Genomic DNA, 55,671 nt, shown 5'->3' with positions numbered 1-55,671 from the left:
GCCCCCCGACGGCGGGGTGATGGAGCTGGTGCTCCGCCGCGCGGGCGCCGCCCACCGGGTCCGCGCCGCGAGCCTCACCGTCGCGGGCCGGGGCTTCGGCTACGAGGCCGACGGCCACCCGCTCGGCCCCGTCCGCACCCGCACCTGGACGGTCCACGCGGGCGCCTGGGAGCTGATGCTGCCGGCCGGGTGAGCAGCATCACTCCGCCACCCGCCCCGGGCCCGCCCGCCGGGCCCCCGACCGGCCCGCAGGGCGCGCGTGCCAAGGCCGCCCGAATTGCCGCCGCCGAAATGACGGCCCCGGTAAGGGGTTATGTCTACGCGCGTTGCTATTGGAACGGCCAATATCCGGGGGCTCCCCTGTTCGGGAAGGCGTGCGTAACTGCCCTAGACTCGAAGGCGTGCCTCGTGGTGACGGAAGACTCAACCACGACCTTCTTCCCGGTGAGAAAGGCCCCCAGGACGCTTGCGGCGTCTTCGGTGTCTGGGCTCCCGGCGAGGAGGTCGCAAAGCTCTCGTACTTCGGCCTCTATGCCCTGCAGCACCGCGGACAGGAATCCGCGGGCATCGCAGTGAGCAATGGCTCCCAGATTCTCGTCTACAAGGACATGGGACTTGTCTCCCAGGTCTTCGACGAAGCGGCTCTGGGGTCCTTGCACGGGCATATCGCCGTCGGACATGCCCGCTACTCGACAACCGGCTCGTCGGTCTGGGAGAACGCCCAGCCGACCTTCCGGGCGACGGTTCACGGTTCGCTGGCCCTCGGGCACAACGGGAACCTCGTGAACACCGCCGAGCTGGCGGCCATGGTCGCCGAGCTGCCCGGCGAGGAGCACGTATCGCGCTCCGGCCGTGCCGCGGTGACCAACGACACCGATCTGGTGACCGCCCTCCTTGCCGGGCACCCCGAGCTCTCCATCGAGGAGACCGCTCAGCTGGTGCTGCCCAAGGTGAAGGGCGCCTTCTCGCTCGTCTTCATGGACGAGCACACCCTCTACGCCGCCCGTGACCCGCAGGGCATCCGCCCGCTGGTGCTCGGCCGGCTGGAGCGCGGCTGGGTGGTCGCCTCCGAGACGGCGGCGCTCGACATCTGCGGCGCCTCCTTCATCCGCGAGGTCGAGCCCGGCGAGCTCATCGCCATCGACGAGAACGGCATGCGGACCTCCCGCTTCGCCGAGGCGAAGCCCAAGGGCTGCGTCTTCGAGTACGTCTACCTGGCCCGCCCCGACACCTCCATCGCCGGCCGCAACGTGCACCTCTCCCGCGTGGAGATGGGCCGCAAGCTGGCCGCCGAGGCGCCCGTCGAGGCCGACCTGGTGATAGCGACGCCCGAATCCGGCACCCCCGCCGCGATCGGGTACGCCGAGGCGAGCGGCATCCCGTACGGCTCCGGCCTGGTGAAGAACGCCTATGTGGGCCGCACCTTCATCCAGCCCAGCCAGACCATCCGCCAGCTCGGCATCCGCCTCAAGCTCAACCCGCTCAAGGAGGTCATCCGGGGCAAGCGCCTGGTGGTCGTGGACGACTCGATCGTCCGTGGCAACACCCAGCGCGCGCTCGTCCGGATGCTCCGCGAGGCCGGCGCCGCCGAGGTGCACATCCGGATCTCCTCCCCGCCGGTCAAGTGGCCCTGCTTCTTCGGCATCGACTTCGCCACCCGCGCGGAGCTGATCGCCAACGGCATGTCCGTCGAGGAGATCGGCCGCACGCTCGGCGCGGACTCGCTCGCGTACATCTCGCTCGACGCCATGATCGAGGCCACCGCGCAGCCGAAGGACAAGCTCTGCCGGGCCTGCTTCGACGGTGAGTACCCGATGGAGCTGCCCGACCCGGCACTCCTCGGCAAGCTCCTGCTGGAGGCCGAGATCGCGGGCGGCCAGCAGAAGCCGGCGGTTCGCGGCAAGCCGACGAGCGACCTGGACGGAGTCCAGTCGCTGCTCGGCGGGCACGGAGCAGCTGACGCCCTGCGGCGTCCGTAACGAAGGCAACGCACCAGCCATGCACCACCAGGGGCGCGGGGAACTGCGTGACCAGGCACCCACCGAGGTGCACGGTTGCGCATGTGGTTCCCCGCGCTCCTGTTCTGGTTTCTGAGAGTGCACACGGTTTTCCCACCCCCACTGACCCGAAAGGGCCACCGCTAGTGACCAGCAACGAGAGCCGCGGCGCCACCTACGCCGCCGCAGGTGTCGACATCGAGGCAGGCGACCGCGCCGTCGAGCTGATGAAGGAGTGGGTCAAGAAGGCCAACCGCCCCGAGGTCGTGGGCGGCCTGGGCGGTTTCGCCGGGCTCTTCGACGCCTCCGCCTTCAAGCGCTACGAGCGCCCGCTGCTGGCCACCGCCACCGACGGGGTCGGCACCAAGGTGGCGATCGCCCAGGCGATGGACAAGCACGACACGATCGGCCACGACCTGGTCGGCATGGTCGTCGACGACCTGGTGGTCTGCGGCGCCGAGCCGCTCTTCATGACCGACTACATCTGCGTCGGCAAGGTCGTCCCCGAGCGGGTCGCCGCGATCGTCAAGGGCATCGCCGAGGGCTGCGCGCTGGCCGGCTGCGCCCTGGTCGGCGGCGAGACGGCCGAGCACCCGGGCCTGCTCGGGCCGGACGACTACGACGTCGCGGGCGCGGGCACCGGCGTGGTGGAGGCCGACGCGCTGCTGGGCGCCGAGCGCGTCCGGGCCGGTGACGTGGTCATCGCGATGGCCGCCTCGGGTCTGCACTCCAACGGGTACTCGCTGGTGCGCCACGTGCTGCTGAACCAGGCCAAGTGGTCGCTGGACCGCAAGGTCGAGGAGTTCGGCCGCACCCTCGGCGAGGAGCTGCTGGAGCCGACCCGGATCTACTCGCTGGACTGCCTGGCGCTCACCCGCGCCACCGAGATCCACGCCTTCTCGCACGTCACCGGCGGTGGCCTGGCGGCCAACCTGGCCCGCGTCATCCCGGTCGGCCTGCACGCCCGCCTGGACCGCGGCACCTGGAGCCCGCTGCCGGTCTTCCAGACCGTCGCCAAGGTCGGCAGCATGCAGACCCTGGAGATCGAGAAGACCCTCAACATGGGCGTCGGCATGGTCGCCGTCGTCCCGCCGGAGTCGGTCGACACCGTGCTGGCGATCCTGGAGGACCGGGACGTCGAGGCCTGGCTGCTGGGCGACATCGTCGACCGCACCGACGAGCACGACGGCGGCGCGGCGCTCTACAACGCGTACGACGGCTTCGAGCTGGCCTGACCCCGTGCCGGAGGGGCCCCGGGTGGGCCCCTCCGCACAGCGGCAACCCCAGCCGCACCCATTGCGACCTGCGGGAACGCCGAAGACCGGCTCGGCGCTCCGGGGGAGTGCCGAGCCGGTCTTGTCAGGCTCTTACGCGCGCCGACGGGATGGGCTGCTGCCCGCGTCCGCCTCCGCGTCGTCGTCCTCGTCGTTGTAGTAGTCCGCATACGCAGCGTAGGGATCGTCTTCCTCTACCTCTTCGATCGGTGCTGGCTTGATCGGAGTGGTAGAGGGCGATACGCCCAGCTCGCTGGACAGACGGCTGGCGTCGAAGCCGCCGCCGTTGTACTTCAGCTCGCGGGCGACCTTCGTCTGCTTGGCCTTGGCCCGGCCGCGCCCCATGGGTCGACCCCCTCAACGATGGGGCTCACGGCCCCGAGTCTGACACGTGTTCATGATCAGGAGCGGCCTGCCCGAAGTGGGAGAGCCGTCCCTTGGAGCATTAACGGTACCTGTTTCCGCCGCCGAACGGTACGTCGCCGGTGTGACGTGGCGCGCACTGCCACCCCTCGAAACCAGGTCGTTCCAGGTCACGAGAGGATTTCTGGGCTTTCGCAGGCTGCTCACAGCCTGCCATGGTCCGTCGTTCCGGGACCGATTATCCCCCGAGCGGGGGCCCTGCATAGCCCGTTCGGGCTACAAAGTGAGAATCCGGTTCCACATCGTGATCCGGGATCGCACTCGGCGCCGAGGTCTGCGAGGGGGGCGGCCGGTGTGCCGCCGACCCCCCTCGCAGGGGGGCTCAGCTCTTGCGGGCGGCCGGCAGCAGGATCGTGCGCAGAGCGCTGATCTCGCGCATCCGGCGCTCGGCCAGGCGGTCGGCCGCCACGGCCGGCGGCACGCCGTCGCTGACGGCGCGGGTGAAGATCTCCAGGGTGGTGTCGAAGATCTTCGTGGCCTTGTTCTTCGCGCGCTCGAAGTTGAAGCCCTCGATCTCGTCCGCGACCTGGATCACGCCGCCGGAGTTCACCAGGTAGTCCGGGGCGTAGAGGATGCCGCGGTCGGCGAGGTCCTTCTCGACGCCCGGGTGGGCCAGCTGGTTGTTGGCCGCGCCGCAGACCACCGAGGTGCCGGCCGCGCCGAGCGCGCCGACGGTGTGGTCGTCGAGCGCGCCGCCGAGGGCGCAGGGGGCGTAGACGTCCAGCTTCGCCGCCAGCAGGGCGGCGGTGTCCGCGACCACCTCGACGTCCGGGTGGGCGGCCCGGACGCGGTTCACGGCCGCCTCGGAGACGTCCGTGATCACGACCGTGGCACCGTCGGCGACCAGGTGGCCGACGAGGTAGTGGCCGACCTTGCCGACGCCCGAGACGCCGACCCGCTTGCCGCGCAGCGTCGGCTGGCCCCAGCGGGCCTGGGCGGAGGCCCGCATGCCCTGGAACACGCCGAAGGCGGTGAGGATGGAGGAGTCACCCGCGCCGCCGTTCTCGGGGGAGCGGCCGGTCACGAACTCGGTCTCGCGCGCGATGACGTCCATGTCCTGGACGTAGGTGCCCACGTCGCAGGCGGTGATGTAGCGGCCGCGCAGCGACTGCACGAAGCGGCCGTAGGCGCGGAGCATCGCCTCGTTCTTGTCGCGGTTCGGGTCGCCGATGATGACGGCCTTGCCGCCACCGAGGTCGAGACCGGCGAGGGCGTTCTTGTAGCTCATGCCGCGGGAGAGCCGCAGCGCGTCCTCGAGGGCCTCCTCCTCGGAGACGTAGTCGAAGAAGCGGGTGCCGCCGAGGGCCGGGCCCAGCGCGGTCGAGTGGATGGCGATGATCGCCTTCAGGCCCGAGGCCCGGTCGTGGCAGAGCACGACCTGCTCGTGCCCGTCGCCCGGGACGCCGTCCTGCTCGGTACGGAAGATCCTGCTCAGCACGCCGGGTGCGGGGTGCGAAGCGGACACGGTCTGTACGTCGGTCACTGTGGTGACTCCAGTATTCGAGGCCCACTGCTGTGGTGTGGGCGCCTGAGGGCAGCCTAGCTCCGGGCAGGGCGCGGATTCTGCCCCTCCCGGGAGAACGAGCGAACGCCCCCCGACGGCACTCTCCCGGGCGCCGGGCAGGGCGTGCGACGATGCCGTACGTGACCGTCGTGCGCACTTCGGTGCTCCCGCCCTACACCGCCCACCTGCGGGTCTACGAGCCCTTGGCGGCCTACTCCGAGCCGGAGCGGGCCCGCTGGCAGGCGTACGCCGCCGAGCGCGGCCCGGACGCCGACGGGCCTGGCCAGGCGGTTTCGGCCGCTGCCCTGGAGGAGCAGCGGGCGGCGCTCGCCGAGCTGCTCGCCCGGACGCCCCGGGCGCTGCCCGAGCGGGAGAGCGGCCGGGCCTTCGTCCGGGTGGTCGACGGCGTGACGTACGTCTGCCCGTGGTCGACCCGGCTGCGGAGCTGGCAGGCGCTGGAGGAGCTGACCACGGCCCTGCCGGTGGCGCTGCTGGACACCGTGCTGCCGCCCGCCGCGCGGGCTGCGGCGGAGGCGGACCGGGAGCGCTGGCAGGCGGACCACCCGGACGCCCGGCCGTGGATCCTGACCAGCCGCTGGGAGGTGCCGGTGCGCTGGTGCCTGCCGTTCGGCGCGGAGGACCGCTGTTACGTCCCGCCCGGCCCCGAGGGGAGCCGGCAGTCGGCCGCCCTCTTCTACCTGACGCCGATGTCGCAGGCCCGGCGGCGGATCGCGCGCAGCTACCGGGTGCTGCGGGACAGGCTGCCGCTCGGGCCGCTGGTGCGGGAGGTGGAGCAGATCGGCCGGTGGCTGGAGGAGTTCCACCCGAGGTCGCTGGTGGAGCTGGACTACGGCGGGCTGGTGCACCTGCTGGGGGCGGAGCGGCTGGCGGCGGAGGATTCGGTGGCCGAGCTGGAGGGCGCGGTCGGCGCGCTGCGGGCGGGTGACGGGGCCGAGGCGGCGCGGGCGTACCGGGTGGTCACCGAGCGCTGGCGGCAGGTCCTCGCGCGGCGGAATGCCAGCTGACGAGGGCTCAAGGCGCCTGTCAGTGCGGGGGGTGAGGATGGTCGGGACCTTCGGCCCCGTGCCGGGGACCAAGGTCCTGGTTCGGGTCAATACCCCTCGAACGTGACACTACTCACCGTTGACGCGTACTTACCCCTATGTGTAAAAATGGGACAACCAGCCCAAGTTCACTCAAGTGTGTCCACTTTTGGGTGGATCTGACGGTGGTGCGTACTTTGCGGGGAAACGAAGGGTCTGGTCCACCCATAACCGATTGTCATCCTGCGGTGACTGTCCGCTATGGGGTGGTCCATGGCCATCCGTCGCTCTTGGGCCCGTGAGGGGTCAATTTTGACGGTTTGGCCGATGGGGCTGGACGGATGGTGTAGTTGTAGACACCAGGACAAGCCGTTCGTCCTATTACCGACTCGGTCTGCGTATGTCATTTCGGGCATCGCGGGCCAAGGTGCAGAATTTGAAGGATAGAACCGCTCTGGTTCGGTTCTCCCGAGGAGGCCGCTCATGACCGCTCGTACCCCTGATGCTGAGCCCCTGCTGACACCGGCAGAGGTCGCCACCATGTTCCGCGTCGACCCGAAGACGGTCACGCGTTGGGCAAAGGCCGGCAAGCTCACGTCGATCCGCACTCTCGGCGGACACCGCCGTTATCGCGAGGCGGAGGTGCGCGCCCTGCTGGCCGGGATTCCGGCTCAGCGTACCGAAGGCTGAGAGAGCCGCTGAAGCATTCCAGAAGGGGCCGCACTCCCTGACTCCGCCGGGTCAGGGGTGCGGCCCCTTCGGCGTGTCCGGTGCCGGAATCAATGGCTCCAATTGTTCCGGAAGTGGGAGGGGGGAATGAAGAGGAAAGCCAGTACAATTTTATATATTAAATTACGCCCACTGCGGGGGGCGTCCGGGCTGCCCGGCCTCAAGAAAAGATAAGTGACGAGCGCCACAGGGGCTCCGGCTTGACGCACCCTCAGCCGACGCTCCGACAAACGCAAGAGGCCCGGAACCTTGCGGCTCCGGGCCTCTCACCTACTGCGATCCTGACGGGACTTGAACCCGCGACCTCCACCTTGACAGGGTGGCGAGCTAACCAACTGCTCCACAGGACCAGATCTTTGTCTCATTCGCGCTGCTCTCGCTTGCGAACAAGACAGATCGTACTGCATCCGGGGCCTCGGAGTCGAACCGGCTCCGGCGCGGCCCCGGAGCACGTCAGGAGGCTGCCGCAGCGGCCTCCATCGCCTTGAGGATGCGCTTCTCCGAGACCGGGGTCGGCGTGCCCAGGCCCTGGGCGAAGAAGCTCACCCGCAGCTCCTCGATCATCCAGCGGATCTGCCGCACCGCCGCCGAGGGCTCCTGACCGGGCGGCAGCGAGGCCAGCAGCTCGCCGTACGCCTGCTGGACCTGCTGGACCTTCTGCAGGTGCAGCAGGTCGCGCTGGGGGTGGTTCGGCAGTGCCTCCAGGCGGCGGTCGACGGCGAGCAGATAGCGCTTCAGGTCCGGCAGCCGCTGCCAGCCGGTGTCGGTGACGAAGCCTCGGTGGATCAGCGAGGCCAGGTGCAGCCGGACGTCGTTGACGGCGGTCAGCAGCACCGGGCTGCTGACCGACTTCAGCCGGGTCGAGGCCTTCTGGAAGGCGATCAGGGCGCTCGCCGTCTTCAGGGTGGTGTCCGCCGACAGTTCGTACAGGTCGGCCCGCACCTTGTCGTACAGCAGGGTGAAGGCGCTCTCGTCCCAGGCCGGGCCGCCGTGCAGCGTCATCAGCCGGTCGGTCGCGGCCGACACGATGTCCTCGAACAGCGCGGGGACGGAGCCGTGCGGGTTGTAGGAGAGGGCGAGCTTGGCCTGGTTTCCCAGCCGGCCCTGGATCGACTTGGCGGGCGAGTTGGTGCCGAGCACCAGCAGCCGCCGGGTGCCGGCCCACATCGCCCGCGCCTGCTCCTCCGGGGTGTCGAAGAGCCGGACGGCCACCGACTCCGCCTCGTCCACCAGCGCCGGGTACGCGCGCAGCGAGTGCCCGCGCGAGCGCTGCTCGAAGGTGCGCTGGAGCACCGGCAGGCCGGCCGGCCAGGCGGTCAGGCCCTGCTGCTCGATGCCCTGGCCGGAGGCGGCCGAGGAGAGCGTCTCCTTCAGCTTGGGCTTCAGCTGGAGCCGGAGGTCCTCCAGGTCCTTGGACTCGGCCAGCTTGCGCTTGCCGTCCACCACCCGGAAGGTCACCCGCAGGTGGTCCGGCACCCGCTCGTCGTCCCAGGCCTCCGGTGGGATGCTGATCGCCGTCATCCGCTTGAGGATGTGCTCCAGTGTCGGCAGGAGAGGCTCCTGACGGTCCTTCACCTGGCGCAGCGCGGCGGCGGCGAAGTCGGGGGCCGGGACGAAGTTGCGGCGGATCGCCTTCGGCAGCGAGCGGATGTACGCCGTCACCAGATCGGCCCGCAGCCCCGGGATCTGCCAGTCGAAGCCCTCGGGGGTGACCTGGTTGAGCACCGGCAGCGGGATGTGGACGGTCACGCCGTCCGCGTCGCTGCCCGGCTCGAACTGGTACGTCAGCTTGAAGCGCAGCTTGCCCTGCTGCCAGTAGTCCGGGTAGTCGGCCTCCGTGACGCCGTCGGCGACGTCGTTCATCAGCATCGACTTCTCGAAGTTCAGCAGGTCCGGCTGTTCGTGCCGCTCCTTCTTCCACCAGGAGTCGAAGTGCCGGGTGGAGACGATCTCCTCCGGCAGCCGGCTGTCGTAGAAGTCGAAGAGCGTCTGGTCGTCCACCATCAGGTCGCGGCGGCGGGCCCGGTTCTCCAGCTCCTCCACCTCGGAGAGCAGCTTGCGGTTCTCCGCGAAGAACTTGTGGTGCGTCTCCCAGTCGCCTTCCACCAGCGCGTTGCGGATGAACAGCTCGCGGCAGAGCTCCGGGTCGATCCGGCCGAAGTTGACCTTGCGCTGGGCGACGACCGGCATCCCGTACAGGGTCACCTTCTCGTACGCCAGCACCGCGCCGGCCTTCTTCTCCCAGTGCGGCTCGCTGTAGCTCTTCTTGATCAGGTGCCCGGCGAGCGGCTCGACCCACTCCGGCTCGATCTTGGCGTTGATCCGCGCCCAGAGGCGCGAGGTCTCCACCAGCTCCGCCGACATCACCCAGCGCGGCGGCTTCTTGAACAGCCCCGAGCCCGGGAAGACCGCGAAGCGGGCGCCGCGCGCACCGCCGTACTCGCGCTTCTCCACGTCGTACAGGCCCAGGTGCGAGAGCAGCCCGGCGAGCAGCGACTGGTGGATCCGGTCGCTGTCCGGCTCGGCGTCCGGGTGCGGCTCCTCGACTGTCACGCCGAGCTGCTTCGCGACCGTGCGCAGCTGGTGGTAGATGTCCTGCCACTCGCGTATCCGCAGGTAGTTCAGGTAGTCGGACTTGCACATCCGGCGGAAGGCCGAGGAGGAGAGCTCCTGCTGCTGCTCCTTCACGTACCGCCACATCGCCAGGTAGGCCATGAAGTCGGAGGTCTCGGAGTTGAAGCGGCGGTGCCGGTCGTCGGCGGCCTGGCGCTTCTCGGCCGGGCGCTCACGCGGGTCCTGGATGGAGAGCGCGGCGGCGATCACCATGACGTCGCGGACGCAGCCGTTCTTGTCGGCCTCGATGACCATCCGGGCCATCCGGGGGTCGACCGGCAGCTGGGCCAGCTGGCGGCCGAGCGGGGTGAGGCGCTTGCGGAGGTCCTTCTCGGCCGGGTCGAGGGCGCCCAGCTCGTGCAGGAGGTTGACGCCGTCCTTGATGTTGCGCGAGTCCGGCGGGTCGAGGAAGGGGAAGGCGGCGATGTCGCCGAGCCCGGCGGCCGTCATCTGGAGGATGACGGAGGCCAGGTTGGTCCGCAGGATCTCCGGGTCGGTGAACTCGGGGCGGGAGAGGAAGTCCTCCTCCGAGTACAGCCGGATGCAGATGCCGTCCGAGGTGCGGCCGCAGCGGCCCTTGCGCTGGTTGGCGCTGGCCTGGCTGACCGCCTCGATCGGCAGGCGCTGCACCTTGGTGCGGTGGCTGTAGCGGGAGATCCGCGCGGTGCCCGGGTCGATCACGTACTTGATGCCCGGGACGGTGAGGGAGGTCTCCGCGACGTTGGTCGCCAGCACGATCCGGCGGCTGTTCGAGCGCTGGAAGACCCGGTGCTGCTCGGCCGAGCTGAGCCGGGCGTAGAGCGGCAGGATCTCGGTGAACTTCAGCTTGAGCTTGTCCAGCGCGTCGGCGGTGTCGCGGATCTCCCGCTCGCCGGAGAGGAAGACCAGGATGTCGCCCGGCCCCTCGGCCTGGAGCTCCTGGGCGGCCTCGCAGATCGCCTGCACCTGGTCGCGGTCCCGGTCGACCTCCTCGGTCTCGTCGCCGTCCTCGACGAGGGGCCGGTAGCGGACCTCGACCGGGTAGGTGCGGCCGGAGACCTCGATGATCGGGGCGTCATGGAAGTGCTTGGCGAAGCGCTCCGGGTCGATCGTCGCCGAGGTGATGACGACCTTGAGATCGGGGCGGCGGGGCAGCAGCTGCTTGACGTACCCGAGGATGAAGTCGATGTTGAGGCTGCGCTCGTGCGCCTCGTCGATGATCAGGGTGTCGTACTGGCGCAGCTCGCGGTCGGTCTGGATCTCGGCCAGCAGGATGCCGTCCGTCATCAGCTTGACCAGCGTGTCCGGGCCGACCTGGTCGGTGAAGCGGACCTTCCAGCCGACGGCCTCGCCGAGCGGGGTCCTCAGCTCCTCGGCGACGCGGTCGGCGACCGTGCGGGCCGCGATCCGGCGGGGCTGGGTGTGGCCGATCAGGCCCTGGACCCCTCGGCCGAGCTCCAGACAGATCTTCGGGATCTGCGTCGTCTTGCCGGAGCCGGTCTCGCCCGCGACGATCACCACCTGGTGGTCGCGGATCGCGGCCAGGATGTCGTCCTTCTTCTGGCTGACCGGCAGCTCCGCCGGGTACCGGATCTCCGGCACGGCGGCCCGGCGCTGCTCCACCCGCAGCTCGGCCCGGTCGATGTCGGCCGACAGCTCTCGGGCGATCTTCGCCTGCGCCCCGGGCCCCCGGACCCGCCGCGCGCCGTCCAACCGCCGCCCGATCCGCTGCTGGTCGCGCAGCATCAGGCCGGGCAGACGCGCGGCCAGCCCCCCGACGGTGGGTGCATCGGCGGGCTGGACTTCGGGAGAACTCACTGCGGACATCCCTCTAGGTTCGCAAGGAGGCACGGGCAGGCGCACCTCGGTTTTCGAGCCCCTCCAGTGTCACAGACCGCCCGCCGGTCGGGATCGGCCGGTTGTTACGGTGCGTCGCGGGGTGTCTCAGGGGTGCCCAGGACCGAGGGGGACTTCATCGTGGGTGAGTTCGACGAGCACGAGCGGCGGCTGTGGGCGGGCCGGGCCCAGGCCTACCGGCAGAGCTTCGCGGAGCTGTGCGCGCACACCGTGCCGGCGTTGCTGGACGCCGCGCGGGTCGGCCCGGGGGTGCGGGTGCTGGATGTCGGGACGGGCCCGGGGACGGCGGCCGTGGCGGCGGCCGGGCTTGGTGCGGTGGTGACGGCGGTGGACGCCGACCCCGGGATGGCCGCGCTGGCCGCCGCCGCGCTGCCCGGGGCGGACGTCCGGGTGGCCCTGCTGCCGGAGCTGCCGTTCGCGGACGGGGCGTACGACGCCGTGGTGGGCAACTTCGTGGTCAACCACGTCGGGCGCCCGGCCGCCGCGCTCGCGGAGCTGCGCCGGGTGGCGCGGCCCGGCGGGTGGCTGGCGGCGACGATCTGGGCGGACGAGGGGAACGGCTCGATGGAACTGTTCGGCCGGGCGCTGGCGGCGGAGGTGCAGTGGCCGGTGCTGCCGCGAGTGCCGGCCGAGCTGAACTTCGAGCGGACGGCGGCGGGCTTCGGGGCGCTGGCGGCCGGGGCGGGGTGGGCCGGGGCCGGGTGCCGGGAGATCCGGCTGGTGCACCGCGTGGATCCGGAGCTGTGGTGGGCCGGGGTGGCGGCCGGGGTGGCCAATCTCGGGCTGGTGGTGACGAGCCAGCCGGCCGGGGTGATCGCGGCGGTCAAGCGGGAGTACGACCGGCTGGCGGGGGAGTGCGTGGAGGCCGACGGGCTGCTGTCCGTGCCCGGTCTGGCACTGCTCGCGTACGGCAGGTCTCCTCAGGGGTGAGAGGGTCCGCTAGCCTTTTGACTGATTATCAGCCAGTTCTTACGGGGGAATGGGGGAACAGCCATGGGCTTCCTGAGCACGCTCGAAGGCATCGGCAAGGGGATCGTCCACGGCGTCGAGGACGTCGTCCTGGTGCCGAGCGAGGTGGCCCACTGGGCGCTCGGCAAGATGTTCGGGAACTCCGACGCCGAGCTGGAGAAGCTCGCCGCCGAGCTGGACGCGATGGGCAAGCAGGTCGAGCAGCTGTCCCAGGAGATCAACTCCGCCCTCTCGCACCTCACCTGGCACGGCCCGGCCTCCGACGCGTTCGTCGGGCACGCGCAGGGGCGGGTCCGCGAGCTGGCCGGGGTCTCCGACGAGCTGCACGGGCTGAGCAAGGCCGTCACACAGCTCGCGCACGTCTACTGAGCTTCCGACGAGCTCCCGACAAGCTTCCGACCGCTATGACGACGACCACGGGGAGAGAGCCGTATGGCTGGTGACCAGTTCGGTTATCAGATGGGCGAGTTGGCCAAGATCCAGCAGGACTGGCAGCGCCTCAACCAGCAGATGTCCGACATGACCGAGAAGATGGGCCAGATCGAGGCGGTGATCGCGAAGGCGGCCACCACCGACCTGTTCGCCGGCATCCCCTCGGGCCTGCTCGGCTTCGGCATCATCGCGAACCGGGTGACCAAGGACGTCGCCGAGATCCGCGCCCGCGCGGAGGCGCTCAAGAGCACCAAGGAGCAGCTCGCCAAGGAGCTGGGCGAGGACGCCGAGAAGCTCAAGGGCGTCGCCAAGGAGTACGAGGAGATCGAGCGCAAGATCCTCGAAGACCTGAAGAAGCAGAAGGAGCAGCAGCCCCCGCCCTCTCCCAAGCCCCCGGCGCCGGGTGACGGCGGTGGCGGTGGCGGTGGCGGTGGCGGTTCGAAGGGCGGCGGTGGCGGCGGCTCCCAGGGTGGCCACGGCGGCGGCCACGGTGGCGGCAGTGGTGGCGGCGGTGGTGGCGGGACCAGCGGTGGCGGCGGCTCCGGCTCCGGCACCGGCGACGCGGGCGGCCCCGGCGGCAAGTTCGACGGCCCGAACCTGAAGGACCACAGCACCGGCAACTGGGACACCCACCTCACCGTCGGCCACAGCTGGGACGCGTGGAGCGATCACGCGCACCCCACCAACGGCCACGGCGACGGCGTGAAGGACCAGCCGAAGCTCGACGGCCTCGACCCCGAGCGCAAGGCGATCGTCGAACGCGGGCTGGAGCGCGCCGAGCACAAGCTCGGCTACAGCCAGGGCGCGATCACCAACGGCTACCGGGTCGACTGCTCGGGCCTGGTCTCGGCGGCCTGGGGCATCCCGCCGGGCTCGTCCGGCGGCCTGAACACCTGGGACCTGGAGAGCTCGTCGGTCTCGCACCACATCAGCAAGGACGAGCTCAAGCCCGGCGACGCGCTGGTCTGCAACACGCCCAAGCACGAGCACGTGGTGCTCTTCGGCGGCTGGGCCAACGCCGAGCACACCCGCTTCATCTGCATCGAGGACAGCGGCAGCCACGGCTGCGTCTCGCACGAGCTGGACTACCCGTACCCGGGCACCGGCCCGTACAAGCCGATCCGCAAGAACGGCGTCGAGTAGCGCTCCCGCCTACCGGCCGTCGCCCGTGAGCGGCGGTCGGTAGGCTGTCCGACCGTCAGTCGAGGAACCGCGCAAGCGCCACCATGGGGGGACCAACCACCTTGTCATCACGTCGAGTTCTCTGCGCCGCCGCCGGGCTCGCGGCCGCCGCCCTGGCCCTCACCGGCTGCGGCCCCAAGGCTTCGGGCACGACCGGCCAGGCCGCCTCGCAGGCTGCTCCGCAGACCGCGACGGCCCCGGCCACCGCACCGGCCGCCTCCGACCCGGCCGCAGGCAGCACCGCCACCCCCGGTGCCGACGCGGCGACCGGCACCCCGGCCGCCGGCACCCCGGGCACCGGAGCGTCCAACCCGGCCGTGTCCTCCACCGCCCCGATCAAGCCGGGCGCCCCCACCTGCAAGCCGGACAAGCCCGTCGCCGCCGGTCACAAGGTGGTCGTCGCCTCCAAGCACGCCACCCTGACCAAGCTCATCGCCCAGGACGGCGTCTTCGACTGCACCAGCCCGGCCCCCGACTACGGCTACTGGCCGAAGGGCCCCGAGAAGACGTACACCATCGCCGCCAACGCCAAGGCGGAGCTGGCCGGGCCGGAGCACAACCAGACCGTCACCCTCGCCAAGCTGATCGACCACATCGGCAAGTGCCTGGACGGCGACTCGGACACCCCGAGCTGCGCCTCCGGCAAGACGTACGACATCGCCCTGGACGCCTCCGGCAGGGTCACCGGCCTCACCGAGCTCTACAGCCCCTGACCTTCGGGGCGCAGCTCAGGGCAGCTCCGGGGGTACGCCCCCCGGAGCTGCCCTGCGGTCAGAACCGGTCAGAACCAGGGCGCCGCAGCCTGGCGGAGCCGGTCGACCGCCTCGGCCAGCCCGGCGACGGAGCCGAGTGCCCCGGCGACCGCGAACACCGAGCGCCGGATGCGGCCCGGCTCCCGCTCGGGCTCGGCCAGGCCGTCGAGCTCGGCCTCCGCCACCTCGGCGGCGAACTCCGGTACGGCCTCCGGCTCGGCGGCCCGCAGCGAGCGCAACTCCGCCCGCAGTGCCTCCACCGCCGCCAGCAGCTGGTCGGCGGCCTGCGCCGGCTCGGCCGAAGGCCCGGCGGTGAACACCGCACTGGCGTGGCTGCCGCTCTGCACGATGCCTGTCACCGACCCGGCGATGTGGATGCCGCCGGTGTCGTTCTCCTCCGACATACCATCCCCTCCTCAATTGGCCTTCAACTGGCCGTCAGTTTCCCTGAGTTCCTATCCTGGCCTGCGGGGTCGCGACCTGCTGGTAGCTCGCCCTGGCGTTGGCGCCGCTCTGGACGACCCCGTTGACGTTCCCGTTGACCTGGATGCCGTTGTTCACGACGGTCGTCAGGTGGGCCTCGTACGCGTCGGTGCGGTAGCCGTGCTCCCGCAGGAAGCCGCGCACAGCCGTGAGCGTGCGGGTCTCGATGCTCTGCAGGAAGCGGTGCGCGTCCATCTCCTGGAAGAGCTGGTGGTACTCCGACTCGGCCCCCAACTCCCGTGCCGAGCAGCGCGGTCCGTGGTCGACGGGCTGGTCCTTGCGGCACATCCAGTCGTACCAGCTCCGCGCCCGCGCCGTCCGGACGGCCGTCCGTACCGCGACGTACAGATCGGGCAGCGCGGAGCTCGCGAGCGGGACGGTCGCGAGCAGCGAGCGGCCCGCCAGGGCGATCCAGTCGCCGACGCCCGTCGGCGGCCGGACGAGGTCGATCGCGTGGTACGCGCGGTCGATCGGCGGCAGCAGGAAGGCTCGGTTCTCCAGGAAGAGCAGGCCGCCCTGCACCTGCACCCTGGTGAAGACGGTGAGCACCACCTCGCCGTTCCAGCTCTCCACCCGGGCGGCCAGGTAGTGCCGCAGCTGCTCCTCGGCGGCGAGGTCGAGGCTGTCCGCCCACCAGCTCGACGGCGGCGGCGACCCGGCCGGGAGGCCGAACAGCTGGGCCGCCAACGGCTTGGCGAACGGCTCCAGTTGGGCGAACGCACTGGCCGGCCCGCTGCCGCTCCAGTCGGTGGACGGCCCGACCCGCATGCCGCGCTTGAACACGTAGTCGTCGACCCGGATGCCGTGCAGCCGGTCCCCCGGGTAGGCCGGGCCCGGCCCGACGGCGCCCAGCCGGAGCAGTTCGGTGCGGATGTGCGCGTGCAGCTCCGCCGTGGTGAACCCGGTCGGCGGCTTCGGCCGCTTGGCGAGCGGGCCGCCGCTGCCGCCGCTGCCCGCGCCGCCGCTGCCCGCGCCGCCGCTGCCCGCGCCGCCGCTGCCCGCGCCGCCGCTGCCCGCGCCGCCGCTGCCCGCGCCGTCGCCGTCCGGGCCGGCCAGCGGCACCAGCTCGACCGGGAACGACCAGTGGTCGACCTCCACCCCCGCGCCGACGAACGGTGCGAAGTCGCTGTAGACGACGTCCGGGTCGCTCTGCTGCGCCCGCAGTTCCCGGTAGCGCTCGCCGTGGGCGCCGTCGCCGTCGGCCGCGACCGGGGCGCTGCCGGTGGCGAGCCTGTGCAGGATGTGCAGGCGGCGGTAGCGGTCGTACCCGGCCACGGCGGCCCAGCCCGCGAGGGTGAGCAGCACGGCGAGCGGGGTGCTGTTGAAGGTGGTGACGTCGTTGCAGCTGTAGGCGCCGTACCCGCCGTCGGGGGCGGTCGCGTAGTGGCAGTCGGGCTGGCTGCTGAGGAAGCCCTCACCCCAGAGGCCGACCAGGTAGGAGCCGTTGATGACGACGATCCAGCCGATGCCGGCCAGCCAGACCAGCGAGGACGCCCGCCGCACCCACACTGCGGCCACCCGGTCGCTGAGTCGCGCCGCGAACCGCTCCAGCAGCCGGGTCAGCCGCCGGGTGAGGAAAAGGTAGAAGCGGACGTACAGCACCACGGCGAGCGGCGCGATCGCACCCGTCCGGTCGACCGGGATGAACAGGAAGGGGATCACCAGCATCACGAGCGCCCGGATGACGGCCCAACGCCGGTTTGCGAAACACTCCTTGAGGATCGCGACCAGGTCGACGCCGAAGGAGGGCGGCGGGATGCGGTGCGGGTTCTCCGCCAGCTCCTCGACGACCGCATCCCGGTAGGCCGGGTTGAGGTGCGCGGCGGCCCGCAGGTAGGCGGTCGCGTCGCCGCGGCGGGTGCCGGTCTGCGAGCGGATGAGGTCCTGGAGCGCCCCGTACGGGACGCCTGCCGGAGCCGGCGGTCCGGCGGGGGCCGTCGGCGGCTTCTCCGGGCGTGGCCCCGGTACCGGGGCGGGGTCTGAGGTCATCGGGTGGGGGCCGCTCTCCGTCGTGGGGGCAGGCGGTTCGTACTGCTCCGCCTCTCTGGCAGTGAGCAGTTTTGCGCAAGCCGGCCCCCCGCGACGGTGTTTTCCGGGGACCGGCCGACCGGTTGACGACCACTCCCGCCCGCCCTGTATCGGATGTCACTCGGGTATCGCGAAGATTCGCTCGAATCCGAGGTGACACCGCAGCCGGGCATGACGAATGATGGCTCCCGTCCGTCGCGGCCCACCTGGCTCGACGCGGACCGAAGAACTCATCAGGGGGGTCCATCGTGCGCCTGCGGAATCTCGCCGGCCTCGCCTCCGCCACCAGCGTCGTCCTGGGAGTCGGGCTTCCGATACCCAGCCACGCCGTGGCGGACTCGTCGACGATCTACGTCGACAACAGCACCGCCGCCCACTGCGCCGACACCGGCGCGAGCGCGGGCACCCAGCAGCAGCCGTACTGCACCGTCCAGGCCGCCGCCGACGCAGCCCAGCCGGGCCAGACGGTGAAGGTGGCGCCCGGCCAGTACGACGAGCAGGTCACGCTCACCCACTCCGGGAGCGAGGGCAAGCCGATCACCTTTCTCGGCGGCGTCCTGCGTACGCTGCCGAGGCCGGTGATCGGCCTCGGCATCAACGGAACGGGGCAGAAGGACCGGGGCTTCGTGCTCAACGGCGTGCACGACGTTCGGATCTCCGGGTTCACCGTCGTCGGGAATCAGGAGGCTTTCCTGCTCACCGACGCCGCCCGGGTGTCGGTGGACGGCAACTATGCGTGGGGCGGCTACGGCACGGCGGTAGCTCCGGCCACCGTCCACCTGACCGGCAGCACGACGGCGACCACCGTCGCCCGCAACATCCTGTTCGGTGGTAAGAGCTCGATCGTGGTCGACGCCGGGGTCTCCGGAGCGGTGGTGAGCGGCAACGCGATCGACAACCGGTCAGGCGGTGGCGTCCAGATCACTGACGCCCCGGGCACGGTGGTGACGGGCAACACCGCCAGTACCCTCTGCGCCCCGGCGGTCGCCCTGCTGGGCGACTCCTCGAAGGCGGTGGTGGAGAACAACATCCTCGCCACTTCTCAGGAGCTCCTGTACAGCTACGTCAAGTGCGACCACGCCGCCGACGGAGTGAAGCTGCTGGTCTCCACGCCGTCCGCAGTCGGCTCGGTTGCCAAGTACAACCTGCTCAACCCGCTCTCCGGCCAGCCCTCGTACAGCTGGGCCGACAAGACGTACGCCACCTCGGCCGACTTCACGACGGCTGTCCCCGGCCAGGGTGCCCACGACCTCACCGCCGACCCGGTGTTCGAGTACACCACGGGTCTCACGCTGCGGTCCGGCTCCCCGGCGGTCGACTCCGCCGACGCGAGCGCGCCCGGTGAGAGCGCGACGGACATTCTCGGCTTGCACCGCATCCAGGTCCCGCACGTCACCAACGGTGAGCCGGGCTACTACGACCGTGGCGCGTACGAGGTGACCACCTCGAACGACCCACCCAAGCTCACCGTCTCCCAGTACAGCGTGCCGGTCGGGACGGCCCTCACCTTCACTCCCGCCTGGAGTGGCTGGTCGCCGGTGGTCTCGTACAGCTACGACTTCGGTGACGGGACTGCCCCACTGGTCACCACGGACCGGTCGGCGCAGCAGCACGCCTACGCCACCCCCGGGTCGTACAAGATCACCGTCACGGCCACGCTCCAGAACGGCGACACCACCGAGCCTGGCACCGGCTGGGCGAAGGCCAACCCGGCGGGGGACCTCATCCCGGCGATGAGCGTGTCCCCGGGGAACGGTCCGCTGACCTACCAGGTGAGCGACACCGGCACCACCACGTCGTGGGCGGTTGCCTCGCGCAGCTACGACTTCGGTGACGGCAGCGGCCCGCAGGGCAGCGACACCCACCAGTACAGCCACCAGGGTGACTACACCGTCACGATGAAGGTGACCGACACCGGCGGCCGGACGGCGAGCACCTCTCAGGTGGCGCACGTCGCCTACCAGCCGGGCGCCTTCCACGCGGAGACCCCGACCCGCCTCCTCGACACCCGCCAGCACACGGGCGGGCGGACGACGCTCGGGCCGGGCGAGTCGCTGACCGTGTCGGTGCCCGGCGGGATCTGCGGCAACCCAACGGCGGTGGTGCTCAACGTGACCGCCGTCAACAAGACCAACGGAGGCTACCTGACGGTCTACCCGGCCGGCGCGGACCGTCCGACGACGTCCAACGTGAACTTCACGGCCGGGCAGGTGGTGCCGAACCTGGTCACCGTCCCGGTGGGCAAGGACGGTCAGGTCGCGATCTTCAACCACAGCGGCAGCACGGACGTGGTCGTCGACATGTTCGGCCACTACGGCACGGGCGTCTGCACGGGTGACCGCTTCACCGCGCAGGCACCCGTCCGGCTGCTCGACACCCGTACCGCCGGGCAGAGCCCGATCCGTGCGGGATACGCGAGCTCGGTGCAGATCCGTGGGGTACACGGCGTGCCGGCGGATGCGACGGCGGCGGTGCTGAACGTCACCGCGACGCGGGGCACGGTGGGCGGTTACTTCTCGCTGTACCCCGAGTACATGAACCCGACGGGTACGAGCAACCTGAACTTCGGGCCGGGGCAGACGGTGGCGAACCAGGTCGTGGTGCCGATCGGTGCCGACGGCAAGGTGCAGCTGAGCAACTTCGCGGGCAGTGCGGACGCGGTGGTGGACCTCTTCGGGTACTACAGCCCGAAGGGTGAGAGCCTCTTCCGTCCGACGACTCCCACCCGTCTGGTGGACACGCGTGACCCGGGCAAGGGTGCGTTGGGTGCCGGTGCGAGTCTCGCCGTGGCCTCCGGCGCTCCGGCGGGGGCGACGGGTGCGGTGCTGAACGTGACCGCGACCGCGCCGACCACGGCCGGGTACCTGACGGCCTGGGCCGACGGTTCGGCGAAGCCGGGGACGAGCAACCTGAACTTCACGGCCGGGCAGACGGTGCCCAACCACGTGACCACCCCGCTGGGTGGGAACGGGAAGTTCGACGTCTACAACTTCAACGGCAGCACCCAGGTCGTCGCCGACCTCTTCGGCTACTTCGTCAAGGGCTGAAACGCACGAGGGCCGGTGCCCCCGCTCTGCTGAGCGGGGGCACCGGCCCTCGTGGTGTCTCGCCAACGGGCGCTGACCGTCGGCGAGTTGGCGCTAGAGCAGGAAGAGCTTGGCGAACGGTGCGGTGATCCGTTCCTGGTGTGAGCCGAAGTCGGCGAGCACCGCGATGTTGCCGTCGCCCTCGACGCTGATGATCCGGCCGAGGCCGTACTCGTCGTGGGACACGCGGTCTCCGACGGCGAAGTGCTTGGGCGTCGGTGGGGCCGCAGCTCGGAAGGGGCTGGTGGGCAGGTGGCGCCGGGGCGCGGCTGAATTCGTCATCTGTGCAAGTATGCGCCCGTTGCGGGGCCGGTGAGGGGATCCTGCGGGGCCGGGATTTCTGGATCTTGGACGGCGGCCCGGACGGCGGCCCGGCAGCGGCCACCCGGTGTGACGGGCGACGCGCCCGGGGAAGTCGGGATCGAGAAGTCCCCCGTTCCGGTTCGGACCCTGCTACAGTCGTGGTAGTTGCAGTTGTGGTTCCCATGAACTTTGTGTGCGCCTGCTGGTAATGCCGCAGGCGCATTTTGTTTCCCGGATGGTTAACCGGGCGGGTCATCATCGCGGCGACGCGAAGCTCGCGAGGCGCGGGCTTCGATGCCCCATGAAGGAGATTTTTCTATGGCTAATGGCACCGTGAAGTGGTTCAACGCGGAAAAGGGCTTCGGCTTCATCGAGCAGGACGGTGGCGGCCCGGACGTCTTCGCCCACTACTCGAACATCAACGCCCAGGGCTTCCGTGAGCTGCTCGAGGGCCAGAAGGTCGAGTTCGACGTCACGCAGGGCCAGAAGGGCCCGCAGGCCGAGAACATCCGCCCGCTCTAGTTCTTCCCGCTGCCACGGCTTTTCCGCCAAAGCAGTTGCAGAGGCCTGCACCGCGCGTTCGCACGGTGCGGGCCTCTCGCCGTTTTTATGAAGATCGGCCCGGCTTTCCGGGCTTCCGGCCTCGCCATCGCAGGCCGAGCGCGCGCTGACCGTCCGTGACGGGTCGTCCGGTCGAGGTTGCCGACGCGCCGCTCCCCGCAATTCCTGGCCCGTTCTTGCGAATTTCATGCGGCTTGCTGCCGCGGAGTCTTCCAGGCGACGTGCCGCTCCCGGGAAGGCTCCCGCATGATTCGCTCCACAGGTTCTCCGTACCGCGCGTCCGGCCGCTCGTCGGGCCGCCCGCCCGGCTCCGGCGCACGCCCGACCGGTCGTCAACACGCCCGTCCCTCGGGCGAGTTCGCGGTGCCGGTCACCATCACCCCGGCGCTCCCCGCCGTCGAGGCGTTCGACGAGCTCGACCTGCCGCAGGCGCTGCTCGTGACGCTCGCCCGACGGGGCGTCAGTGCGCCGTTCCCGATCCAGGCGGCCACCCTGCCGAACTCGCTGGCCGGCCGTGACGTCCTCGGCCGGGGCCGGACGGGCTCCGGCAAGACCATCGCGTTCGGGCTGGCCGTGCTGGCCCGTACCGCAGGGCAGCGGGCCGAGTCGGGCCGACCGCTGGCGCTCGTCCTGGTGCCCACCCGCGAGCTCGCCCAGCAGGTCACCGAGGCGCTCGCGCCGTACGCCGACTCCGTCCGGCTCCGGCTGGCCACCCTCGTCGGCGGCATGCCGATCAGCCGCCAGGCGCACGCGCTCCGGCGTGGCGCCGAGATCGTCGTGGCCACCCCCGGCCGACTGGCGGATCTCGTGCAGCGCGGCGACTGCCGGCTCGACGGTGTCGCCGTCACCGTGCTCGACGAGGCCGACCAGATGGCCGACATGGGCTTCCTGCCGCAGGTCACCGAGCTGCTCGGGCAGGTCGCCGAGGGCGGGCAGACGATGCTGTTCTCCGCCACCCTGGACCGCAACGTCGACCGTCTGGTGCGCCACTTCCTCAAGGACCCGGTCACACACTCGGTGGACCCGTCGGCGGCCACCGTCAGCACGATGGACCACCACGTGCTGTACGTGCAGAACTCGGACAAGACCTCCGCCATCGCGCACATCGCGTCCCGCGACGGCGGCGTGATCATGTTCACCGAGACCAAGCAGGCCGCAGACCGTCTGGTCGAGGGCCTGCTGGCCAGCGGGGTGATGGCCGCAGCGCTGCACGGCGGCAAGTCGCAGCCGCAGCGCACCCGCACCCTGGAGCAGTTCCGCGCCGGTGCGGTCACCACCCTGGTCGCCACCAACGTCGCCGCCCGGGGCATCCACATCGACGGGCTCGACCTGGTCGTCAACGTCGACCCGCCGGCCGACCACAAGGACTACCTGCACCGTGGCGGCCGCACCGCCCGCGCCGGGGAGTCCGGCACGGTCGTCACCCTGGTGCTGCCCAACCAGCGCCGGGGCACGGCCCGGATGCTGGCCGCCGCCGGGATCGTCCCCGAGTCGGCCCGCGTCCAGCCCGGCGACGAGCAGCTCGCCCGGATCACCGGCGCCCGGGTGCCGACCGGCGTCCCCGTGGTCGTCCCCGACCCGGTGATCGAGCGCCCCCGTCGCAACAGCTCCCCGGGTGGCCGCAACGACCGCCGTACCCGCCCGGCCTCGGCCTCCGGTCGCCCGGCCTCCGCCTCCGGGCGTCCGGTCTCGGCTTCCGGCCGTCCGGCCTCTGCTTCGCCCCGCAGCGGATCGGCCACCCGCGCGCCGCGCACGCCGTAGCCCCGTACGGGTGGGCCGACCGGCACTGCGCCGGTCGGCCCACCCGGCGCCGCCGACCGGCCGATCGAAGCCCCCCGGGCGGTGGATCAAGGAATACCTTGATCGTTCCGCGGACGTTGGCACGGTATGAACGACAACCCCGCCGAGACCGCCCGTACCCTCGCCAGTGAGGCGATGACGATGCTCGACCAGAGCCGACGGGACGCCGCCTCAGCCCTCGCCGCCGTAGCCCGCGTCTACGCGGGCCTGGCCTGCACCCAGCCCGTCCACCGGCCACCTGTCACCTTCCCGAACTCCCGGGGCGTCATCGTCCCGGCCGTCCGCGACGAGCGCCGTGCCCCGGCCGAGCACCGCACGGCAGCCGGGCACGATGCGCCGACCGAACATCGGGGCCTCGACGATCCCGGTGCCCTAGACGAGCACGGCGTGCCCGTCCTGCTCCTGAGCGCCCACCGGGCCGTCGAGCACGCGGGCGGCCGGATGTACGTCGCCGACCTCGCCAGGCACCTGGCCCTCGACCCGCACGAGCTCGGCGTCGAGCTCAACGCCCTGCTCCGGCGGGTAGGCATCACCCGCCCGGGGGCCGGGACACTCCCCGTACCGGGCGGCAACTCCCGCCCCGGCTATCTCGCCCACACCCTCGCCGCCGCGATCGACGCCCACCGCAGCCTCGTCCCGGCCGGTCCGCCGGGGCACTGAGGGACTCGCGGGTAACCGGCAGTCAGACGAGCCGCCCGCCGCCGTCGACGTGCAGCACGGTGCCGGTGACGTACGGGTTGCCGATGGCGTACAGCACGGCCTGGATCAGGTCGGCGGGCGTGCCGACGCGGCGGGCCGGGTTGCGTTCGGCGACGCCGCGCAGGAAGGCGGCCTTGTCCGAGCCCAGCCCGTCCCAGGAGCCGGTGTCGACGATGCCGGGGGAGACGGCGTTCACCCGTACGGGGGCGATCTCGACGGCGAGTGCCTGGACCAGGAAGGCCAGGGCGCCGTTGGTGGTCGCCATCACCGTGCGGGCGGGAGCCGGGCGCCAGGCCGCGACACCGGAGAAGAAGGTGAACGAACCCCCCTCGGCGGCCTGTCCGGCGAGGTGCTTGGCCAGCAGCAGCGGGCCCAGCACCTTGGCGGCGAACGCACGCTGGACGTCGGCGAGTCGGAGCTCCGCCAGCGGGCCGTTGGCGGGCATCGCGGCCGTGGAGACCAGATGGTCGAAGCGGCCGGCCTGCTCGGCGAGACGGGCGATCGACTCCTCGTCGCCCAGGTCGACCGGGACGACGAGGGCCGGGCCGGTCAGCTCGCCGGCGGTCCACTCCAGCTTCCGTGGGTCGGGCCCGGCCAGCACCAGGTCGGCCCCGGCCGCCGAGGCGGCCTGGGCGAGCAGCCGGCCGGTGTGCGAACCGGCGCCGACCACCACGAGGCGCCGCCCTTCGAGCGCGGGGCAGGCGAGACGGTCGGCGGTGGGGGCAGGGGTGGACATGGTGGAACTCCTCCTGGGCTGGACGGTGGCTGTTCGAGAAGCCTCCCGCTGCCCGGCCGATGAGTCCAAGGCATGTTCTCTACCGCTGCGATAACTTCTGCTCATGGCTACGCTGCGACAGCTCGAATACCTGGTCACCGTCGTCGACACCGGATCCTTCACCCGGGCGGCCGAGCAGCTGCACGTCACCCAGCCCGCCCTCTCGCACCAGATGCGCGCCCTGGAGACCGCACTCGGCGGCCCGCTGGTCGAGCGCCTCCCGCGTTCGGTCCGGCTCACCCCGACCGGGCGGGCCGTCCTGCCGCACGCCCGCGCGGCGCTCGCCGAGGCCGCGCGGGCACGCTCCGCCGCCCGCTGCGCGGCCGGGTTGGAGGAGGGTGAGCTGGAGGTGGCGACGGTCTACTCCGTCAGCCTCGGCCTCCTGCCGCCCGTCCTGCGCACCTGGCGGCAGCGGCACCCGGGAGTCCGGATCCGCCTGCGCGAGTACCCGCACGCTCGCGAACTCCAGGCCGCGATGGCCGCCGGGCAGGCCGATCTCGCCGTCGGCCCGACCCCTGCCGACTGGGAGGGGCCCGTACGGGACCTGGGCATCGAGGAGTTCGTCCTCGTCCTGCCGAGTGACGACCCGCTGGCGGCCGGGCACGCGGACGGATCTCCGGCCGTCGGCGGGCCGCTCGCGCTCGGCCGGCTCGCCGACCGCCTGTGGGTCCACTACGCCCCCGGCAACGGACTCGCCGACCTCCTCGACCAGGCCTGCGCGCAGGCCGGGTTCCAGCCCGGGGTCGCCGTCAGGGCCGAGCAGACCTCCGCCGTGCCGCTGCTCGCCGCCGCCGGTCTCGGCCCGGCGCTCGTGCCGGCCAACATCCTCCCGCCCGGCTTCGACGGCGCGGTCCTCCGCCCGGACCCACCGATCCGGCGGACCCTCACCGCCTACACCCGCACCCGACCCGACCCGCTCACCACCGCGTTCGCCGAGCTGCTCGCCCAGACCTCGCCAGTGCTGGTACCGGGCGCCTCCTGAGCAACTCCTGCGCGCTCCGATGCCCCATCAACTTCTGCCCTGCCCAACAGTGTTGGGTTCCCCGCCTGCCGAAGGGCTCAGGTCGGTCTGATTAAGTGTCGATCATGTTGCGAAGAGTCCGTGCCGCGTTGATGTCGACGCTCCTGCTGGCGCCCCTCCTGCTCGGGGCGCCGGCCGCCTCGGCGGCGCCCGCCGTCACCCCGTCCGACCCGCTCGCCACCACCGCCTCGGCCCAGGTGCTCGACTGGCTGGCCCACCTGCCGGGGCGGGCCGGCAGCCGGGTGGTCTCCGGCCTCTTCGGCGGCTACAGCGGCTCCGCCTTCTCGCTCGCCCAGACCGAGGACCTGAAGGCGCAGACCGGTCGGTACCCGGGGCTGATCGCGTGCGACTACGCCTCCGACGGCAGCTCGACCATCGACTCCTCCTGCAACGCCGACCTCAAGAACTGGTGGGCCAGGGGCGGCCTGGTCTCCGTCAGCGTCCACGCGCCGAACCCCGTCCAGCCCGACCTCAAGGGCCTGTACACCCACCTGGAGAACTTCCAGCAGCTCACCGACCCGACGACCACGGTCGGCGCCGCCTGGCTGCGGACCCTCGACCGGACCGCCGCCGGGCTGGCCGACCTCGACTCGGCGGGTGTGCCGGTGCTCTTCCGCCCGTTGCACGAGATGAACACCTCCGGGGCGAACGCCTTCTGGTGGAGCGGCCAGGACCGGGCGGCGTACATCGCCGTCTGGCAGTACACGTACCGCTACCTCACCCGGACGAAGAACCTGCACAACCTGCTCTGGGTCTACTCGCCGCTCTGCGGCGCCGGCGACCGCGCCGCCTACTACCCGGGCGCCGCGTACACCGACGTGGTCGGTCTCGACTGCTACCCGACCGACCCGGCCGCCGCCCAGGGGTACGGCGAACTGACCGCCCTGCACAAGCCGTTCGCCTTCGCCGAGATCGGCCCGCCGAACGACCCGACGACCCACGTACCGGCACCCGGCTCGTACGACTACGGCCGCTGGGCCGACGCGATCCGCACCCGCTTCCCGGCCACGACCTACTTCCTGGCCTGGAACGACAAGTGGAGCCCCACGGTGCAGCTCGGCGCGAGCACGCTGATGAACGACCGGTGGACGGTCGGCCTCGGCGGGATCAAGCTGTCGGCGCTGACCGACCCGCCAGGGCCACCGCGCCCTCCCGCGCCGGGCGTGCTGCTCGAAGGCTTCGAGAACGGGCCGGACGGCTGGGGCGGCTGGCAGACGCTGCACGGGCCCTGGTCCGTGGACGAGTGGGCCTCCCAGCAGAGCCGCTCGCTCAAGGCCGACATCGACCTGACCCGACCGGAGACCTACCTGAACAAGGTCGCACCGCAGGATCTCAGCGGCTACGCCACGCTCTCCGTCGACGTGCGGACGGCCCCCTGGGGCGACCAGGCCGCCGGGACGAGCGCCAAGCTCTACCTGCGGACCGGCGCCGGCGCCACCTGGTACGACAGCGGGCCCACCGTGGTCGGCCCGGACGGCGCCGTCCTGACCATGCCGCTGGCGGGCGTGGCCGACCTCTCCGACGTCCGCGAGATCGGCGTCCGCTTCGCGCCCGCCCCCGGCGCCTCGGGCCAGAGCTCGGTCTACGTCGACAACGTGACCGCCACCCGCCCGGCGACCACCCTGGGCGACTACGAGACCGGCACCACCGAAGGCTGGTCCGGCTGGCTGACGCTGCACGGGCCCTGGGCGGTCGACGAGTGGTCGGCGCAGGGCAGCCACTCCCTCAAGGCCGACGTGCAGCTGGAGAAGGGCGAGTCCTTCCTGCTCCAGCACTACGCCACCCCCGTCGACCTCACCGGCCGTCTCACCCTCACCGCAACCGCCCGGACAGCCCCCTGGGGCGACCAACGGACGGGCACGAAGGCCAAGCTGTACGTGAAGGCCGGCGCCGCCTGCGACTGGTACGACGGCGGCACCTACCCGGTCGACTCGAACAGCACCCAGCTCCACTTCAACCTGGCCCGGGTGCCCGACCTCACCAAGGTCTGTGAGATCGGCGCCGACTTCGTCCCGGCCGACGGTGCCAACGGCCAGTCGTCCGTCTACCTGGACGCGGTCGCCGTGCGGTGACTCTGTGGTGCCTGGCCCGTCGACCAGGCCCAGGCGGCGATCCCGACCCGGTCCCGGAGTGGCGTAGGCACCTCTGCCGATCGGCAGAGGTGACCCACCTGGTCCCCACGAATCTCTGCCGATCGGCAGCTGCCGCCGGTGGGTGCCGACGAACGAGGCTGGAGGCGAAGGCACCGGAGCGATGTGACGAGGAGTCGGGATGCGTGGGTTTCGCTGGTTGCGGTTCTGGCCGGACTGGTCCGGCTACGCGGCGGCGGTGTGGTCGCTGCTGTACGGGGCGGCGGGCCTGTACTGGGCTCTCGGCGGCGGCGGGTTCCCCTTCGCGAAGGTCGCCCCGGAGCGTTCGACGCTGTCCATCCTGGAGCCGAGCCGCGCCGAGGTGCTCGCACCGGTGATCGCGGTGCTCGGGCTGGCCGGTGCGGTCGCGGCGGTGCTGATGGCCCAGGGGTGGGGGTCGGGCCGCGCCCGGCACGTGCTGCTCGGCTTCGGCTGGCTCCAGGCCGTCACCCTCGCGCTGGTGATCCCCGACTACACACTGATCGGCATCCTGGCGCTCTGGCCGGTGCTGCTGGTGTTCGTCTTCACCGGGGTGCCGGGACCGCAGCACACCATCGGCAACGTCATCTTCTGGCACCGGGACAACATGCTCATCGTCTTCCTCGGCGGTCTGCTCTGGGCCGCCGCGACGCTGGCCTACCAGCGCCGCACCGGGCAGGTCTGCCTGCGCTGCGGCCGGGGAAGGCGGACCGCCGCGCGGTGGACGAGCCCGGAGGCGGCTCTGCGCTGGGGGCGGGTGGCCGTCCGGGTGGCCGGTCTGGCGACCCTGCCGTACGAGATCACCAGGGTGGCCTGGTACCTCGGCTTCCCGCTCGGGATCACCCCCGCATTCGAGAAGGAGATGCAGGACACGCCCCACCTGCTCGAGATCGGGCTCTGCCTGGGGCTCGCCTCCCTGGCCGGCACCGTGCTGACGCAAGGTCTGGTCCGGGGCTGGGGCGAGGTCTGGCCACGCTGGGTCTGGTGGAAGGCCGGCGAGCCGGTCCGCCCGGCCGTCGCGATCGTCCCGGCGTCGATCGTCGCGGTGGTGCTCATCCCGGGCGGCCTGATGATGGCCCGCGTCGGCCTCACCGCCGACATGTGGGGCACGAACGGCCCCGGCATCCTGTGGATCGTCTGGGGCGCGGCCCTCGGCGCCGCCACCCTCGCGTACCACCTACGCCGCCGCGGAGCCTGCCGCCACTGCGGCCTCGGCACGGCCCAGCCCGTGGCCGTCCCGGCCCAGGTCAGTACGGGAGCAGCTCGGTCGTGATCAGGTCGAAGTCGAACGGCTCGGGGATGTGCAGCGTCTCGCCGAACTCGATGTCCTCGCGGCGGTGGTACCTCGTGCTGTCGGGGCGGCTGAAGAGCGTGACGGTCTTCTGCCTGGCATCGATCAACAGATACAGCGGGATCCCCATCAGTGGGTAGTCGCGCACCTTCCCGACCCAGTCGTTCTCCGGGTTGGAGGGGGAGACCAGCTCGACGGCGACGACGGCGACCTCGGACGGGACCTGATTGGCAGTCGTCTCCAGCGCCTCGCCCGGAAGGTATGTCAGATCCGGGTTACGGCTCTTGCCCACCTTGGGTGAGACCAGGTCGGTGTTCTCGCTCGGCAGCAGCTCCGACGGGGCGTGCGCATCGAACTGGCGGCGGACGAGGAGCAGGTTCCGCTGGTGGATGCCCGAGGGGCTGACCATCATCACGATGGTGTCGCCCGACAGCTCCACCTTGAACCCGTCGGGCAGGCTTCTGCGGGCCTCTTCGAGGAGTGCGAAGCGCTCCGGGTTCATGCGTGGTGCCTCCTGGGGGTGCCGGACAGCATCTCAGCGTAGTCCGCGACGGGCTTCGGCATCGGCCGTACGGCTCCGGTGGCCCGGGGCCGGTAATCCGGTGTTCAGGGGGTGGCTGCCCTTGGGATGATCACGTAATGGCACTGCTTGTTCCCCCGGCCGGGCGGTCGGCCGCCGCCGAGTACTTCGTCGGCGAGTTCGAGACCCATGTCACCGTCGGGTGCGGCGCGGAGGGCTTGCTCCGCCTCGAGCAGTGGGCCGCCGTCAGAGGCTTGAAGCTCACACACATCGTGCTCGCCCGAGGGCGGACACCCTCGCAGCCGATGCTGACCCTGGGCGGGGCCGGGACGTTCCGCCAGCACGAGGCGGTGGCGGCGGCGCTGGCCGACGACCTGCGGGCTGCCGGCTTCGAACCCGTCCGGGTGAAGATCGAGGCGACTCCGTGGACCCGTGGAGTGCCGGCGTCCGACGCCGATGCGGAGCGGCTCGGCCCGTCGGTCTACTTCGAGCACCACCTCAAGGTCGTCCTGGACCCGGGTACCGATCGCGAGGAGCTGGCCGCGCTGGTCGGCGGCCACGCCGCACACGTCTCGTGGAACGCACGGCGGATCGTGGGCGCCGGTCAGCAGCAGCGGTTCATCACCCAGCGTTGCCACGGGGTCGGGCTGAAGACCGCCGGCGAGCGGCTGGAGGGGCTGATCGGCGTGGTGTCCGACGCGCGCTTCGAGATCGTGTCCGTGGAGCGGGAGTTCGTCGTGTACGACAGCAACATCGCGGTCGACGACGGCTGGATCGAGGACGGGGCGCAGCGATGACCGGTGCGGGTACTGGCGTACCGGTTGGCATACCGGTTGGCGTACCGGGCACGAGAAAGCCCCCGGCGAGTGAACTCACCGGGGGCTTTCTTGCTGTTCAGCAGCTGTGGCCAGGGCCGGGGTCGAACCGGCGACCTTCCGCTTTTCAGGCGGACGCTCGTACCAACTGAGCTACCTGGCCGTACTGCACCGCCTCTTGCGAGACGAGCGATCCTGACGGGACTTGAACCCGCGACCTCCACCTTGACAGGGTGGCGAGCTAACCAACTGCTCCACAGGACCTCGTGCGGATCTCATCCGCTTCAGCGCCTTGCGACGCTGACTTTACTACGGTACTGCCGTGCCCCCAACGGGATTCGAACCCGTGCTACCGCCTTGAAAGGGCGACGTCCTGGGCCACTAGACGATGAGGGCTTGCGGCCCGCCCGGCTGGCTTGCAGCGGTCGGGGACGTGAGAAGCATATGGGATGTGGGGCGGGAACGCCAAAACGCTTTCGGGGCGTGCCGAGGGGTGCCCCGGGGTCAGGACCAGCCGAGTTCGTGCAGCTCGTGGTCGTCGAAGCCGAAGTGGTGGGCGACCTCGTGGATGACGGTGGTCCGGACTTCGGCCACGGCCTCCTCCTGACTGGCGCACTGCCGGAGGGTCGGGCCCATGTAGATGATGATCCGATCGGGGAGCACCCCGGCGTACCACTCGCCGCGCTCGGTGAGCGGGGTGCCCTCGTACAGGCCGAGCAGCTCGGGGTCGGCCGGGTCGGGCTCGTCCTCGACGAAGATCGCCACGTTGTCCATCATGGCCGCGAGTTGCGGCGGGATCTGGTCCAGGGCATCGGAGACCAGGGTCTCGAACTCGTCCCGCGTCATGTCCACCGCCTCATTGTCGGGTGCGGGGTGACGGTATGCCAGGTGATCGGCACCGGTGATTCACTGGAGTGTGGAATCCGAACGGATCGAGGCGGCCGCACCGAGGGTGCGGGAACGCCGGAGCAGCAGGTGGGGCCAGGGGCCGGCCGTCCTCGTCGTGGCGCTCGGCGGGGTGCTCGGCGCCTGGGCCCGGTACGGGGCCGGCCTGCTCCGGCCGGTCGCGCCCACCGGCTTCCCCTGGACCACACTGGCCGTCAACGTCGTGGGCTGCGCCGTGATCGGGGTCTTCCTGGTCGCCGTCACCGAGATCTGGTCGCCGCACCCGCTGCTGCGCCCGTTCATCGGCACCGGCGTGCTCGGCGGTTTCACCACCTTCTCCACCTACGCGGTCGACGTGCACCGCCTGGTCGCCCAGGGCTACGCCGCTCGGGGGCTCGCCTACCTGGCGCTGACCCTGCTGGCCGCGCTCGCGGCCGTCTGGGCGGCGGCCGGGCTGACCCGGAGACTGCTCAGGAGGGCCCGATGACCGAGCCGCTGACGACCGAGCCGCTGGTGACCAGGGAACTGCGGCTGACCGTGCTGGTCGGGGAGAACGACACCTGGCGGCACCGGCCGCTCTACAGCGAGATCGTGCACCGGGCCCGCGCCGCCGGGCTGGCCGGGGCGAGCGTCTTCCGGGGCATCGAGGGCTTCGGCGCGACCTCCGTCGTCCACACCACCCGCCTGCTCTCGCTCGGCGAGGACCTGCCGGTGGCCGTGCTGGTCGTCGACACCGCCGAACGGATCAGGGCCTTCCTCCCGCAGCTGGACGGCCTCGTCACCGACGGCCTGGTCACCCTCGACGAGTGCGAGGTCGTCAGGTACGGGCCCCGGCAGGCCGAACGGTGAGCGGGGCGACGGACTGGCTGCTGGTCGCGGCCGGGGCGGCTGTCGGTGCACCCCTGCGCTATCTGACGGACCGTGCGGTGCAGGCCCGGCACGACACCGTCTTCCCCTGGGGCACCTTCACGGTCAACGTCGTCGGCTGCGCCGTGCTCGGCCTGCTCACCGGCGCGGTCACGGCCGGGGTGAGCTCCCCCGGGCTGCAACTGCTGCTCGGCACCGGCCTGTGCGGCGCGCTGACGACCTACTCGACCTTCTCCTACGAGACCCTCCGGCTGGCCGAGAGCGGGGCCCGGCTGCTTGCCGTCGCCAACGTGGTGGGGAGTCTGCTGGCCGGGCTGGGGGCGGTCTGGGTCGGCACGGCCCTCGCGCAGGCGTACTGGGGCTGAGTTTCGGCCTGCGCTGCCCGTGTCCGGGGGCGCCGTCGCCGCGTTGGGCACCGAAAGCGGGCCGCGCGCGGTGAGCGGTGGGCCTTCGGCCCGGCAGGGGAGAGGTACTCGGTGATGGCGGTTCGGAGGGCGCTGCGCGCGCGGACGGCGGGAACAGCGCAGGCGGCGGGAACAGCGCGGCGGGCACGGACGGCGCGGCGGGCGCTGTCGGTGCGGGTGGCCGGTGGGGTGGTGCTGGCGTTGGCCGGGATGGGGATGACCGGGTGCATGTCGGTGGGTGCCAGCTCGTCGGAGCAGGCGCCGGGCATCCAGCCGGTCGGGCAGAGCGGGGCGGTCGGCAAGACGGGTGTGACCGGGCAGGGCGGCGCACGCGCCGGGAGCGGCCAGCACGGCGAGCGCCCCTCCGCGAGCGTGGGCGCCGCGTCCACGCCGTCCCCGAGCGCCGCCGCCCCGGCGGCCTCCGCCGCGCCGGTCGGCGCGGTGAGCCCCGGTGCGACGCCGCCGCCCTCGGTGGGCGGCAGCCCCGCGAGCGGCAGCCCCAGCCCGCACCCGTCCGCCTCGCACAGCGAGTCCGGCACCCCGGCGGCCAGCCCCTCGGCCTCCTCCCAGAGCTCGCCCAGCCCCTCGCCGAGCGCCCCCTCGGCCACTCCCGACCCGGAGCCGTCGCCGAGCAGCACGGGTTCTCCGGCTCCCTCCGGAGCACCGGCCAGTCATTAGGGGTCTGGCCAGGGGATTTGCCTTTGATCCCCAGGTTCCCCTATGGTGGTAGATCGTTCGTATGATTCATTTGTCTGGCGCCCTTTTCCAGTTGGCGCCCTTGGCGCGTTCCGGCGATCCGTGGCTGACCGCATAGAGGCGGTTGTGTAACAGAACCCCGGACTTAGGCGCGTGCCACTTCCGGAAGGTTTTGCATGTCTCTCATTGACGACGCCCGCTTCGCCATGCCCGCGAGCGGTTCGGACGCCGATGTCCTCGCCCCCTCGATCGACACCACCGACGCTGCCACCGAGGCCGTCGAGACTGCCGGTCCGATCGACCCCACCGACTTCGCCGACGTCGACTCCGACGTTGACGCCGACTTCGACTCCACCGACGACTCCGACGACGCGGCCGACCTGGCCGACGACGCCGAGGCCGTCGAGGACGCCGAGCCGACCCTCACCTTCAGCGACCTGGGCCTGCACGACGACGTCGTGCGCTGCCTCGCGAAGAAGGGCGTCACCACCCCCTTCCCGATCCAGGCCGCGACCATCCCGGACGCCCTGGCCGGCAAGGACGTGCTCGGCCGTGGCCGTACCGGCTCCGGCAAGACCCTGAGCTTCGGCCTCCCGCTGCTGACCCGCCTCGCCGACGGCGAGCGCACCAAGCCCAAGCACCCGCGCGGCCTGATCCTCGTCCCGACCCGTGAGCTGGCCATGCAGGTGGCCGACGCCCTGGAGCCGTTCGGCTCGGTGCTCGGCCTCAAGCTCAAGGTCGTCTGCGGCGGCACCTCGATGTCGAACCAGATCTACGCGCTCGAGCGTGGCGTCGACGTCCTGGTCGCCACCCCCGGCCGCCTCCGTGACCTGCTGAACCGTGGCAGCGCCAAGCTCGGCGACGTCAAGACCGTCGTGCTCGACGAGGCCGACCAGATGGCCGACATGGGCTTCCTGCCCGAGGTCACCGAGATCCTCGACCAGGTGCCGGCCGGTGGCCAGCGTCTGCTCTTCTCCGCCACCCTGGAGAACGAGATCGACACCCTGGTCAAGCGCTACCTGAAGAACCCGGTCACCCACGAGGTCGACCCCTCCGCCGGCGCGGTCACCACCATGACCCACCACATCCTCGTGGTGAAGCCGAAGGACAAGGCGCCGATCACCAACGCGATCGCCGCCCGCAAGGGCCGCACGATCATCTTCGTCCGCACCCAGATGGGCGCCGACCGGGTGGCCGAGCAGCTCATCGAGGCCGGCGTGAAGGCCGACGCGCTGCACGGCGGTATGACCCAGGGCGCCCGTACCCGGGTGCTGGGCGACTTCAAGGACGGCTACGTCAACGTCGTCGTCGCGACCGACGTCGCCGCCCGTGGCATCCACGTCGACGGCATCGACCTGGTGCTCAACGTCGACCCGGCCGGTGACCACAAGGACTACCTGCACCGCTCCGGCCGTACGGCCCGTGCCGGTCGCTCCGGCACCGTCGTCACCCTGGTGCTGCCGCACCAGCGCCGTGGCGTCTTCCGCCTGATGGAGGACGCGGGCGTCGAGGCCGGCCGTCACATCCTCGACCACGCCTTCGACCCCGAGGTGGCCCGGATCACCGGCGCCCGCTCGCTGATCGAGGTCCAGGCCGAGAGCGCCGCCGGCATCGCCGGTGCCGCCGAGCGTGAGATCGCCGACATGACCCGCCAGCTGGAGCGCGCGCAGCGTCGTGCGACCGAGCTGCGCGAGGAGGCCGACCGCCTCGCCGCCCGTGCCGCCCGCGAGCGTGCCGAGCTGGGCATCGAGGACGAGGCCCCGGCCGCCGACGAGACCGAGGCCGTGGCTGCGGTCGCGACCGGCGAGGCCGCTGCCGAGGCTCCCGCGAGCGCCCCGGCCGAGGCCGAGCGCACGCCGAGCTTCCGCGAGACGCGCAGCGAGCGTCCGGAGCGCACTGAGCGTCCGGAACGCGGCGAGCGTCCGTCCTACGGCGACCGCGAGCGTTCGGGCGGTTACAACCGTGACGACCGTGGCGGCCGTGACGAGCGCGGTGGCCGCTCCTTCGGTGGCGACCGTGACAACCGTGGCGGTGGCTTCAACCGTGACGACCGTCCGGCCCGCTCCTTCGGTGGCGACCGCGACAACCGTGGCGGCGGCTTCAACCGTGACGACCGTGGTGGCAGCCGCCCGTCCTTCGGTGGCAACCGCGACAACCGCACCGGTGGCTTCAACCGTGACGACCGTCCGGCCCGCTCCTTCGGTGGCGACCGCGACAACCGTGGTGGTGGCTTCAACCGTGACGACCGTGGCGGCAGCCGCCCGCAGGGTGGTGGCTTCAACCGTGACGACCGTGGCGGCCGTCCCTCCGGTGGCTTCAACCGTGACGACCGTGGCGGCAGCCGCCCGCAGGGTGGTGGCTTCAACCGTGACGACCGTGGCGGCAGCCGCCCCTCCTTCGGTGGCGACCGCGACAACCGTGGTGGTGGCTTCAACCGTGACGAGCGTCCGGCCCGCTCCTTCGGTGGCGACCGCCCGTCCTACGGCGACCGTGACAACCGTGGCGCCAGCACCAGCCGTCCGTTCGCCCGCCGCGACGACCACCGCTCCGGTGGCCGCCCGCAGAGCGGTGGCTTCAACCGCGACGACCGTGGCGGCAGCCGCCCCTCCTTCGGTGGCGACCGTGACAACCGTGGCGGTGGCTTCAACCGCGACGACCGCAAGCCGCGCTGGAAGAGCTGACGCTCTGTAGCTCCGCTGCTCCGGGCCCGTTCCACTTCGGTGGGGCGGGCCCGTCGGCGTTCCCGTGGGGATGAGGTGGTAGCCTGCCGCCGCTCTTCATAGTTTTTTCATATTCGCCTCGCCCGCGAAGGACCGAACTCCCGGGCGGGGCAGGCATCTTTGGGGGATCGATGCTAGGAAGACCCAGCCGTGGGCGGGTGACGGGAAGGCCCGTCGCCGGACCCGGGCGGCTACTCGGTACGCCACTCTGTGCCCTGGCCGTCGTGGCGACGGCCGTACTCCCGGCGGCCGGTACGGCCGCTGCCGCCACCTCACCCACGGCCCCGCCCGCCTCGGCGTCCGTGACCGCTTCCGCACCTGCTTCCGCGCAGCCCGCCCAGGGCGCCCCGAAGCCCGCCCCGAAGCCCGCGCCGACCCCGTCGGCCGCGAAGACCTCTCCGGCGCCGAAGAGTTCGCAGGCCCCGCGCACCGCCCCGCGCCCCGCCCCGGCCGACGCCGCCCCCTGCACCGGGCCGCTGACCTTCGGCACACCCTTCGCCTGCGCCGCCGTCCAGGCCGGCCAGAGCCAGACGTACACCGTGACCACCACGGTCGCCGCCGACCACCTGCGCATCCTGCTGAGCGGTGACCTCGCGGTCATCGGCAAGCTCACCGTGCCGGGCAGCGACCCCGCCGCCGACCCGCTCTGCGGCTTCTCGACCATGGGCGGCCTGGCCGACTGCGCCGTGCCCACGGCCGGCAGCTACGACCTGACCGTGCAGAGCCAGTGGTACGCCGGGGCCTACACGGTCGCGGTCGACTCGGCGGTCAGCGGCGCCTGCAACCAGCTCGCCGCCGCCGACTTCTCCACCGCACGCGCCGAGTTGACCAGCACACTGGCCGCCGGCTCCACCGGGGACTGCTACCGCTTCACCCAGCCGAAGGGCAGCCGCCTGCTGCTCGCGGCACGCGACATCACGTCCAACCTCCAGGTGCGCACCTCGCTCGTGGACGCGGCGGGCCAGCCCGGCTGCGAGGGCGGCGCCACCTCCGGCGAGTGCGTGCTCACCGGCACCGCGCCCTACACCTGGCGCGGCTACTCCGGGGGCGCCACCGCCGGGACGTACGGCTTCCGCCTGACCCGGCTCTCCGACCCGGACGGCTGCGCTTCGCTCGCGGTCGCCCCGTTCGGCGACCCCGGTACGGCCGTGACGAGCGGCACCCTGGCACCGTCCGAGTTCACCTGCCGGATCGTGCACGCCGAGCCCGGCCTGCACGACATCCGGCTGCGGCCGGACAACGGCGGCAACGACCTCCCGTGGACGGTCTACGCCAAGGACGGCACCAAGGTCTGCGCGACGGCCTACCCGGCCGCCCCGTGCTCCGTCCCCGCGACCGGTGACTACGCGCTCTTCGTGCACGGGGCCGGCTGGGAGACCCAGTCGTTCAAGCTCTCGGTCGTCAACCTCTCCGGCACGGCCGGGTGCGCCCCCGCCGTCGGCACCGGCTTCGCCGCGCCGACGCTCACGGGCACCGTCGTCAGCAAGCTCGAACTCGACTGCCAGGACATCGACGCCGCGCCGGGCGAGCGGATCATCACCCCCAGCCAGGGGCTCTTCTCGATCGTCACCGACCGGACGGGCGCTGCGATCTGCACGGTCGACTACAGCCAGGACGGCTGCGTGCTGCCCGGCAGCGGGCCGTACCGGCTGCTCTCGACCCGGGGCAGCTCCTGGGGCGACCCGAGCAAGTACCCCTTCGACTGGCGGATGCAGATCCTCCGGCTCTCCCACCCGGCGGACTGTCCGACCTTGGCTGCCCAGCCCTTCGGCACCGCCGCGGACACCGGCACCACCCGCTGCCGCACCGTGACGGCCGCCGCCGCAGGGGCCCTGCTGGTGACCGGCTTCGGCCCGGGTGACCAGGGCACGCCGGTCTCGCTGCCCGTCGGGCTCTACGACGCCGACGGCAAGCGGGTCTGCAGCCCGTACCAGACCGGGTGCGACGTGCCCGCGGCCGGTACGTACACGATGATGCTGGGCACCGCCGACCGGGTGGTCGAAGGCACCACCCACGCGCAGTTCCTGACGCCGACCGAGACCCGGGGCTGCGTCGCCACCGGGGACAGCGGCTTCGCCGCCGGTCCGGTGACCGGTGCGATCGCGGCGCTCGGGCAGGTCAACTGCCTGACGCTGCCGACGCCTTCGGGTGCGGCCCTGGAGATCTACACCACCCCCGGCGGCGACCCGCTGCCGGCCGGCCAGGTGCTGGACGCCACCGGCGCCGTCCAGTGCAGCAACCCGTACGCCTACGCCCAGACCGACTGCCGACTGACCGGGCAGGCGCCCTTCCGGCTGCTGCTCGACCGTGGCGCGGCCACCGGCGGTTACGCCGTCACGATCGGGCGGGTCGACACCTCGTCCGGCTGCGACGCCTTCCCGCAGACCTCTTACCAGGACACGACGGGCACCGCGGTCGCGCTGACCAAGGGGCACCCCGTCCGCTGCCTGGCCGTCCCGGCCGGACAGCACTCGGTGGCCGAGCAGTTCGACTACGACATCGTCCCGGCGCCCACCGGCCCGCTGAAGACCCTCCCGGCGACGATCCGGGTGTTCGGCTCGGATGGCAAGCTCGCCTGCGAGGGCGGCTACAACCTGTCGACGGCGGTGTGCCGACTCGACCAGGCGAAGGCGTACACCGCGCTGCTGGTCGGTGACGGGACGGACCAGGGTTACCGCATGGTCCGCCGCGACCTCTCGGCGAGCGCGCCCTGCGGCAGCCCCGTCTCCACCACGGTGGGTGGCACTCCCGTCCGGGGGCAGCTGACCTCCTCGCTGAGCGCGGCCTGCACCAAGGTGACGGCCCAGCCCACCGACCGCTTCCGGTTCACCTCGAAGTACACCGACGGCGCCGTGCTGATGGTGGTGACCGACGCCGACGGCAAGACCCTCTGCACCTCGGGCCTCTACACCGCGTACTGCGACGTCACCGGCTCGACCAGCTACCAGGCGATCATGTCGGTGTCCGACTACAAGGGCACCGCGATCGCCTACCAGCTCGACACCTGGCGGATCGGCGGCGCCGACGGCGTCCCGCCGGAGTGCCGGGTGATCGCGGCCGACAAGAACGGCTTCGGCCCGCTCACCGGCACGCTCACGCTCGACCACCCCGCCACCTGCCTCACCGTCCCGGTGAAGCAGCAGCCCTACGCCGGCACCATCCGGATCTCCGGGGCGTACGCGGGGACGAGCACCGCCGTGCCCCGGGCGCAGATGATCAACAGTGCCGGCACCGACTACTGCGTGCAGTACCAGTCGACCGACGGGTACTTCACCGACTGCAACCCGCCGGGCACCCCCGACAAGTCCGACATCCTGCTGCTCTCGCTCCGGCCGGGTGCGGCGAAGACCGACTACAGCGTCTCGGTGGGCTGCCCGACGGACCGCCTGTGCGGTCTGCCGGACGCCGAGGCGGACCCGGGCACGGCGTTCTCGCCGCTCACCCCGTCCCGGCTGCTGGACACCCGGATCGGCGTGGGCCGTCCCGGCACGGCGCCCGTCCCAGCCGGTGGCACCGTCGCGCTCCAGGTGACCGGCCAGGGCGGGGTGCCGAAGGACGGCGTCCGCTCGGTGGTGCTCAACGTGACGGTCGCCGACCCGAAGGCGGGCGGCTACCTGACGGCCTGGCCGTCCGGTACGGCGCGTCCGACGGCCTCCTCGCTCAACTGGACGGCGGGTCAGGTCGTGCCGAACCTGGTCACCGTGCCGGTCGGCGCGGACGGCAAGGTCACGCTCTACAACGGCAGCTCCGGCACCTCGCAGTTCGTCGCCGACGTGCTCGGCTACTACGGCCAGCTGCTGCCGGGCTCCGCCTTCACCCCGGTCGGGCCGCAGCGGGTGCTCGACACCCGCATCGGCCTCGGGCGGCCCGGCAACCAGCCGGTCGGCGCCGGGCAGAGCGTGGTGCTCAAGGTCGCGGGCGCAGGCGGCGTCCCGGCCGCCGGGGCGTCGGCGGTGGCGCTCAACGTCACCGTCACGGACACCCGGGGGCCCGGCTACCTGACCGCCTGGCCGTCCGGCTCGGCGCGGCCGGTCGCCTCCAACCTGAACTGGGTGGCGGGGCAGACCGTGCCGAACATGGTCGTCGTCCCGATCGGCCCCGACGGCACCGTCAGCCTGTACAACGGCTCGCCGGGCACCTCGCAGCTGGTCGCCGACGTCGCCGGGTACTACGCCGGCGGCTCGGGCGGCTCGCTCTACCGCAGCGCCGGGCCCGTCCGGGTCATGGACACCCGGCTCGGCCAGGGCGCCCCGGCCGGAGCCGTCCCCTCGCACGGGACGGTGGTGCTCGACCTGAACGGCACCGCCGGGTCGGCCAAGCCCAAGGCGGTCGTCCTCAACGTGACGGTGACCGGGCCGACGGACTGGGGATACCTGACCGCCTGGCCGTCCGGCGGCTCCCGGCCCACCGCCTCCAACCTCAACTGGGTGAAGGGCCAGACGATCGCCAACCAGGTCGTCGTCCCGGTCGGCGCCGACGGGCGGGTCGCGTTCTACAACGGCGGGGCCGGCTCGGTGCAGGTGGTGATCGACCGGATCGGCTTCATCGGCTGATCTCCGGCACATGCGGTACGTGCGGGCCCGCTCCACTTCGGTGGAGCGGGCCCGCTTGTTCTGGGCGGCCGAAACTCGGTGGCTGGGCGGTCGGTTGCTGACGTAGCGTCACCCGGATGAGCAGTCGGATGAAGAACGTGGCGGCCGTCAACGAGGAGATCGCCGAGCGGGGGAGTTACCAGGCGCCCTCGGGTGCGCTGGTGTCCGTGGCCGAGGCGCTGGCCTCGGCGCGGGCCGGGACGGTGCTGTACGGGCCTGCGGCATCCCCGGGCGCGGCGGCAGGGCCCTTCGCGGGGGGGATCGAGGTGACGGCCGAGGGCAGCCTGGAGGCGGCGCGGCGGCTGGTCGCCGGTGGTCCGGCTGCTCCCGGTCACGTCGGGGTGCTCAACTTCGCGTCCGCGCGGAACCCGGGCGGGGGCTACCTGCGCGGGGCGCGGGCCCAGGAGGAGGACGTCTGCCGGGGCGCGCTGCTCTACAGCTGCCTGCTGGAGGCGCCGGAGTACTACGAGGCGCACCGGGCGTCCGACGACCTCCGCTACAGCCACCGGGTGATCTTCTCCCCGGCCGTCCCGGTGATCCGCGACAGGCGCGGCGAGCTGCTCGAACAGCCCTACGGAGTCTCGTTCCTGACCTCGCCCGCACCCAACGCCGGTCAGCTGGCGCTGCGTTCGGGCGGCGTTGCGGTCGACGTACGGGCGGTGCTCGCGGAGCGGGCCGGCCGGGTGCTGGCGGTCGCCGCGCGGCACGGCGTACGGGAGTTGGTGCTCGGGGCGTGGGGCTGCGGCGTCTTCCGCAACGACCCGGCGGAGGTGGCCGAGGCCTTCGCGCTGGCGCTCGAGCAGCACGGGGCGGCCTTCGACCGGGTGGTCTTCGCGGTCTGGGACAGGCAGCCGGTGTCGGCGAACCGGGCCGCGTTCGAGGCGCGCTTCGGCGGCTGACCGGCGACTACCGCTTGGTCGCGACGGTGGAAGCCCCCACCACGACCCCCGCGACGGCGAACACGGCCGGCCAGGCGCCGATCTTCTTCGCGAGCGGGTGCGAGCCGCCGAAAGCCGCCACGTACAGCCCGGTCAGCGCGGCGGCCGTCCCCGTGCCCGCCTGCTGCCGCCACCGCACCGCCGCAGTGGCCCCCGCAACCGCGAGCACCGCGCCGCCGAGCTCACGCCGCCCGCTCCAGCGCGCCGTGCCGTAGCCGCCGAGCAGGCCGGCCGCCGCGATCGCTGCGGTGGGGATCTTCGCCATCGTTCTCTCCTCGGGCCGGGCACGTTCAGTCGTCTTCGAACCTAACGCGCGAGCGGCGGCCGGGGTGCCGTCCGATGACCGAAATCCCACCCTCGTACGAACGCCGATGTTCGATACTCACGGCGTGACCACTGCCATCACCCTTCAAGAGACCGACGAACTCAGCCTGCGGGTGACACCGTTGGAGCTCTTCTTCGACCTCGTCTTCGTCTTCACCATCACCCAGCTCACCGAGAGCCTCGCCCACCACCTCGACCTGGGCGGACTGGTGCGGGTGCTGGTGATGCTCGCGGTGATCTGGTGGATGTACGACGCGTTCATCTGGCTCACCAACGCGGTGCCGCCCTCCACGCACCCCCGGCGCGGGCTGATGCTGGTCGCGATGGCGGGCTTCCTGATCATCTCGCTCTCCGTGTCGCACGCCTTCGAAGGTGGGGGCGCGGCCTTCGGCTGGGCCTACCTGCTGGTGGTCACCGTCCACACCGGGATGTTCGCGGCGTCGGGGGTGGCGCGGGTGTCGGTCCTGCGGATGGGGCTGCTCAACCTGGTCAACTCCGCTCTGGTGGTGGCCGGCGGCTACCTCCAGGGGTCGGCCGAACTCGGTTTCTGGGCAGCGGCGTTCGCCCTCCAACTGGTGACCCCGCGGCTGGTCGACCTGCCGCAGTTCCAGCTCCGCGCCGACCACTTCGTCGAGCGGCACGGCCTGGTCGTGATCGTCGCCTTCGGCGAATCGGTGATCGCCATCGGCGTCGGCGCAGCAGGCACCGCCCTGACTCTCCCCACCGTGGCCGGCGCCCTGCTCACCCTCGCCGTCTGCATCGGCCTCTGGTGGGCGTATTTCGGCCACGACGACGACGAACGTGCCACCCACTTCCTGGCCGGCCTCACCGCAGCCCGCCGCAACCGCCTGGCCGTCAGCATCTACAACCTGGGCCACTACGCCCTCTTCCTCGGCATCCTCCTCCTCGCCACCGGCGCCAAACCCGCCGTCGCCCACCCCACCGCCCCGATCTCCCCCGCCCAGTCCTACGCCATCGCCAGTGGCATCGCCCTCTTCCTCACCGCCAACATCGCCATCCGCCGCACCATCGGCCTCACGCCCACCGCCCCGCGCCTAACCGCCGCCGCCCTCCTCCCCCTCACCATCCCCCTCGGCACCCACCTCTCCGCCCTCGCCCAGACCGGCGCGACGGCCGCCCTCCTGGGGGCGACCTTCGCGCTCGAGGAGCGGATGGGAGCCCGCGACTAGGGGAATCGTTGCCGCCAAGCATTGGGTCGAGCGGGAAAAACTTTGACGGCAACGAAGGTAGTATATTCCCAGGTCAAAGCTTGTTTAGCCGTCAGGATGGCCTAGGCGGCATGCGATATGTGATTGTCCTACGAGTCATGCCGCCTCTACTGTGGTGCCCTGCCCAGCCATCGGGTTGGGCTGTGATGGGGCGGAGTTTGGCGTGGATGCTTCCAACAAGGACGAGCTGCCGAGTGCGGACAGCGACGAGGTGAGGGCGATGTTTTCCAACAGGGAGACACGCGAGGCCTACCGGTTTCTCCTGGAGAGGCGGAACGACCCGCCGACCATGGCGGAGTGGATCGAGCGCGCTACGGCGGTCCTGGGGAAGGGCAATGTGCACTCCCAGCGGCGGCTCCGTGACGTACGTGACTACTTCGACGTTGCCGCGAAGCGCCGCCCGGGTGACGGTGAGTGGGTCTACCAGCTCGAAGGCCGGAGTCAATCGCCGGTAGCGGACAAGAGCGAGCGGATCTCCCCCAAGCTCCAGGCGGAGGTGTTCACCGTCAAGGGCCGGTTCTGCCAGATGTGCGGGCGTGGCCCGGGGGACAAGGTGAAGCTCCAAATCGACCACATCGTGCCGAGGTCCTGGGGCGGCGAGACGGTGCTCGACAACCTCGAGCCGCTCTGCCAGGAGCACAACAACGGGAAGAAGGCGTTCTTTGCCTCCCTTGATCCGCATTCGGGGGCGATGAAGGCTGCCATCAATCGTGGCAACCCGTGGGAGCGCATCGGCGAGCTGCTGAAGGCATTCGCCCGGGAGGGCAGGTGGACGCCGGTCGAGCTGATCGCGGTGGTGGCTCGCGACACCCACAAGGGTGATCCGCTGAAGCGGCTACGTGAGCTTCGTTTCGTGCTCGGATGGAACATCGTCGCGCACCGGGCCAAGGTGGAGGGTGTCACCCAGGTCACGTACGAGCTGCGGTCGTGGGAGCCGTGGCCTGAAGAGGGCGCGCCGGCAGCTGTGAGTGAGTACGAGCGCAAGAGGAAGCGTGAGAAGGGCGAGAAGAACGAGGAGGGCACGGAGGAGTAGCTGGCGGCTGCTCGTGGCCTCCGGCCCGCCGCTGCTTTACGGGGCCTGAGCCAATGCGGCGGCGATGCAGGCACCGACGGCCTTCGCGACCGGCGGGGGGAAGGCATTGCCGATCTGCCGGTACCTGGACGTCTTGGTGCCAACGAAATGCCAGTCGGCGGGGAACCCCTGGAGGACGGCCAGCTGTTCGACGGTGAGCCGGATGGGCAGCCGGTCGCCGATGGCTGGCGGCCTGTCAGCCACACTGGTGCCCTTGACTCCCAGGCGGGCCCAGGCTTCGCGAGCCCGTGAGGGCCCGAGGTCTGGGCCGCCGTGTTTCCGGGAGCCGCCGCAGAGCGTGGGCGCGATCTGGTCGGCCCCGGCGGCCCAGGCGGCTGCCAGCTCCCATCCCTGGCTTGCCATCGACTTGTGGAGCGCCTGGCCGACCGTCAGATACTGGTGTGGCTGGTGGCTTGGAGCTGGCCACCGGTACCGGTCGAAGGACTCGGAAGGCATGGCGACCAGGACTGCCCGGGGACGGAGTTGGGGAACCCCGAAGTCGCAAGCCCGAAGGAGCCGCCAGCTGGACCGGTAGCCGAGTGAGTGCAGGCTGGAGAGGATCTCGGCTCGGTACTGGCTGAATTTGGACTGAAGGAGGCCTTTGACGTTCTCGATCAGCACAGCTCTCGGGCGCAGGAGCTCGACGAGGGTCAGCGCGGCTGGAAAGAGGTTGCGCTCGTCCGCGGAGCCCAGCTGACGGCCCGCCAGCGAGAATGGAGGGCAGGGGACTCCGCCTGCGAGGAGATCGACCTGGTGAGCCGATCGGAGCACGGAGGGCGGGACCGGAGCCCGGAGGTCCGATTCGACAACCTGCCAGGCAGGCCGATTGGCTTTCAGGGTGCTGCACGCGTCGCGATCAAGCTCAAGGAGATAGCGGTGCTGGAATCCGGCTTGCTCAAGCCCCAGCGACTGACCGCCACCTCCGGCGCAGATCTCCACGCAGGTGAGTGGCGGCGGTGCGGAGTGTTCCGACAGGGTGGCAGGGCTGAGCGTGGCGGCTTGGTTTCGCATGGTGTCTCCTCCCCGGGGCCGCATTGGCGGCGGCCATCTCTCGTGACATGAATAGCTTGCCGCCACTTGCCGTGGCAGGGAATGGCAAAAGTTGTTGTTCATTCGAATGAGTGAATGACTGAAACGAGCTGCGGGAACATCGGATTTGAATGGCGACTGGAGAAGGAGAGTGGCGGATGTCGTTGGTCGAAGGCATGGACTGGCGTGATGAGAATCTCGGACTCCGCGTCCGGGTCGCACTCTGGCTCTCGGGTGAGGTGGGCGAAGGCGGGACGTTCGCCAGGGAGGACCTCCGAAGCGCCCTTGGCGGCACAGAGCAGGTAGACCGCCGGATGCGGGATCTGCGGTCAGCGGGGTGGGTGATCAGAGGCGCGCGGGACAGGCTGGGGCTGGCGGCCGACGAGTTCGTCCTCGAAGCGGTCGGGGCTCCAGTCTGGGAGCCCGAGCACCGCGCGGCGGGGCTGCGCCAGATCAGCGCGGCGACCCGGAGGACAGTTCTGGAACGCGACGGGTTCATGTGCCGTCGGTGCGGGGTGGCCGCAGGCGAGGCGTACCCGGGGGAGCCCGGGTCGCGGGCAAGACTGACCCTCGGAGCAGCAGGCGTACCCGGTGACACCACCAGCGTGGAGAGCGGCCTCCTGACCGAGTGCGCACGCTGCAACGACGCGGGCGGGGTGCCGTCTTCCGGGCAGCCGGGACGGGATGAGCTATGGGGTCAGATCCAGACGCTCTCGCTCCGGGACCGGAAGGAGTTGCTCGCTTGGATGGTCCATGACGAGCGGACCAGTAATGACCGGGAGCGGGCTTGGGGCCGGTACCGCCAGCTTCCCGCCGATGCCCGGGAGCGGGTGAAGCGGGATCTGTACGACCTGCTACGCCAGTGAAGGGCGACCCCACAGGCCGTTGACAGTGTGGTCTGCCAGACTCTCCCAGCCACTTCGCCGCCCCCGACCAGTCTGGTCCGGGGCGTTGCAAAGTCAGTGCCGCAGTCTCTGCGACACTTGGAGCTTCTGTGCATGGATCAACCAGGAGGAACCCGATGTCCCCCAGCGGCAAGACGCTGACCTCAATCGAGATCTGCGCCGGTGCCGGTGGCCAGGCGGTGGGGCTTCACGCGGCCGGGTTCCGCCACCTCGCGCTGGTCGAGATCGACGCCAACGCGGTGGAGACGTTGAAGCTCAACCTCGCCAACCGTGACGGTTGGGAGGACGAGCAGAAGAACTGCAAGGTTCTCAGCATGGACGTCAAGGACTTCAAGCCGTTCAAGGAGCTTGATGGCCTGGAGCCCGGCAAGCTCGATCTCCTTGCCGGAGGAGTGCCTTGCCCGCCGTTCTCGATCGCTGGCAGGCAGCTCGGTGAGGACGACGAGCGTGATCTCTTCCCGACCATGCTTGGTCTGGTGGAGGAGCTCAAGCCTCGCGCCGTCATGATCGAGAATGTCCGCGGGCTCCTCGAACCCGACCACAAGTTCAAGGGCTACCGCGAGCAGATCGTGCAGCGGCTCCGTAAGGCGGGCTACTACTACTGCGGCTGGAAGGTACTGGAGGCCAGGGACTTTGGAGTGCCCCAGCTGAGGCCGCGCGCGATTCTCGTGATGATCCACAAGGACCATTTCCGCGGCTTCGACTGGCCCAAGCCGGACGATGAGCCGACGACCGTGGCGCAGGCTCTCGACAAGTCGATGCGCAGCCGGTATTCGGCATACAAGCGGACACTCAAGACTGAGGACGAGCGGCAGCTGGCCGAGGCGGCCCTCAAGCGCTGGCGAGAGAGGGCCGCCTCGGGCGGGATCGCACCGACGCTGGTCGGTGGCTCCAAGAAGCACGGCGGCGCGGACTTGGGGCCGACGCGTGCCAAGCGGGCTTGGGGGGAGCTTGGAGTCGACGGGCTCGGCGTCGCCAACGACCCGGAGAAGATGGTTGCTCCGGAGCGTGACCTGCTGTCCGAACGCGGTCCGATGCTGACGGTGACCCAGGCTGCGATCATCCAGGGCTTTCCGGAGAACTGGGAGTTCTACGGCGGAAAGACAGCGCGCTACCGCCAGGTCGGCAATGCCTTCCCGCCGCCGGTGGCAGAGGCGGTCGGCAGGAGCATTGCGGAGGCACTTGGCCGGACAGGGCCGTTGTCGCCGAATCCCGAGGCCGAAGTCAACGACGGGTCACTGCTCACCCGGGGTCTTGTGCCGACTCAGGAGGCCGGCTCGGCGCACCGCGACAGCGTCGGCAATGAGGAGTGCGCACCGGTCGGCTGACTCGTGCTCCCAGAAGCGCAGGACTGTCCAGCCCGCGCTCTCCAGCTGGGTGTCCGTATCCCGGTCTCGGGCCATGTTCCGGCTGACCTTGTCGGACCAGTACCCGGGGTTGGTCTTGGGCGGCACGTAGTGCTCGGGGCAGCCGTGCCAGTAGCAGCCGTCGATGAAGACTGCGATCTTCGTGGGCCGGAAGACGATGTCCGCTGTCCGTCGGAGTTCCGGCAGTGGGCGTGCGCACACCCGGTAGCGCAGCCCTGCGGCGTGCAGCAGGGAGCGGATGGCCTGCTCGGGAGCGGTGTCGCGGTTGCGGATCGCCTGCATGTTCTTGCGGTTCGCCGCAGACGAGGCCCAGGAGCCCTCGGGTGGAGTCCAGGCCTCAGTATTCATCGTCGTCGCCCCATAGCGGCAGAGTCATGTCACTGGCCTCGGGGCGGTATGGGGACGGTGCTGCTGGCAGGAGCGGGACGGCGACCCAGTCTCCCGGGCTCAGGAGGTGGCCTCGGTCGGCGGCCTGAGCCCGTTCGTCCAGCGGCGTTCCACAGAGCAGGAGCAATCCTCGTTCCAGGAGCGCGGGACGGGTCTGCCGGACTCTGCGGATCGGGTCGTCATGGCCGGCGCAGACCGTCTCGATCACGCTTCGGGGGATGACCCGGCCGGGCAGGTAGCTGAACATCTCGATCAGCCGTTTCCGCTGTCCGACACCGTCCTCGAAGACCTTGGCCAACTGTTGCTCGCTGAGGAACGACAGTGGGTTCACCGGTAGAGGCGCCCAGTCATAGAGCGGTACAGACCAGTGGTCCCGCGCGTGGACGGCCAGACCGCGTTTTCCGTCCTTGTTGCCCTTGCCCCGGTAGAGCCAGGAAGTGTGGGCGCGTACCAGCCAACTGCGGTGCCTGTTGTTACGCAGCTGGATCTGCGTGCAGATGCAGAGCTTGCAGTGCGCTTCGCTGGGGATAGCCCAGTTGTTTCCGACGGTGACCTTGAGATCCACTGGAACACCCGCGACCAGAATGTCGAGCGGCTTTGCTTTGGGCCAGCTGAACTCCCGCTGTGCCTCGTATTCCAGCTTTGCGCCGACAGAAGCCCGCTCCCCCGGGTGGACCTCCGGCGACAGTAGGTTGAACCGGCCAGTCCGGCCGCCGTCGAGCACGTAGTCGATGGCTGCGCTGACAGCCCGGGTGTAGCCCACAGCTAGTTCAAGCGGGGTGAGTTCGGCCACTACGGCCTGTAGCTCGTGATCGTTCTCGGGGCGACGGAGTACACCCTCTGGGGAGTCGCAGTCCTTGTTGGCACACAGCTCCCCAGGCCCCAGCAGCAGAAGCCGACCCACGAACCCGCCCTCCTGTCATCGATGTCCCTTTCCAGGCTAGAGGACAGGGTGCCAGGCACTGGGCCGGCTGGCAGCGGTCAGCCGGCCAGGAGGGCGCGGAGGGCGGTGAGTTCGGCCGGGGTGACGCCGTGGTGGTGGAGGTAGGCGTCGAGGGTGGGGTGGTGGGTGTGGATGTGGGTGAGGGAGGTCTCGAGGAGGTGGGCGGCGACGGGGTGGGAGATGCCTTCGTTGCCGTGTTCGTCGATGTACGGGCGGGGGCCGGTGTCGAGGCCGAGCGCGGGGTTGGAGCGGAGGAAGTCGGCGAGGACGGCCGGGGTGGGGGCGCCGGCGAGGGTCTGGAGGATGGCGATGGTGAGGCCGGTGCGGTCCTTGCCGACGGCGCAGTGGATCAGGGCGGGGAGGGCGCCGGGGGTGGCGAGGAGGCGGACGGTGTCGGCGATGGCCTGGGCGCCGTCCTCGGCCATGAAGCGGTACATCGCGGTCTGGTTGTCGGGCCAGGCCCGGTTGCCGTCCTGGTGGTCGGGCAGGACGGGGTGGTGGTAGTGGTCGAAGCCGAGGTGGTGGCGGCGGTCGGGGAGGAGTGCCAGCTCGGTGGGGGTGCGCAGGTCGACGACGGTGCGCAGGCCGAGCTCTTCGAGGCGGCGGGCGCCCGCCGGGGTCAGGGCGGCGAGGTGGCTGGAGCGGTAGAGGAGGCCGGGGCGCAGGCCGGTGATGCCGGCGTCGCGGAGGTTCAGGACGCCCTGGACGTCGAGAAGGGGGGACGGTGCGTCGGACGCGCGCTCGGTCATGGCGCCACCGTAGCGCGGGGGAGGGCCAGTTGGGGCTGTCAGCGGCCGCCGGAGACTTCGATGAACGCCCCCGTGGTGTAGGAGGCGGCCGGGGAGAGCAGGAAGAGGATCGCCTCGGCGACCTCCTCGGGTCGGCCGCCGCGCCGCATCGGGAGATTCGGCGCGACGCGGTCGACCCGCCCGGGTTCGCCGCCCAGGGCGTGGATGCCGGTGTGGATCAGCCCCGGGCGGACGGCGTTGACGCGGATGCCCTCGGCGGCGACCTCCAGCGACAGGCCGGTGGTCATGCTGTCCAGCGCGCCCTTGGAGGCGGCGTAGTCGACGTACTCGTTCGGCGAACCGAGCCGGGAGGCCGCCGAGGATACGTTCACGATCGCGCCGCCCCCGCCGCCGTGCCGGGTGGACATCCGGCGGACGGCCGCAGCGGCGCAGAGGAACGGCCCGGTGATGTTGGCCGCCCACGTCCGGGCCAGCCGGTCCTCGTCCAACTCCTCGAGGCGGCACTGCTTCTCGAGCGTCCCCGCGTTGTTGACGAGCCCGGTGAGCGGCCCGAGCTCGTCGTCCACGGCCCGGAACAGCCGCTCGACCTCGCTGCTGCGGGTGACATCGGCCCGGACGGCGATCGCTGTGCCGCCGGTGGCGCGGATGTCGTCGACGACCTCGGCCGCCGCAGCCTCGTCGGTACGGAAGTTGACGCACACCCGGTAGCCCCGCAGGGCCACGAGCCGGGCGGTGGCGGCGCCGATGCCTCGGCCGCCGCCAGTGATCAGGACCACGTCGTCGCTCATACCGACGACCGTAGCCCAGGGCCGGCCCGGCCGGTCAGTGGGGGCTGCGGAAGGCCGCGATCTTCGGGGCGCGGCTCTTCGGGGAGTCGAGGCTGAAGCCCCGGGCATCGCCGAGCTGCTCGCGGACGAAGGTCTCGGTACGGGCGAGGGCCTCGCGCAGCGCGGCGTCGGCGGGGACGAACAGCTGGTGCACGATCTCCTGTTCGACGGTGTCGTACTCCCACAGGCCGACGATGCGGCCCCGGTCGGCGATGACGTGGGTCTGCGGGTCGGCCTCGCTGCCGAAGCTGCGCCCGGCCCGGGAGCCCGGGGTCGGCCGGACGGCGTCGGCGGGGTCGATCAACCGGGAAAGCTCACGGTGCAGCAGGTGGAGGCCGTCGATGCCCGCCAGGAAGGTGTAGTGCGGCCGGGTGGGAGGAGTGAACTCGGCGAACTCGTCGGTGAGTTCGGTGGGGAGGAGAAGATCCGTGCCGGGCAGTGCGGTCAGGTCGAGCGGGGCGACGGCGGCCTTGGCGGTCGCGGCGGTGAAGCCGGAGAACCAGCGGAAGTGCCGGAGGGAGGCCGGGGCGGCCCAGGAGAAGTACCGTTCGGCGAGTTCGGCGGCCGAGCCCTTCGCGGGCTGGTCCCAGCTCGCGTAGCCGTAACGCTGTTGGTCCAGACGGCCGTTGACCGCCACGCGGCGGATCGTGCCACGGGCCTGGAGCAGGCCGAGGGCCAGCGGGAGGGTGCTGGTCAGCCCGCGCTTCTTACCTGCCTCGCCGAGGCTGCGGGCCGTGTCGCCGACCGCTGTGCGGATCGCGGATGGTTGCAACGGTTCGTCAGGGGTGAGGAGTTGGGAGATCACCAGGCAGAGCTTCTCGACCTCGTCGCGGGTGACCCCGAGGTGCTTCGCGGCAGCCGCCAGCTCGCCCTCCGGGGCGGCGGCCCCGGCGGCCAGGCCGAGCGCGAAGTCCGCTGCCGGGAGCACGTACGTGCAGCCACGGGCGGACGGCAGCTCGTGCACCTCCAGCGCGGCGACGGCGGCGTCCACCGCCTCCCGGCTCAACCCCGCACGGGCGTACAGCCCCAGGTACGGCGCCGCGCCGCCCACCGAACGGGCCCAACCCGTCGCGGCCAGCACCTCGGCAGGGGACGCATGCGGGTGGGCGTCGAGGTGGGCGCCGTCCAGCCACTGCCGGTGGGCCCACCAGGCACGGAGCTTCGCGGCCGGGATCTCGCTGTCTGCCATGCGGCCAGTATCCGGCGGCGGTGCGGGCCGGAGGCGCAGCGGCGTGCCGGGAAATCGCTCGCGCACGGCGCCCTCGGCGGGGGAGACTTCGGGGCATTCCCGCCGTTCCGACCCGCCGAGGAGGCGACGTAACCCATGCATGTACTGCTCTCCGGAATCGTCGGCTCCACGGCGTACGGCCTCGCCCACGCCGGCTCCGACCTGGACCGGCTCGGTGTCTTCGCCGCGCCCACCGAGCACTTCCACGGCCTGCACCGCCCGGCCGAGTCGCAGGTCAGCACGGCGCCCGACCACACCCTGCACGAGGCCGCCAAGTGGTGCCGCCTCGCGCTCAGCTGCAACCCGACCGCCGCCGAACTCGTCTGGCTGCCCGCCGACCTGTACGAGACGCGGACGGAGCTCGGTGACGAACTGATCGGCATCCGGCGGTCGTTCCTGAGCGCGCGGGCGACCCGGAACTCCTACCTCGGCTACGCCACCCAGCAGTTCCGCAAACTCGCAGCCCGGGACACCAGCGAGGAGCAGACCCGGGCGCGGGCCGCGAAGCACGCCCGGCACCTCATACGACTCGTCCTGCAGGGCGTCACCCTGCACGAGACCGGCTCCCTGGAGATCCGGCTCGCCGACCCGGACCGCGTCCGCGAGCTCGGCGAGCGCTACGCGGACCGGCCCGAACTCGCCCGCTCCCTGCTCGCCGACGCCGAGTACCGCTTCAGCCGCCCCGGCGTCCTGCCCGCGACCCCTGACGAGGCGCCGGCCGAGGCATGGCTGCAGCGGGTGCGCGCGGCACACCTCGCCGTGGCGGTCTGACGCCTCGGGCCGTCCGGACGCCCGGGTGCCCCGGCGCACACCCCGTTCGGCGTGCCCGGCAATCCGCTGGCCAACGGCGGGGGCGCACCGGGTAGGATCACCGTGGCAGGCGGCCTACCACCACGGTGACGGCGGTAGGCCACGGGCCGCTAGCTCAATTGGCAGAGCTGCGGACTTTTAATCCGTAGGTTGTGGGTTCGATCCCCACGCGGCCCACCTGGAATGCGGCGGTCACACCGCCTCTGACCTGCAGCGCAGCACCCCGGCTAATTCGAGTAGCCGGGGTGCTGCTGCGCTCTCAGGCCGTCTGCGTGAGCGATGCGTGAGCGGACGGCGAATCAGCGCCGGGTGCGGGGGCGGACTGGGCGTCCTTCGGCGAGCGCGCGCGGGGGACGAGCGCGGCGGCGGCCTCGGCTTGGGCGAAGGCCAGCTCGGGCAGGACACTGGCGTAAATGTCCGCCGTAATGGTGATGGAGGAGTGGCCGAGCAACTCCTGGACCACCTTGAGGTCGGCACCGGCACCGAGGAGGAGCGTCGCGGCGACGTGGCGGAGAAGAGCACAGCTCACCTCCGGGCCGCATACTAGCTCGCAGCCGCGCAGCCCCTGGCCGAACTTGCTCACCGAGCCCCGGGCCCCGACGTCGTGCGGCACCATGAGCGTGATCTCCGCCGAGTGCTCCCTGGCCAGGCCAACCGGATCACCACCGATCCCACCTGGCCGGCCCTCGCCACGACGCTCAACGACGCCGAACAGCGAGGGCATAAACCGCTCGACCTCCTCATGCAGATGGCAGCCCACCACGACCTCGACGCCACGGACTACCCGGCGGAAGCCATCCTGTGGAGTGTCGTGAGCCATACCCGCACCAGCGCGGAGGCGAAACGGGTCGAGGCCGCTGGCACGCGTCAGCGGGCCGCCAGTCGGCAAACCTCGCGTACGACGACAGCAGAAGGTGCAGCGGTCCCGGTGAGGCCGCAGCCACCTGCACCGGATGAGCGTCGCCGTAGTCGCTGACAGCGAGAGGCCGCGCAGGGCCGCTGGTGCCCGCCCTGGTCAGGTGTGTTGTGCCAGGACCCGAAGGCACTTCCATGACCAGGGCGGGAACTCACTGGCGGCGTAAGCGTCTGCTTCGGCCTCGGTGGCGGCCGCCGCGTGGTGCGGCGAGGAGAGCCTCCTCCCCGACGGGTGCGGCGGGCCGGGCCGGGTCGTCGTTCAGGAGGATCGACTGCCAGACCCGCTCATGGAGTTCCTGGACGCAGGGCCCGCAGGCGTACATCGCCGCTTGGGCGCCGGCCACGCTGGCGGGGCCGATCCACAGGACACGGGTCCACTGCTGGCCGCAGTAGAGCCAGCAGAAGCCGTCGATCCAGTGGTTGCCGTCGTCGGTGGCTGCCGGGGCAGGCAGGCCGCCACGCGCGAACTCGGCGATCCCCGGGATCACCCGGTGCGGCACGGCCAGTTCCGTAAGCACAGCTCAGCCTCCGGATTAGCGGCCCTGGGCGGCCACAGGTGTTGACCCGTCCTTCTCGGCATCGGCGAAGAGGAGGGTGGGCTCGGCGAGGATGTCGCGGCCGGCCTCGCTCTTGTAGATCTCGTCGACGCTGCCGAACCGGGCTTCGGAGTAGTCGAGTTCGAGGAGGGCGGCCGCCTGGCGGACCGATGCCTCGTCGGGGCCCTCGATCTCGACGAAGGTGGGCAGGTCCGGCCAGGTGTCGAAGTCGAAGGCGACCTCGCCCAGACGCCACTCCTCGCGATAGTTCTCCTGGTAGCGGACTTCGCGCAGGCCGAGACGGCGGAGGATCTCGGCCATGGCGGGCAGGTCGGTGACCTCAGTCTCGATCTCGGTGGTGCCGTTGATAGTTGTGGAGTCAGTGACCTGCTTGAGCGTCAACGTGGATCGGGTGCCCTCGTTCCGCAGCCGGACCCAAGCACCGCTGTCGAGGGCGTCGTTCTCGAAGATCTTCCGAGTGAGGAGGGTTCGGGGGAATGCCCGGACAGCGCCCAGAGCGGTCAGCCTCGCCTGGAGGTCGGCGACGTCGACGGACAGGAACTTGGCCTCGTACTCGTGATTCATGATTGCCCTTCTTCGCTTGCGGGTTGGGTTACTTGGGGGTGCGGGCCGCGAGAAGCAGGCCCATGCGGTGGGTGTGGTCCTGGGGCCGGCCGATGTGGGCCTGCTCGGTGAACTCGTTCGTCCGTAGCGACAGCAGAACGCTCCAGGAGCTGGTGAAGTGGCGGCTGAGCTTCTCGGGGGACGTGTAATGCTCGATCAGGTGGTGACGCTCTTCGACGGGCATCATGAACTCCGCGCCGAACAGGCCGCCCGCGCGCACCATGAGCTGCATGCGGGCGACGAACTCGGCGAGCGGGCGGTGGTGGTTGGCGCTGTAGTGCCACGAGCAACTTGTCCAGACCGCGTCGCAGAGCGCACTGAGGGGCTCGGCGTCGAGGAAGTCCTTCTCCACGATCTGCACCCGGTCGTGGAGCTCTTCGAGCTTGAGACGGTCGATCAGTCCCATAGCGTGGTCGTCGATGTCGCCCGGCAGCCGGACGTCGCCGCCGTGGAGGGCGAGCGGGTCACGTTCGAAGGCGATCACGCGGTAGCCGGCGGCGGCGAGCGGCAGAACGAGCCGTCCGTCGGCCGCGCCGATGACCGCGACGGTGCCGTCAGGGGAGACTCGCTCCTTCAGCGCGGCGAGGAACTGGGGGAAGAAGGTGAGGGTGTGCTCCCACAGGCTCTGCGTCTGCACGGCGGTGGGCTCCTTGCGGGTCGGTGGAGAGGATGGCTTGGACGACCCGCGCAGGGTCGAGGCCCGTGGTGTCCACGTGGTGCATCGAGAACCCCGCGTAGGCGTCGGTGATCCGGCCCTGGGCAGCTTCGCTGAGCGCGTCCCAGCGGGAGATCGGCTTGTCCCGCCCGGCCAGGCGGCGTTGGCGCTCGTCCTCGGCGCAGAACAGGTAGTACGTGACGGGCTGGGGCAGGTCCGGCGGCAGCGTGACGCCCAGGCGGGCGCCCAGAGCGCGGTGGTTGGCCAGGCAGCGGGCGAAGTAGCTCTCCACGACGACCGGGATGCCAGCTTTCAGGTAGCGCTGGATCTCGTCGGCGGCGCTGAAGAGCGCGGAGAGGTAGAAGCTCATCCTGGCCTCGACGTTCTCCCGCCGGTCGATCTCGCGCCGTAGCGGCTGGTAGAGGAGCGGCACGGTGGGGACGAGGGCTGCCTTGCGGGCTGCGGCAAGCATCGGTGCGATGGTCGATTTGCCGGTGCCGCGTAGCCCTTCGAGGCTCTCGAACAGCGGGCGGTCAAGCACGGGCGTACACCACGTCGGGCACGGCGAGAGTGAGCTCGTCGGTGGCGGAGGGCCGGTGGACGATGTGGTCGGCGAGCTTGTCGTACCAGAAGGCGTGGGAGTCCTTGCCGACGGCCTTGCAGGACATGGTGAGCGCACCGCGCGGGTCGGCCTCGATCCGCTCGATCTCGGGCGGGCCGCCCGC

General features: G+C 71.2%; 51 protein-coding genes and 5 tRNA genes (2 of these 56 only partly in view). 30 read left to right on the top strand and 26 right to left on the bottom strand.

Features of this window, described 5'->3' with window-relative positions; genetic code table 11:
• The 3 genes from ACR68M_RS14930 to purM form a co-directional block, all read left to right on the top strand.
• Nucleotides 1-193, top strand: partial view of a diacylglycerol kinase gene (locus ACR68M_RS14930; RefSeq protein ID WP_441250973.1) — the end only. It extends 629 nt beyond the left edge of the window; only the last 193 of its 822 coding nucleotides appear in the window; the start codon falls outside the window, past its left edge; it ends in the stop codon at nt 191-193.
• Nucleotides 194-401: 208 nt separating this feature from the next.
• On the top strand, nt 402-1,979 hold the full coding sequence (gene purF / locus ACR68M_RS14925) for an amidophosphoribosyltransferase (protein WP_441250972.1): 1,578 nt from the start codon (nt 402-404) through the stop codon (nt 1,977-1,979).
• Nucleotides 1,980-2,143: 164 nt separating this feature from the next.
• Nucleotides 2,144-3,232 carry a phosphoribosylformylglycinamidine cyclo-ligase gene (purM, locus tag ACR68M_RS14920; RefSeq protein ID WP_441250971.1) on the top strand — a complete coding sequence of 363 codons (1,089 nt, stop codon included), beginning with the start codon at nt 2,144-2,146 and terminating at the stop codon, nt 3,230-3,232.
• Between the two features lie 132 nt (nt 3,233-3,364).
• On the opposite strand, the gene ACR68M_RS14915 is transcribed toward purM, so the two are convergent.
• Both ACR68M_RS14915 and ACR68M_RS14910 read right to left on the bottom strand, forming a co-directional pair.
• Nucleotides 3,365-3,616 carry a DUF3073 domain-containing protein gene (locus ACR68M_RS14915; RefSeq protein ID WP_441250970.1) on the bottom strand — a complete coding sequence of 84 codons (252 nt, stop codon included), beginning with the start codon at nt 3,614-3,616 and terminating at the stop codon, nt 3,365-3,367.
• Between the two features lie 400 nt (nt 3,617-4,016).
• The gene (locus ACR68M_RS14910) at nt 4,017-5,177 is read right to left on the bottom strand and encodes a Glu/Leu/Phe/Val dehydrogenase dimerization domain-containing protein (protein WP_441250969.1); all 1,161 of its coding nucleotides are present in this window, start codon (nt 5,175-5,177) and stop codon (nt 4,017-4,019) included.
• Nucleotides 5,178-5,329: 152 nt separating this feature from the next.
• Between ACR68M_RS14910 and ACR68M_RS14905 the strand changes: the two genes are divergently transcribed.
• Complete coding sequence (locus ACR68M_RS14905; protein WP_441250968.1) at nt 5,330-6,223, top strand: hypothetical protein; 894 nt, start codon at nt 5,330-5,332, stop codon at nt 6,221-6,223.
• 501 nt (nt 6,224-6,724) lie between these two features.
• On the top strand, nt 6,725-6,931 hold the full coding sequence (bldC, locus tag ACR68M_RS14900; RefSeq protein ID WP_104817559.1) for a developmental transcriptional regulator BldC: 207 nt from the start codon (nt 6,725-6,727) through the stop codon (nt 6,929-6,931).
• Between the two features lie 315 nt (nt 6,932-7,246).
• Here the strand turns inward: bldC and ACR68M_RS14895 are convergent.
• A tRNA-Asp gene (locus tag ACR68M_RS14895) sits at nt 7,247-7,320 on the bottom strand.
• Nucleotides 7,321-7,423: 103 nt separating this feature from the next.
• Nucleotides 7,424-11,389: an ATP-dependent RNA helicase HrpA gene (gene hrpA / locus ACR68M_RS14890; protein ID WP_441250967.1), complete on the bottom strand. Its 3,966-nt coding sequence runs from the start codon at nt 11,387-11,389 to the stop codon at nt 7,424-7,426.
• A gap of 123 nt (nt 11,390-11,512) precedes the next feature.
• Here hrpA and ACR68M_RS14885 point away from each other — a divergent pair, with 123 nt between their 5' ends.
• From ACR68M_RS14885 to ACR68M_RS14870, 4 genes are all read left to right on the top strand, one after another.
• Nucleotides 11,513-12,349 (top strand): class I SAM-dependent methyltransferase, encoded by an 837-nt coding sequence (locus tag ACR68M_RS14885; RefSeq protein WP_441250966.1) that lies wholly within the window; start codon nt 11,513-11,515, stop codon nt 12,347-12,349.
• 63 nt (nt 12,350-12,412) lie between these two features.
• On the top strand, nt 12,413-12,757 hold the full coding sequence (locus ACR68M_RS14880; RefSeq protein WP_441250965.1) for a WXG100 family type VII secretion target: 345 nt from the start codon (nt 12,413-12,415) through the stop codon (nt 12,755-12,757).
• A 63-nt stretch (nt 12,758-12,820) separates the two neighbouring features.
• Nucleotides 12,821-13,963, top strand: a complete 1,143-nt coding sequence (locus ACR68M_RS14875; protein ID WP_441250964.1) for a hypothetical protein — start codon at nt 12,821-12,823, stop codon at nt 13,961-13,963.
• A gap of 101 nt (nt 13,964-14,064) precedes the next feature.
• The gene (locus ACR68M_RS14870; protein ID WP_441250963.1) at nt 14,065-14,715 is read left to right on the top strand and encodes a hypothetical protein; all 651 of its coding nucleotides are present in this window, start codon (nt 14,065-14,067) and stop codon (nt 14,713-14,715) included.
• 68 nt (nt 14,716-14,783) lie between these two features.
• Here ACR68M_RS14870 and ACR68M_RS14865 read toward each other — a convergent pair whose 3' ends face one another.
• Complete coding sequence (locus tag ACR68M_RS14865; RefSeq protein ID WP_441250962.1) at nt 14,784-15,158, bottom strand: DUF5955 family protein; 375 nt, start codon at nt 15,156-15,158, stop codon at nt 14,784-14,786.
• Nucleotides 15,159-15,192: 34 nt separating this feature from the next.
• Nucleotides 15,193-17,226 carry a hypothetical protein gene (locus tag ACR68M_RS14860; RefSeq protein ID WP_441250961.1) on the bottom strand — a complete coding sequence of 678 codons (2,034 nt, stop codon included), beginning with the start codon at nt 17,224-17,226 and terminating at the stop codon, nt 15,193-15,195.
• A gap of 287 nt (nt 17,227-17,513) precedes the next feature.
• Here ACR68M_RS14860 and ACR68M_RS14855 point away from each other — a divergent pair, with 287 nt between their 5' ends.
• Nucleotides 17,514-20,312 (top strand): PKD domain-containing protein, encoded by a 2,799-nt coding sequence (locus ACR68M_RS14855; RefSeq protein WP_441250960.1) that lies wholly within the window; start codon nt 17,514-17,516, stop codon nt 20,310-20,312.
• Between the two features lie 93 nt (nt 20,313-20,405).
• Here ACR68M_RS14855 and ACR68M_RS14850 read toward each other — a convergent pair whose 3' ends face one another.
• Entirely contained in the window at nt 20,406-20,633 is a 228-nt protein-coding gene (locus tag ACR68M_RS14850) for a hypothetical protein (protein ID WP_441250959.1), read from the bottom strand.
• Between the two features lie 339 nt (nt 20,634-20,972).
• On the opposite strand from ACR68M_RS14850, the gene ACR68M_RS14845 reads away from it, so the two are divergent.
• The 3 genes from ACR68M_RS14845 to ACR68M_RS14835 all read left to right on the top strand — a co-directional run bounded on the left by ACR68M_RS14845 (nt 20,973) and on the right by ACR68M_RS14835 (nt 23,675).
• The gene (locus ACR68M_RS14845; RefSeq protein ID WP_441250958.1) at nt 20,973-21,176 is read left to right on the top strand and encodes a cold-shock protein; all 204 of its coding nucleotides are present in this window, start codon (nt 20,973-20,975) and stop codon (nt 21,174-21,176) included.
• 285 nt (nt 21,177-21,461) lie between these two features.
• A complete protein-coding gene (locus tag ACR68M_RS14840; RefSeq protein WP_441250957.1) occupies nt 21,462-22,976 on the top strand; it encodes a DEAD/DEAH box helicase in 1,515 nt (504 codons plus the stop codon).
• A gap of 126 nt (nt 22,977-23,102) precedes the next feature.
• Entirely contained in the window at nt 23,103-23,675 is a 573-nt protein-coding gene (locus ACR68M_RS14835; RefSeq protein ID WP_441250956.1) for a hypothetical protein, read from the top strand.
• A 22-nt stretch (nt 23,676-23,697) separates the two neighbouring features.
• Here the strand turns inward: ACR68M_RS14835 and ACR68M_RS14830 are convergent, their stop codons facing one another.
• Nucleotides 23,698-24,450, bottom strand: coding sequence for an SDR family oxidoreductase (locus ACR68M_RS14830; protein ID WP_441250955.1), 753 nt, complete (start codon nt 24,448-24,450; stop codon nt 23,698-23,700).
• A gap of 103 nt (nt 24,451-24,553) precedes the next feature.
• Here ACR68M_RS14830 and ACR68M_RS14825 point away from each other — a divergent pair, with 103 nt between their 5' ends.
• The 3 genes from ACR68M_RS14825 (at nt 24,554) to ACR68M_RS14815 (ending at nt 28,891) form a co-directional block, all read left to right on the top strand.
• Entirely contained in the window at nt 24,554-25,471 is a 918-nt protein-coding gene (locus tag ACR68M_RS14825) for a LysR family transcriptional regulator (protein WP_441250954.1), read from the top strand.
• Between the two features lie 131 nt (nt 25,472-25,602).
• On the top strand, nt 25,603-27,582 hold the full coding sequence (locus tag ACR68M_RS14820) for a glycosyl hydrolase (RefSeq protein ID WP_441250953.1): 1,980 nt from the start codon (nt 25,603-25,605) through the stop codon (nt 27,580-27,582).
• Nucleotides 27,583-27,781: 199 nt separating this feature from the next.
• Entirely contained in the window at nt 27,782-28,891 is a 1,110-nt protein-coding gene (locus ACR68M_RS14815) for an NYN domain-containing protein (protein ID WP_441250952.1), read from the top strand.
• On the opposite strand, the gene ACR68M_RS14810 is transcribed toward ACR68M_RS14815, so the two are convergent.
• Nucleotides 28,866-29,411 (bottom strand): Uma2 family endonuclease, encoded by a 546-nt coding sequence (locus ACR68M_RS14810; protein ID WP_441250951.1) that lies wholly within the window; start codon nt 29,409-29,411, stop codon nt 28,866-28,868. The genes ACR68M_RS14815 and ACR68M_RS14810 overlap by 26 nt on opposite strands.
• A 137-nt stretch (nt 29,412-29,548) precedes the next feature.
• Between ACR68M_RS14810 and ACR68M_RS14805 the strand changes: the two genes are divergently transcribed.
• On the top strand, nt 29,549-30,226 hold the full coding sequence (locus tag ACR68M_RS14805) for a hypothetical protein (protein WP_441250950.1): 678 nt from the start codon (nt 29,549-29,551) through the stop codon (nt 30,224-30,226).
• 107 nt (nt 30,227-30,333) lie between these two features.
• Here the strand turns inward: ACR68M_RS14805 and ACR68M_RS14800 are convergent.
• The 4 genes from ACR68M_RS14800 to ACR68M_RS14785 form a co-directional block, all read right to left on the bottom strand.
• Nucleotides 30,334-30,407, bottom strand: a tRNA-Phe gene (locus ACR68M_RS14800).
• A 27-nt stretch (nt 30,408-30,434) separates the two neighbouring features.
• A tRNA-Asp gene (locus ACR68M_RS14795) sits at nt 30,435-30,508 on the bottom strand.
• A gap of 59 nt (nt 30,509-30,567) precedes the next feature.
• A tRNA-Glu gene (locus ACR68M_RS14790) sits at nt 30,568-30,640 on the bottom strand.
• Nucleotides 30,641-30,748: 108 nt separating this feature from the next.
• The gene (locus tag ACR68M_RS14785) at nt 30,749-31,090 is read right to left on the bottom strand and encodes a metallopeptidase family protein (protein ID WP_441250949.1); all 342 of its coding nucleotides are present in this window, start codon (nt 31,088-31,090) and stop codon (nt 30,749-30,751) included.
• Between the two features lie 85 nt (nt 31,091-31,175).
• Between ACR68M_RS14785 and crcB (ACR68M_RS14780) the strand changes: the two genes are divergently transcribed.
• From crcB (ACR68M_RS14780) to ACR68M_RS14750, 7 genes are all read left to right on the top strand, one after another.
• Nucleotides 31,176-31,616, top strand: coding sequence for a fluoride efflux transporter CrcB (gene crcB, locus ACR68M_RS14780; RefSeq protein WP_441251619.1), 441 nt, complete (start codon nt 31,176-31,178; stop codon nt 31,614-31,616).
• On the top strand, nt 31,613-31,978 hold the full coding sequence (locus ACR68M_RS14775; RefSeq protein WP_441250948.1) for a DUF190 domain-containing protein: 366 nt from the start codon (nt 31,613-31,615) through the stop codon (nt 31,976-31,978). Before crcB (ACR68M_RS14780) ends, ACR68M_RS14775 begins: the two co-directional genes overlap by 4 nt.
• Nucleotides 31,975-32,361 carry a fluoride efflux transporter CrcB gene (gene crcB, locus ACR68M_RS14770; RefSeq protein ID WP_441250947.1) on the top strand — a complete coding sequence of 129 codons (387 nt, stop codon included), beginning with the start codon at nt 31,975-31,977 and terminating at the stop codon, nt 32,359-32,361. Before ACR68M_RS14775 ends, crcB (ACR68M_RS14770) begins: the two co-directional genes overlap by 4 nt.
• A gap of 114 nt (nt 32,362-32,475) precedes the next feature.
• Nucleotides 32,476-33,078 (top strand): hypothetical protein, encoded by a 603-nt coding sequence (locus ACR68M_RS14765; protein ID WP_441250946.1) that lies wholly within the window; start codon nt 32,476-32,478, stop codon nt 33,076-33,078.
• 224 nt (nt 33,079-33,302) lie between these two features.
• Nucleotides 33,303-35,777 carry a DEAD/DEAH box helicase gene (locus ACR68M_RS14760; protein ID WP_441251618.1) on the top strand — a complete coding sequence of 825 codons (2,475 nt, stop codon included), beginning with the start codon at nt 33,303-33,305 and terminating at the stop codon, nt 35,775-35,777.
• Between the two features lie 263 nt (nt 35,778-36,040).
• Nucleotides 36,041-40,369, top strand: coding sequence for a hypothetical protein (locus tag ACR68M_RS14755; RefSeq protein ID WP_441250945.1), 4,329 nt, complete (start codon nt 36,041-36,043; stop codon nt 40,367-40,369).
• A 116-nt stretch (nt 40,370-40,485) separates the two neighbouring features.
• Entirely contained in the window at nt 40,486-41,307 is an 822-nt protein-coding gene (locus ACR68M_RS14750) for a TIGR02452 family protein (protein WP_441250944.1), read from the top strand.
• A 7-nt stretch (nt 41,308-41,314) separates the two neighbouring features.
• On the opposite strand, the gene ACR68M_RS14745 is transcribed toward ACR68M_RS14750, so the two are convergent.
• Nucleotides 41,315-41,611, bottom strand: coding sequence for a hypothetical protein (locus ACR68M_RS14745; protein ID WP_441250943.1), 297 nt, complete (start codon nt 41,609-41,611; stop codon nt 41,315-41,317).
• A 124-nt stretch (nt 41,612-41,735) separates the two neighbouring features.
• Between ACR68M_RS14745 and ACR68M_RS14740 the strand changes: the two genes are divergently transcribed.
• Nucleotides 41,736-42,860 (top strand): low temperature requirement protein A, encoded by a 1,125-nt coding sequence (locus ACR68M_RS14740; protein WP_441250942.1) that lies wholly within the window; start codon nt 41,736-41,738, stop codon nt 42,858-42,860.
• Between the two features lie 202 nt (nt 42,861-43,062).
• Nucleotides 43,063-43,932, top strand: coding sequence for an HNH endonuclease (locus ACR68M_RS14735; protein WP_441250941.1), 870 nt, complete (start codon nt 43,063-43,065; stop codon nt 43,930-43,932).
• 36 nt (nt 43,933-43,968) lie between these two features.
• Here ACR68M_RS14735 and ACR68M_RS14730 read toward each other — a convergent pair whose 3' ends face one another.
• The gene (locus tag ACR68M_RS14730) at nt 43,969-44,982 is read right to left on the bottom strand and encodes a DNA cytosine methyltransferase (RefSeq protein ID WP_441250940.1); all 1,014 of its coding nucleotides are present in this window, start codon (nt 44,980-44,982) and stop codon (nt 43,969-43,971) included.
• A 176-nt stretch (nt 44,983-45,158) separates the two neighbouring features.
• Between ACR68M_RS14730 and ACR68M_RS14725 the strand changes: the two genes are divergently transcribed.
• Nucleotides 45,159-45,866, top strand: a complete 708-nt coding sequence (locus ACR68M_RS14725) for an HNH endonuclease (RefSeq protein WP_441250939.1) — start codon at nt 45,159-45,161, stop codon at nt 45,864-45,866.
• A gap of 155 nt (nt 45,867-46,021) precedes the next feature.
• Nucleotides 46,022-47,233 carry a DNA cytosine methyltransferase gene (locus ACR68M_RS14720; RefSeq protein WP_441250938.1) on the top strand — a complete coding sequence of 404 codons (1,212 nt, stop codon included), beginning with the start codon at nt 46,022-46,024 and terminating at the stop codon, nt 47,231-47,233.
• Here the strand turns inward: ACR68M_RS14720 and ACR68M_RS14715 are convergent.
• From ACR68M_RS14715 to ACR68M_RS14695, 5 genes are all read right to left on the bottom strand, one after another.
• Nucleotides 47,141-47,620: a very short patch repair endonuclease gene (locus ACR68M_RS14715; protein ID WP_441250937.1), complete on the bottom strand. Its 480-nt coding sequence runs from the start codon at nt 47,618-47,620 to the stop codon at nt 47,141-47,143. The genes ACR68M_RS14720 and ACR68M_RS14715 overlap by 93 nt on opposite strands.
• The gene (locus tag ACR68M_RS14710; RefSeq protein WP_441250936.1) at nt 47,610-48,452 is read right to left on the bottom strand and encodes a NaeI family type II restriction endonuclease; all 843 of its coding nucleotides are present in this window, start codon (nt 48,450-48,452) and stop codon (nt 47,610-47,612) included. Before ACR68M_RS14710 ends, ACR68M_RS14715 begins: the two co-directional genes overlap by 11 nt.
• A 188-nt stretch (nt 48,453-48,640) precedes the next feature.
• On the bottom strand, nt 48,641-49,351 hold the full coding sequence (locus tag ACR68M_RS14705) for a tyrosine-protein phosphatase (protein ID WP_441250935.1): 711 nt from the start codon (nt 49,349-49,351) through the stop codon (nt 48,641-48,643).
• 38 nt (nt 49,352-49,389) lie between these two features.
• Nucleotides 49,390-50,139 carry an SDR family oxidoreductase gene (locus tag ACR68M_RS14700; protein ID WP_441250934.1) on the bottom strand — a complete coding sequence of 250 codons (750 nt, stop codon included), beginning with the start codon at nt 50,137-50,139 and terminating at the stop codon, nt 49,390-49,392.
• A gap of 34 nt (nt 50,140-50,173) precedes the next feature.
• Nucleotides 50,174-51,367 carry a DNA glycosylase AlkZ-like family protein gene (locus ACR68M_RS14695; protein ID WP_441250933.1) on the bottom strand — a complete coding sequence of 398 codons (1,194 nt, stop codon included), beginning with the start codon at nt 51,365-51,367 and terminating at the stop codon, nt 50,174-50,176.
• Nucleotides 51,368-51,502: 135 nt separating this feature from the next.
• Between ACR68M_RS14695 and ACR68M_RS14690 the strand changes: the two genes are divergently transcribed.
• Nucleotides 51,503-52,177, top strand: a complete 675-nt coding sequence (locus ACR68M_RS14690; protein ID WP_441250932.1) for a nucleotidyltransferase domain-containing protein — start codon at nt 51,503-51,505, stop codon at nt 52,175-52,177.
• Between the two features lie 143 nt (nt 52,178-52,320).
• Nucleotides 52,321-52,393, top strand: a tRNA-Lys gene (locus tag ACR68M_RS14685).
• A gap of 82 nt (nt 52,394-52,475) precedes the next feature.
• On the opposite strand, the gene ACR68M_RS14680 is transcribed toward ACR68M_RS14685, so the two are convergent.
• The 6 genes from ACR68M_RS14680 to ACR68M_RS14655 form a co-directional block, all read right to left on the bottom strand.
• Entirely contained in the window at nt 52,476-53,036 is a 561-nt protein-coding gene (locus ACR68M_RS14680) for a tyrosine-type recombinase/integrase (RefSeq protein WP_441250931.1), read from the bottom strand.
• Between the two features lie 247 nt (nt 53,037-53,283).
• Nucleotides 53,284-53,649 (bottom strand): hypothetical protein, encoded by a 366-nt coding sequence (locus ACR68M_RS14675; protein ID WP_441250930.1) that lies wholly within the window; start codon nt 53,647-53,649, stop codon nt 53,284-53,286.
• A 15-nt stretch (nt 53,650-53,664) separates the two neighbouring features.
• Nucleotides 53,665-54,252: a class IV adenylate cyclase gene (locus tag ACR68M_RS14670; RefSeq protein ID WP_441250929.1), complete on the bottom strand. Its 588-nt coding sequence runs from the start codon at nt 54,250-54,252 to the stop codon at nt 53,665-53,667.
• A gap of 28 nt (nt 54,253-54,280) precedes the next feature.
• Nucleotides 54,281-54,928, bottom strand: a complete 648-nt coding sequence (locus tag ACR68M_RS14665) for an SAM-dependent methyltransferase (RefSeq protein ID WP_441250928.1) — start codon at nt 54,926-54,928, stop codon at nt 54,281-54,283.
• On the bottom strand, nt 54,846-55,418 hold the full coding sequence (locus ACR68M_RS14660) for a hypothetical protein (RefSeq protein WP_441250927.1): 573 nt from the start codon (nt 55,416-55,418) through the stop codon (nt 54,846-54,848). Before ACR68M_RS14660 ends, ACR68M_RS14665 begins: the two co-directional genes overlap by 83 nt.
• Nucleotides 55,419-55,479: 61 nt before the next feature.
• Nucleotides 55,480-55,671: the 3' end of a radical SAM protein gene (locus ACR68M_RS14655; RefSeq protein ID WP_441250926.1), read on the bottom strand. It continues 711 nt past the right edge of the window; the window shows 192 of its 903 coding nt (coding positions 712-903); its start codon lies off the right edge, out of view — the gene reads right to left on this strand; the stop codon is at nt 55,480-55,482.

This window comes from Kitasatospora sp. McL0602, from assembly GCF_052076145.1.
Classification (GTDB): Bacteria; Actinomycetota; Actinomycetes; order Streptomycetales; family Streptomycetaceae; genus Kitasatospora.
The sequence above is the reverse complement of the archived record's forward strand: the minus strand, read 5'-3'. Positions and strand labels throughout refer to the sequence as shown.

Coding starts and splice junctions, on each gene's coding strand:
- ACR68M_RS14680 (WP_441250931.1), bottom strand. CDS start 53,036: ATGGCTCACGACACTCCACAGGATGGCTTCCGCCGGGTAGTCCGTGGC.
- ACR68M_RS14695 (WP_441250933.1), bottom strand. CDS start 51,367: ATGGCAGACAGCGAGATCCCGGCCGCGAAGCTCCGTGCCTGGTGGGCC.
- ACR68M_RS14865 (WP_441250962.1), bottom strand. CDS start 15,158: ATGTCGGAGGAGAACGACACCGGCGGCATCCACATCGCCGGGTCGGTG.
- ACR68M_RS14760 (WP_441251618.1), top strand. CDS start 33,303: ATGCCCGCGAGCGGTTCGGACGCCGATGTCCTCGCCCCCTCGATCGAC.
- ACR68M_RS14750 (WP_441250944.1), top strand. CDS start 40,486: ATGAGCAGTCGGATGAAGAACGTGGCGGCCGTCAACGAGGAGATCGCC.
- ACR68M_RS14690 (WP_441250932.1), top strand. CDS start 51,503: ATGCATGTACTGCTCTCCGGAATCGTCGGCTCCACGGCGTACGGCCTC.
- ACR68M_RS14725 (WP_441250939.1), top strand. CDS start 45,159: ATGTCGTTGGTCGAAGGCATGGACTGGCGTGATGAGAATCTCGGACTC.
- ACR68M_RS14840 (WP_441250957.1), top strand. CDS start 21,462: ATGATTCGCTCCACAGGTTCTCCGTACCGCGCGTCCGGCCGCTCGTCG.
- ACR68M_RS14745 (WP_441250943.1), bottom strand. CDS start 41,611: ATGGCGAAGATCCCCACCGCAGCGATCGCGGCGGCCGGCCTGCTCGGC.
- ACR68M_RS14830 (WP_441250955.1), bottom strand. CDS start 24,450: ATGTCCACCCCTGCCCCCACCGCCGACCGTCTCGCCTGCCCCGCGCTC.
- ACR68M_RS14815 (WP_441250952.1), top strand. CDS start 27,782: ATGCGTGGGTTTCGCTGGTTGCGGTTCTGGCCGGACTGGTCCGGCTAC.
- ACR68M_RS14905 (WP_441250968.1), top strand. CDS start 5,330: ATGCCGTACGTGACCGTCGTGCGCACTTCGGTGCTCCCGCCCTACACC.
- ACR68M_RS14730 (WP_441250940.1), bottom strand. CDS start 44,982: ATGCGAAACCAAGCCGCCACGCTCAGCCCTGCCACCCTGTCGGAACAC.
- ACR68M_RS14875 (WP_441250964.1), top strand. CDS start 12,821: ATGGCTGGTGACCAGTTCGGTTATCAGATGGGCGAGTTGGCCAAGATC.
- ACR68M_RS14810 (WP_441250951.1), bottom strand. CDS start 29,411: ATGAACCCGGAGCGCTTCGCACTCCTCGAAGAGGCCCGCAGAAGCCTG.
- ACR68M_RS14805 (WP_441250950.1), top strand. CDS start 29,549: ATGGCACTGCTTGTTCCCCCGGCCGGGCGGTCGGCCGCCGCCGAGTAC.
- ACR68M_RS14820 (WP_441250953.1), top strand. CDS start 25,603: ATGTCGACGCTCCTGCTGGCGCCCCTCCTGCTCGGGGCGCCGGCCGCC.
- ACR68M_RS14715 (WP_441250937.1), bottom strand. CDS start 47,620: ATGAATACTGAGGCCTGGACTCCACCCGAGGGCTCCTGGGCCTCGTCT.
- ACR68M_RS14880 (WP_441250965.1), top strand. CDS start 12,413: ATGGGCTTCCTGAGCACGCTCGAAGGCATCGGCAAGGGGATCGTCCAC.
- ACR68M_RS14700 (WP_441250934.1), bottom strand. CDS start 50,139: ATGAGCGACGACGTGGTCCTGATCACTGGCGGCGGCCGAGGCATCGGC.
- ACR68M_RS14915 (WP_441250970.1), bottom strand. CDS start 3,616: ATGGGGCGCGGCCGGGCCAAGGCCAAGCAGACGAAGGTCGCCCGCGAG.
- bldC (WP_104817559.1), top strand. CDS start 6,725: ATGACCGCTCGTACCCCTGATGCTGAGCCCCTGCTGACACCGGCAGAG.
- ACR68M_RS14835 (WP_441250956.1), top strand. CDS start 23,103: ATGAACGACAACCCCGCCGAGACCGCCCGTACCCTCGCCAGTGAGGCG.
- hrpA (WP_441250967.1), bottom strand. CDS start 11,389: ATGTCCGCAGTGAGTTCTCCCGAAGTCCAGCCCGCCGATGCACCCACC.
- ACR68M_RS14785 (WP_441250949.1), bottom strand. CDS start 31,090: ATGACGCGGGACGAGTTCGAGACCCTGGTCTCCGATGCCCTGGACCAG.
- ACR68M_RS14720 (WP_441250938.1), top strand. CDS start 46,022: ATGTCCCCCAGCGGCAAGACGCTGACCTCAATCGAGATCTGCGCCGGT.
- ACR68M_RS14765 (WP_441250946.1), top strand. CDS start 32,476: ATGGCGGTTCGGAGGGCGCTGCGCGCGCGGACGGCGGGAACAGCGCAG.
- ACR68M_RS14860 (WP_441250961.1), bottom strand. CDS start 17,226: ATGACCTCAGACCCCGCCCCGGTACCGGGGCCACGCCCGGAGAAGCCG.
- ACR68M_RS14775 (WP_441250948.1), top strand. CDS start 31,613: ATGACCGAGCCGCTGACGACCGAGCCGCTGGTGACCAGGGAACTGCGG.
- ACR68M_RS14660 (WP_441250927.1), bottom strand. CDS start 55,418: ATGCTTGCCGCAGCCCGCAAGGCAGCCCTCGTCCCCACCGTGCCGCTC.
- ACR68M_RS14670 (WP_441250929.1), bottom strand. CDS start 54,252: ATGAATCACGAGTACGAGGCCAAGTTCCTGTCCGTCGACGTCGCCGAC.
- ACR68M_RS14705 (WP_441250935.1), bottom strand. CDS start 49,351: ATGACCGAGCGCGCGTCCGACGCACCGTCCCCCCTTCTCGACGTCCAG.
- ACR68M_RS14825 (WP_441250954.1), top strand. CDS start 24,554: ATGGCTACGCTGCGACAGCTCGAATACCTGGTCACCGTCGTCGACACC.
- ACR68M_RS14845 (WP_441250958.1), top strand. CDS start 20,973: ATGGCTAATGGCACCGTGAAGTGGTTCAACGCGGAAAAGGGCTTCGGC.
- ACR68M_RS14850 (WP_441250959.1), bottom strand. CDS start 20,633: ATGACGAATTCAGCCGCGCCCCGGCGCCACCTGCCCACCAGCCCCTTC.